General features: G+C 49.5%; 40 protein-coding genes, 2 tRNA genes and 1 riboswitch (1 of these 43 running past the window's edge). Of the genes, 19 read left to right on the top strand and 23 right to left on the bottom strand.

Going from position 1 to position 45,394, the window contains the following annotated elements; genetic code table 11:
- Positions 1–182: 182 nt before the first annotated feature.
- Both Q8K39_RS22680 and Q8K39_RS22675 read right to left on the bottom strand, forming a co-directional pair.
- A tRNA-Asn gene (locus Q8K39_RS22680) sits at positions 183–258 on the bottom strand.
- A 59-nt stretch (positions 259–317) separates the two neighbouring features.
- Positions 318–1,532 carry an amino acid aminotransferase gene (locus Q8K39_RS22675; RefSeq protein WP_305263432.1) on the bottom strand — a complete coding sequence of 405 codons (1,215 nt, stop codon included), beginning with the start codon at positions 1,530–1,532 and terminating at the stop codon, positions 318–320.
- Positions 1,533–1,630: 98 nt separating this feature from the next.
- Between Q8K39_RS22675 and uvrB the strand changes: the two genes are divergently transcribed.
- Positions 1,631–3,721: an excinuclease ABC subunit UvrB gene (uvrB, locus tag Q8K39_RS22670; RefSeq protein ID WP_305263431.1), complete on the top strand. Its 2,091-nt coding sequence runs from the start codon at positions 1,631–1,633 to the stop codon at positions 3,719–3,721.
- Between the two features lie 476 nt (positions 3,722–4,197).
- On the opposite strand, the gene Q8K39_RS22665 is transcribed toward uvrB, so the two are convergent.
- The gene (locus Q8K39_RS22665) at positions 4,198–5,511 is read right to left on the bottom strand and encodes a GGDEF domain-containing protein (protein WP_305263430.1); all 1,314 of its coding nucleotides are present in this window, start codon (positions 5,509–5,511) and stop codon (positions 4,198–4,200) included.
- A 239-nt stretch (positions 5,512–5,750) separates the two neighbouring features.
- On the opposite strand from Q8K39_RS22665, the gene Q8K39_RS22660 reads away from it, so the two are divergent.
- The 4 genes from Q8K39_RS22660 to Q8K39_RS22645 all read left to right on the top strand — a co-directional run bounded on the left by Q8K39_RS22660 (position 5,751) and on the right by Q8K39_RS22645 (position 8,327).
- Positions 5,751–6,332: a DJ-1/PfpI family protein gene (locus tag Q8K39_RS22660; protein WP_186951790.1), complete on the top strand. Its 582-nt coding sequence runs from the start codon at positions 5,751–5,753 to the stop codon at positions 6,330–6,332.
- Between the two features lie 72 nt (positions 6,333–6,404).
- A complete protein-coding gene (locus tag Q8K39_RS22655; protein ID WP_186951789.1) occupies positions 6,405–6,749 on the top strand; it encodes a ribbon-helix-helix domain-containing protein in 345 nt (114 codons plus the stop codon).
- Between the two features lie 153 nt (positions 6,750–6,902).
- Positions 6,903–7,487 carry a TetR/AcrR family transcriptional regulator gene (locus tag Q8K39_RS22650; protein ID WP_186951788.1) on the top strand — a complete coding sequence of 195 codons (585 nt, stop codon included), beginning with the start codon at positions 6,903–6,905 and terminating at the stop codon, positions 7,485–7,487.
- Positions 7,488–7,550: 63 nt separating this feature from the next.
- Positions 7,551–8,327, top strand: a complete 777-nt coding sequence (locus Q8K39_RS22645) for an SDR family NAD(P)-dependent oxidoreductase (RefSeq protein ID WP_186951787.1) — start codon at positions 7,551–7,553, stop codon at positions 8,325–8,327.
- 82 nt (positions 8,328–8,409) lie between these two features.
- Here Q8K39_RS22645 and cphA (Q8K39_RS22640) read toward each other — a convergent pair whose 3' ends face one another.
- Together cphA (Q8K39_RS22640) and cphA (Q8K39_RS22635) are read right to left on the bottom strand one after the other, a co-directional pair.
- Positions 8,410–10,980, bottom strand: coding sequence for a cyanophycin synthetase (gene cphA / locus Q8K39_RS22640; RefSeq protein ID WP_305263429.1), 2,571 nt, complete (start codon positions 10,978–10,980; stop codon positions 8,410–8,412).
- A gap of 179 nt (positions 10,981–11,159) precedes the next feature.
- Positions 11,160–13,337, bottom strand: a complete 2,178-nt coding sequence (cphA, locus tag Q8K39_RS22635) for a cyanophycin synthetase (protein ID WP_305263428.1) — start codon at positions 13,335–13,337, stop codon at positions 11,160–11,162.
- A 395-nt stretch (positions 13,338–13,732) separates the two neighbouring features.
- Here cphA (Q8K39_RS22635) and Q8K39_RS22630 point away from each other — a divergent pair, with 395 nt between their 5' ends.
- Positions 13,733–15,988, top strand: coding sequence for an ABC transporter ATP-binding protein (locus Q8K39_RS22630; protein WP_305263427.1), 2,256 nt, complete (start codon positions 13,733–13,735; stop codon positions 15,986–15,988).
- 6 nt (positions 15,989–15,994) lie between these two features.
- Positions 15,995–16,465 carry a DUF1854 domain-containing protein gene (locus Q8K39_RS22625; protein WP_186951783.1) on the top strand — a complete coding sequence of 157 codons (471 nt, stop codon included), beginning with the start codon at positions 15,995–15,997 and terminating at the stop codon, positions 16,463–16,465.
- A gap of 30 nt (positions 16,466–16,495) precedes the next feature.
- Here the strand turns inward: Q8K39_RS22625 and Q8K39_RS22620 are convergent, their stop codons facing one another.
- Positions 16,496–16,981, bottom strand: coding sequence for a GNAT family N-acetyltransferase (locus Q8K39_RS22620; protein ID WP_305263436.1), 486 nt, complete (start codon positions 16,979–16,981; stop codon positions 16,496–16,498).
- A 375-nt stretch (positions 16,982–17,356) separates the two neighbouring features.
- Between Q8K39_RS22620 and Q8K39_RS22615 the strand changes: the two genes are divergently transcribed.
- Positions 17,357–19,237 (top strand): methyl-accepting chemotaxis protein, encoded by a 1,881-nt coding sequence (locus Q8K39_RS22615; protein ID WP_305263426.1) that lies wholly within the window; start codon positions 17,357–17,359, stop codon positions 19,235–19,237.
- Between the two features lie 15 nt (positions 19,238–19,252).
- Here Q8K39_RS22615 and xth read toward each other — a convergent pair whose 3' ends face one another.
- From xth to Q8K39_RS22600, 3 genes are all read right to left on the bottom strand, one after another.
- The gene (xth, locus tag Q8K39_RS22610) at positions 19,253–20,017 is read right to left on the bottom strand and encodes an exodeoxyribonuclease III (RefSeq protein ID WP_305263425.1); all 765 of its coding nucleotides are present in this window, start codon (positions 20,015–20,017) and stop codon (positions 19,253–19,255) included.
- Between the two features lie 210 nt (positions 20,018–20,227).
- Positions 20,228–21,097, bottom strand: coding sequence for an SRPBCC domain-containing protein (locus tag Q8K39_RS22605; protein ID WP_305263424.1), 870 nt, complete (start codon positions 21,095–21,097; stop codon positions 20,228–20,230).
- Positions 21,098–21,404: 307 nt separating this feature from the next.
- Positions 21,405–22,913 (bottom strand): leucyl aminopeptidase, encoded by a 1,509-nt coding sequence (locus Q8K39_RS22600; protein WP_186951778.1) that lies wholly within the window; start codon positions 22,911–22,913, stop codon positions 21,405–21,407.
- Between the two features lie 50 nt (positions 22,914–22,963).
- On the opposite strand from Q8K39_RS22600, the gene lptF reads away from it, so the two are divergent.
- The 4 genes from lptF to Q8K39_RS22580 all read left to right on the top strand — a co-directional run bounded on the left by lptF (position 22,964) and on the right by Q8K39_RS22580 (position 26,445).
- The gene (gene lptF / locus Q8K39_RS22595; RefSeq protein WP_305263423.1) at positions 22,964–24,097 is read left to right on the top strand and encodes an LPS export ABC transporter permease LptF; all 1,134 of its coding nucleotides are present in this window, start codon (positions 22,964–22,966) and stop codon (positions 24,095–24,097) included.
- Complete coding sequence (gene lptG, locus Q8K39_RS22590) at positions 24,094–25,227, top strand: LPS export ABC transporter permease LptG (RefSeq protein WP_305263422.1); 1,134 nt, start codon at positions 24,094–24,096, stop codon at positions 25,225–25,227. The genes lptF and lptG overlap by 4 nt, the downstream gene beginning before the upstream one ends.
- Complete coding sequence (locus tag Q8K39_RS22585) at positions 25,227–25,598, top strand: sirohydrochlorin chelatase (RefSeq protein WP_305263421.1); 372 nt, start codon at positions 25,227–25,229, stop codon at positions 25,596–25,598. The genes lptG and Q8K39_RS22585 overlap by 1 nt, the downstream gene beginning before the upstream one ends.
- A 79-nt stretch (positions 25,599–25,677) precedes the next feature.
- A complete protein-coding gene (locus tag Q8K39_RS22580; protein WP_305263420.1) occupies positions 25,678–26,445 on the top strand; it encodes an ABC transporter substrate-binding protein in 768 nt (255 codons plus the stop codon).
- Positions 26,446–26,463: 18 nt separating this feature from the next.
- On the opposite strand, the gene cobA is transcribed toward Q8K39_RS22580, so the two are convergent.
- The 7 genes from cobA to Q8K39_RS22545 are packed head-to-tail and all read right to left on the bottom strand — an operon-like array spanning position 26,464 to position 33,232.
- Positions 26,464–27,186: a uroporphyrinogen-III C-methyltransferase gene (gene cobA, locus Q8K39_RS22575; protein WP_305263419.1), complete on the bottom strand. Its 723-nt coding sequence runs from the start codon at positions 27,184–27,186 to the stop codon at positions 26,464–26,466.
- A 3-nt stretch (positions 27,187–27,189) separates the two neighbouring features.
- Positions 27,190–28,506, bottom strand: coding sequence for a sulfate adenylyltransferase subunit 1 (locus Q8K39_RS22570; protein WP_305263418.1), 1,317 nt, complete (start codon positions 28,504–28,506; stop codon positions 27,190–27,192).
- On the bottom strand, positions 28,506–29,441 hold the full coding sequence (cysD, locus tag Q8K39_RS22565) for a sulfate adenylyltransferase subunit CysD (protein ID WP_162041759.1): 936 nt from the start codon (positions 29,439–29,441) through the stop codon (positions 28,506–28,508). The genes Q8K39_RS22570 and cysD overlap by 1 nt, the downstream gene beginning before the upstream one ends.
- 12 nt (positions 29,442–29,453) lie before the next feature.
- Positions 29,454–30,167, bottom strand: coding sequence for a phosphoadenylyl-sulfate reductase (locus tag Q8K39_RS22560; RefSeq protein ID WP_305263417.1), 714 nt, complete (start codon positions 30,165–30,167; stop codon positions 29,454–29,456).
- On the bottom strand, positions 30,164–30,685 hold the full coding sequence (locus Q8K39_RS22555) for a DUF934 domain-containing protein (RefSeq protein WP_186951769.1): 522 nt from the start codon (positions 30,683–30,685) through the stop codon (positions 30,164–30,166). Before Q8K39_RS22555 ends, Q8K39_RS22560 begins: the two co-directional genes overlap by 4 nt.
- A gap of 17 nt (positions 30,686–30,702) precedes the next feature.
- The gene (locus Q8K39_RS22550; RefSeq protein ID WP_305263416.1) at positions 30,703–32,409 is read right to left on the bottom strand and encodes a nitrite/sulfite reductase; all 1,707 of its coding nucleotides are present in this window, start codon (positions 32,407–32,409) and stop codon (positions 30,703–30,705) included.
- A gap of 49 nt (positions 32,410–32,458) precedes the next feature.
- Positions 32,459–33,232, bottom strand: a complete 774-nt coding sequence (locus Q8K39_RS22545) for a sulfite exporter TauE/SafE family protein (protein ID WP_186951767.1) — start codon at positions 33,230–33,232, stop codon at positions 32,459–32,461.
- A 539-nt stretch (positions 33,233–33,771) separates the two neighbouring features.
- A riboswitch (FMN riboswitch) is annotated at positions 33,772–33,963 on the top strand.
- A 108-nt stretch (positions 33,964–34,071) separates the two neighbouring features.
- Here Q8K39_RS22545 and ribB point away from each other — a divergent pair.
- The 3 genes from ribB to Q8K39_RS22530 all read left to right on the top strand — a co-directional run bounded on the left by ribB (position 34,072) and on the right by Q8K39_RS22530 (position 36,262).
- Complete coding sequence (gene ribB, locus Q8K39_RS22540; RefSeq protein WP_305263415.1) at positions 34,072–34,764, top strand: 3,4-dihydroxy-2-butanone-4-phosphate synthase; 693 nt, start codon at positions 34,072–34,074, stop codon at positions 34,762–34,764.
- Between the two features lie 45 nt (positions 34,765–34,809).
- Positions 34,810–35,013, top strand: a complete 204-nt coding sequence (locus Q8K39_RS22535; RefSeq protein ID WP_222616377.1) for a hypothetical protein — start codon at positions 34,810–34,812, stop codon at positions 35,011–35,013.
- A 325-nt stretch (positions 35,014–35,338) separates the two neighbouring features.
- Complete coding sequence (locus Q8K39_RS22530; protein WP_186951764.1) at positions 35,339–36,262, top strand: methyltransferase domain-containing protein; 924 nt, start codon at positions 35,339–35,341, stop codon at positions 36,260–36,262.
- Positions 36,263–36,385: 123 nt separating this feature from the next.
- On the opposite strand, the gene yiaA is transcribed toward Q8K39_RS22530, so the two are convergent.
- A complete protein-coding gene (yiaA, locus tag Q8K39_RS22525) occupies positions 36,386–36,829 on the bottom strand; it encodes an inner membrane protein YiaA (RefSeq protein ID WP_305263414.1) in 444 nt (147 codons plus the stop codon).
- A gap of 354 nt (positions 36,830–37,183) precedes the next feature.
- Here yiaA and Q8K39_RS22520 point away from each other — a divergent pair, with 354 nt between their 5' ends.
- Positions 37,184–38,035 carry a peptidylprolyl isomerase gene (locus tag Q8K39_RS22520; RefSeq protein WP_305263413.1) on the top strand — a complete coding sequence of 284 codons (852 nt, stop codon included), beginning with the start codon at positions 37,184–37,186 and terminating at the stop codon, positions 38,033–38,035.
- Positions 38,036–38,086: 51 nt separating this feature from the next.
- On the opposite strand, the gene Q8K39_RS22515 is transcribed toward Q8K39_RS22520, so the two are convergent.
- From Q8K39_RS22515 to aat, 5 genes are all read right to left on the bottom strand, one after another.
- Positions 38,087–38,419 carry a hypothetical protein gene (locus Q8K39_RS22515; protein ID WP_305263412.1) on the bottom strand — a complete coding sequence of 111 codons (333 nt, stop codon included), beginning with the start codon at positions 38,417–38,419 and terminating at the stop codon, positions 38,087–38,089.
- A gap of 116 nt (positions 38,420–38,535) precedes the next feature.
- Positions 38,536–39,579, bottom strand: a complete 1,044-nt coding sequence (locus Q8K39_RS22510) for an aldo/keto reductase (protein ID WP_186951760.1) — start codon at positions 39,577–39,579, stop codon at positions 38,536–38,538.
- A gap of 15 nt (positions 39,580–39,594) precedes the next feature.
- Positions 39,595–40,641: a quinone-dependent dihydroorotate dehydrogenase gene (locus Q8K39_RS22505; RefSeq protein ID WP_305263411.1), complete on the bottom strand. Its 1,047-nt coding sequence runs from the start codon at positions 40,639–40,641 to the stop codon at positions 39,595–39,597.
- A 61-nt stretch (positions 40,642–40,702) separates the two neighbouring features.
- On the bottom strand, positions 40,703–41,434 hold the full coding sequence (locus Q8K39_RS22500) for an arginyltransferase (protein ID WP_186951758.1): 732 nt from the start codon (positions 41,432–41,434) through the stop codon (positions 40,703–40,705).
- Entirely contained in the window at positions 41,431–42,147 is a 717-nt protein-coding gene (aat, locus tag Q8K39_RS22495; protein WP_305263410.1) for a leucyl/phenylalanyl-tRNA--protein transferase, read from the bottom strand. Before aat ends, Q8K39_RS22500 begins: the two co-directional genes overlap by 4 nt.
- 187 nt (positions 42,148–42,334) lie before the next feature.
- Between aat and Q8K39_RS22490 the strand changes: the two genes are divergently transcribed.
- Positions 42,335–43,537 carry an ammonium transporter gene (locus tag Q8K39_RS22490; RefSeq protein ID WP_305263409.1) on the top strand — a complete coding sequence of 401 codons (1,203 nt, stop codon included), beginning with the start codon at positions 42,335–42,337 and terminating at the stop codon, positions 43,535–43,537.
- Positions 43,538–43,615: 78 nt separating this feature from the next.
- Here the strand turns inward: Q8K39_RS22490 and Q8K39_RS22485 are convergent, their stop codons facing one another.
- Entirely contained in the window at positions 43,616–44,185 is a 570-nt protein-coding gene (locus Q8K39_RS22485; RefSeq protein ID WP_305263408.1) for an NUDIX hydrolase, read from the bottom strand.
- A 128-nt stretch (positions 44,186–44,313) separates the two neighbouring features.
- Between Q8K39_RS22485 and Q8K39_RS22480 the strand changes: the two genes are divergently transcribed.
- Both Q8K39_RS22480 and Q8K39_RS22475 read left to right on the top strand, forming a co-directional pair.
- A tRNA-Met gene (locus Q8K39_RS22480) sits at positions 44,314–44,390 on the top strand.
- 296 nt (positions 44,391–44,686) lie between these two features.
- Positions 44,687–45,394: the 5' portion of an acyltransferase gene (locus Q8K39_RS22475; protein WP_305263407.1), read on the top strand. 528 nt of this gene lie beyond the right edge of the window; the window shows 708 of its 1,236 coding nt (coding positions 1–708); the start codon lies at positions 44,687–44,689; its stop codon lies off the right edge, out of view.

The following is a 45,394-nucleotide window of genomic DNA, read 5'->3' as shown; positions in this document are numbered from 1 at the left end:
CCCCGACCTGGACTCGAACCAGGGACCTGCGGATTAACAGTCCGTCGCTCTACCAACTGAGCTATCAGGGAATAGAAGATATAATGATCTTCATTAAACTTTTTAATCTACTACTTATACTTATACTTATTTACTCGTTCGCAGTGATTTTTTGACAAGTTCACTACTTACTTCAAATTCTGTGGCTCCCCGACCTGGACTCGAACCAGGGACCTGCGGATTAACAGTCCGTCGCTCTACCAACTGAGCTATCAGGGAACAGAGACAAAAATTATATTCTCTAGACCCCTGTTTGTCAATACGCAAGTCAAATCGAATTACAAAACCGCAGTAATTGCCGCAATAACGTTGTTAATATTCTTGTTATTGAGGGCAGCTACGCAAATGCGGCCAGTATCAACTGCGTAGATGGAATTGCTATCGCGCAGCTTGCCAACTTGTTCTTTCGTTAGGCCAGAGTACGAAAACATGCCGCGCTGCTTGATCACAAAATCAAAGTCATGGCCAGGAGCCTGCTCCTTGAGTTTGCTGACGAAGGCGGTGCGCATTTCACGTATGCGTACGCGCATGCCTGCCAGCTCCTCTTCCCACAACTGGCGCAGTTCTGGCGTTGCCAGTACGGTTGCCACCACCTGGCCGCCATGAGTAGGTGGATTGGAGTAGTTGGTGCGGATCACGCGTTTCAGTTGCGACATGATGCGCGCTGCTTCTTCTGCGCTGGATGCGGCAATGCTCAGTGCACCGACACGTTCACCGTACAGGGAGAAGGATTTGGAGAAAGAGTTGGAGACAAACAGAGCACCGCCAGCTTCAGCAAAGCGACGTACTACTTTGCCATCTGCTTCTATGCCATCACCAAAACCCTGATAAGCCATGTCGAGGAAAGGGATCAGGTTGCGCTCTGCAACTACGGCAATCACTTCCGTCCATTGGTCATCGCTCAGGTCAGCACCGGTAGGATTGTGGCAGCAGGCGTGTAACAACACGATGGAGCCTTCGGGCATGGATTTTAATGCATCCAGCATGCCAGCGAAATTGACGCCGCGTGTCGCTGCATCATAGTAAGGGTAAGAGTTGACTTTAAAACCAGCCGATTCAAACAGGGCGCGGTGGTTTTCCCAGCTTGGGTCGCTGATCCATACTTCAGAATTTGGCGTGAAGCGCTGCAAGAAGTCAGCGCCCAGTTTCAACGCACCCGTGCCGCCTATGGCCTGGGCAGTAATTGCACGTTTTTCCTTGACGACATCGCTGTCAGCACCGAACACCAATTCCTGTACCGCTTTATCATAGGCAGCCAGGCCTTCTATAGGCAGGTAAGTGCGTGGGGCGAATTTTTCCATCAAAATAGCTTCGGCTTTTTTGACGCATTCCAGCAACGGTACCTTGCCATTGTCATCATAATAAACGCCTACCCCCAGATTAACCTTGGCAGGGTTCTGGTCAGCATTAAAGGCTTCAGTGATACCCAGGATAGGGTCGCGGGGGGCCATTTCTATGGCGGAAAACAGGGGTGAAGATGTGGAAGCAGTCATCGTGATAATATGGAAATATTTGTCGTTGCCGACAGTAATGGTTGGAATGAGGCAGATTGCATAGTACAGCCACCTATTTTAGCAAAGGTAATCGCATCATGGCCGTAGCACCAGTTAATTCAACAGCTTTGTCAGAACAGCTGGACGAATCAAAATTTATCAGTTTCCCTGATTCACCTTATCAGTTGTATCAAATGTTCCAGCCAGCGGGTGATCAGCCAGCGGCCATTGCACAATTGGTTGAGGGTATCAGTGACGGTTTGTTTTTTCAGACACTGCTGGGAGTGACGGGGTCGGGTAAGACCTACACGATGGCAAATGTAATCGCCAGAACAGGTAGGCCAGCGATCATTTTTGCACCTAATAAAACCCTGGCAGCACAGTTGTACAGTGAGTTCAGGGAATTCTTTCCACGCAATGCGGTGGAGTATTTTGTCAGTTATTACGATTACTATCAACCAGAAGCGTATGTACCGCAGCGCGACTTGTTCATTGAGAAAGATTCTGCCATCAATGAACATATAGAACAGATGCGTTTGTCCTGTACCAAATCGCTGATGGAAAGACGTGATGTCATCATTGTGGCTACTGTGTCAGCCATCTATGGTATCGGTAACCCTAGCGAATACCACAAGATGATTTTGACCCTGCGTGCCAAGGACAAAGTCAGTCAGCGCGATGTCATCGCCCGCTTGATACAGATGCAGTACAAGCGCAATGAAGTTGATTTCGGACGTGGCACTTTCCGTGTGCGTGGCGATACTATTGATATATTTCCGGCAGAACATGCCGAGATGGCTGTGCGTGTAGAAATGTTCGATGATGAAATCGAAAACCTGCAATTGTTTGATCCCCTGACCGGGCGTATCAAACAAAAGATACCGCGCTTCACGGTTTATCCTAGCTCGCACTATGTCACGCCGCGCGAAACGGTCTTGCGTGCCATCGATACCATCAAAGAAGAATTGCGCGAGCGCCTGGATTTCTTCCGTCGTGAAAACAAACTCATTGAAGAGCAGCGCATAGAACAGCGCACCCGCTTTGATCTGGAAATGATGGCCGAGATTGGTTTCACCAAGGGCATTGAAAATTATTCGCGCCACCTGAGTGGTGCCAAGGCCGGTGAACCGCCACCGACCCTGGTCGATTACCTGCCAGCAGATGCCTTGATGTTCCTTGATGAATCCCATGTGCTGACAGGTCAGTTGAATGGCATGTATAACGGCGACAGGGCGCGCAAGACAAATCTGGTGGATTATGGCTTCCGCCTGCCATCGGCACTGGATAATCGCCCGCTGAAGTTTGCTGAATTTGAAAGCAAGTTGCGCCAGACCGTATTTGTCTCGGCCACGCCAGGTGATTACGAAGATCAGCATTCTGACCAGACTGTCGAGCAGTTGGTCAGACCTACCGGTCTGGTTGACCCGGAAATTGAAGTGCGCCCGGCACTGACGCAGGTTGATGATTTGATGAACCAGATTATCGAGCGTGTGAAAAAACACGAGCGCGTACTGGTCACCACACTGACCAAGCGTATGTCAGAACAGTTAACAGAATTCCTCGGTGAAAATGGCATCAAGGTACGTTACCTGCATAGCGACATTGATACGGTAGAGCGGGTAGAAATTATCCGCGATCTGCGCCTCGGTACCTTTGATGTGCTGGTTGGTATCAACTTGCTGCGCGAAGGTCTGGATATCCCTGAAGTGTCACTGGTGGCGATCCTTGATGCAGACAAAGAAGGTTTTTTGCGTTCTGAACGCAGCCTGATCCAGACCATAGGCCGCGCTGCACGTAACCTGCATGGTAAAGCGATTTTATATGCAGATAAAGTGACTGATTCCATGCGTCGCGCCATGGGTGAAACCGAGCGCCGTCGTAACAAGCAGTTGGCCTTCAATCTGACCAATAATATCACCCCCGTAGGCATACGCAAGCAGATCAAGGACATCATCGACGGCGTCTATAATCCGCAAGAGGCAAGGGAAGAGTTGGCTGTGGCGCAAGAGCAGGCGCGCTATGAAGTCATGAGCGAGAAGCAGATCAGCCGTGAAATCAAGCGTTTGGAAAAACTCATGCTTGATCATGCCAAGAACCTGGAATTTGAAAAAGCCGCGCAGGTCAGGGATCAGTTAGCGCATGTCAAAGAACAGTTGTTTGGAGCGGGTGGGCATGATTCTGTGCTTTGACGCTGCTTGCCTATGCTGAAGCAGCGTGAATTTCGGCCTGTACGTCTTTGGAGAAAGCCTGTCGTGCGCATGGACAAGATTGAATTAAAGCGCCAATTGACCAGAGTGTTGATACTTGAGTACAGAAACGCAATGAAGAAACCCTTTCCCCAGTGGGGATGGGAAAAACCGGTATCAATGCATCAGTTGCGCAGGAGACGATTGCGTCTCGCGAGACAATATGTTTTGCTGTATGAACCTGTGAACGCACTTGTTTTTAAAAGAGTTCTTCCACGCGGAAAGGAGTGGCCAGGGACGGGAAAATTACTCTCATTATCTGTTTTTTTTTGAAAGGTGAATGCATGGGCTTTATATTGTAAGTTGGGCTATGGTTTATCAGATCAACATTCAGCGTTTAAATAAGCTATACGTTTATCGAGGCCCAGTGTTGGGCTGATACGCCGAAGCCCAGCCTACAACAAAATTATTAGACCAGATTATTTTCCACTAACACAAATCTGATTTCGCCCACTTTGCTTGGCCTGATATAACATCGCATCTGCCTGCAAGAACATGGCATTCTCAGTATTCCAGGTCGGGAAGTCGGCGACGCCGCCGCTGAAGCTGAAGTTTTTATTTTCGCCTGGCTTGACTTCAAATACGATTTTTCCAAAGGCTTCGCGCATGGCGTCGAGTTTTTGTTTGCCTTGTGCTGGTGTGCAATCCCAGAAAACCACGACAAATTCTTCGCCGCCAAAGCGGCTCAGCAAATCCTGCTCGCCCAGTTGTGAGGACAAGACTAAAGACAAACGCTTGATGACGATGTCGCCAAAATAATGGCCCCAGGTGTCGTTAATGGTCTTGAATTTATCGATATCAATGATGCCATAGGTCAGGGATTTGTTTTCACGACTGGCGCGGCGTATCCATTCCTGGGCTTTCTTTTGTAAGCCTACTTTGTTGAGCAGGCCAGTGGCGCGGTCGCGGCTGATCAAGTCTTTACTGGTGCGGATTTTATTGATGCGGTTCAGTAATTGACGTGTCAGCACGTCGGCATCGCTGGGTGTCAGTATTTCATCAAAACCGCTATCGAGCGCACGCCTGGCCATGTTTGAGTCAGGGCGGCTTTGCAGCAAGATGATTTCGCGGCTGGGGTCAAACTCAATATTCTTTTTCAGTACACGCACGAGTGCTTCAGTCTGTAGATACTGTGCTTCATCAATAAGGACGATATCTGGCTGCGATTCCTTGACGCGCACATGTAAAGAGCGGGCATCTGGATTGTGCAGTAGTTCAATGTGGTTTTCTGCCAGCAGGGCCGAGTCCAGAGAGGATAGTTCACCGCAGTGGACGATGGTATTCGTTTCACCGCGTTTTTGACGGGCAAAGATATTAAACAGCTTGTCGACCAGCACTTCATTGGTGATAGGTTTTTCTGCATAGGCCATGCAGTTGCTGTCCACCAACTTTTGTTGCAGTAAAAAACGCTCACCCTGGCGCACGGTTTGCAGATAAATATAGCTTTGGTCGTCTGGCAGGCGCTGCAGCAAATCACTGAGGAACATGGTCTGACGGCGGGTATGTTGCATATCGTCTTGCATGTTGTACAAAACATCCAGGTCAATCACGAACAGGTCGTGCCCGTCAGAAGATTGAACTGCTTTTACAAAACCGCTCATCTGGTCAAAAAACAGGATGTCGAAGTCGTACTTATGCGCACCGATCAATAACTCTTCTTTGTTATCGATGATGAAGAAAGTCTGCGTGAGCAGCAAAACCCGATTTTTGTATAGCGGCCCTGCTTCTGCCATGTTGTCTCCAGCCTATAAATGATTCTTACTCCGTGTTATCTGATTCCAGAGCATGGTTTGATTTTATACGAGTTCTTGTTACTGTTTGATTAATAAGGCGCAAAATATTAATAAGAATGCGCAAAATATAGTTAATTTCTGCACGGCAATTTCTGGCGAATGTAGTAACCCGTCATTACCTGCGATCATAAAATTTGTTTAACAATGGGTCTCCTTCAAACCAATATTCAGGAGACATCATGGCAGCCAAAAAAATTCTTATGCTGGTCGGTGATTTTGTAGAAGACTATGAGGCCATGGTGCCTTTCCAAAGTCTGCTGGCAGTTGGGCATGCAGTACACGCAGTGTGCCCGGACAAAAAACCTGGCGACTATGTTGCTACGGCCATCCATGACTTTGAGGGCCAGCAGACATATACAGAGAAACCAGGTCATCGCTTTGGCATCACACATGATTTTGCCAGTATCAAGGCGCAAGATTATGATGCCTTGCTGATACCAGGTGGGCGTGCGCCTGAATATTTGCGCTTGAATCCGCAAGTCATTGCTATCGTCCAGCATTTTGCGCAAGCCAATAAACCTATCGCTGCTGTATGCCATGGCGCGCAGATCTTGGCGGCCGCCAAGGTGCTGGAAGGCATCAAGTGTTCAGCTTACCCGGCTTGCCAGCCAGAAGTGGAGGCAGCAGGTGGACATTATGCAAATATTGCTGTGACCGAGGCGGTGACTGACAAGAATTTTGTGACTGCACCCGCATGGCCGGCGCACCCAGCCTGGATAGGGCAGTTCTTGCAATTGTTGGGCACAGAAATAAAGTTGTAGTCAAGTTGTAGATTAGGCAAGTGTCGTATAATCGTCAGTAAATCAATTTCTTGACGATATGCGGGAGGAGTAATGTGCGAGATTTTTGTGAAAGCCGATCCGGGTTTGTATGAATCCAGATCGCGCTCACTGCGCCTGCATGGCGTGGTGACCTCCATCAGGCTGGAAAAGATATTCTGGTCGGTACTGGAAGAAATCGCTGTACGTGACGGCATGAATACCAATCAACTCATCACCAAGCTGTATGATGAGTTGATTGCCTATCGTGGGCATATCGACAATTTCTCATCCTTCCTGCGGGTTTGCTGTTTGCGTTATACCTCGCTTATGCTGGATGGTGAGATCGCTACTGATAAACATTTGCCGCTTGCTGGTTTGCACAATGCCAAGACTGAGGCCAAGGGCTTTTTGATTTGATTAATAATGCTTGCCGGTTGGCGTGACAGCTATTATGCATGAACATGTCAAAAAGCTGCTTGACACAACAATTAACTGTACTTATGATGCCTACCAACTAGAAGGTAAATTAACTGAGGCTGCAATGAGCGTCTTATTCCAAGCAGGTAACACATGAAGCATTTTTTAGAAATGTCGCCAATGGCTGAGCGTATCCTTGATGCTGCCCAGGGCTTGATACAGCAGCAAGGTTACAACGGTTTTTCCTATGACGATGTGGCCAAGTTGGTCGGCATCAAAAAACCTAGTATTCATCATCATTTCCCCAAGAAAGAGGACCTTGTGGCAGTGCTGGTGCAGCGCTACACGCATAGTTTTCGCGGTGAATTGCTGAACATGGAAGGGCGGCACGCCAGTCCTATGGACAGGCTGGCTGCTTATGCGGCCGTGTTTGAGCAAACCTTTAATCGTGACCGGCGTCTTTGTGTTTGCGGCATGCTGGGGGCTGAGTCTGGCTCACTCCCTGACTCTGCTGCTGATGAAGTTGCAAGCTTCTTCAAGGTCAATCTGGACTGGCTGACCCAGATTATGGGTGACGCCCAGAATGCAGGGTTGATCAAAAAGAATTGTGACGCAGAGTCACTGGCACAAGCCTATTTGAGTGCGCTGGAGGGGGCTATGGTGTTGGGACGCGGTATGCGTACGGTGCAAGGACCTGCAGATATCGCACGAACTTTTCTTTCCACTGTGTCAGCTTGAAGCTGGCATTTTTTTGCAAATGCAATCTACCAATTAGTAGGTAGATAAATGAAAGGGTACACAATGAGCACTAATTTTGAAGGTAAGAAACTGCTGGTAATAGGCGGCACCAGCGGCATGGGTTTGGAAACTGCACGTATGATCTTGTCCCAAGGTGGGAGAGTAGTGATAGTTGGCAATCGTAAGGACAAGGCCGAAGCGGCGCAGAAGCAATTGTCAGTGTTGGGCGAAGTAACTGTATTGACTGCGAATTTATCCAGGACAGACGAAGTGCAGCAACTTTTGAAAAAAATTGATGAAGCGCACAAGGACATCAATCTTTTGCTGAATGCGGCAGGCATATTTGTACCCAAGGCATTTCTTGAGCATAGCGAAAGTGACTACGATCAATATCAGGCTTTGAACAAGGCCTTATTCTTTATCACCCAAAAGATTGCTGCCAACATGATAGCCAACGGGCGTCCTGGGTCTATCGTCAATATTGGTTCGATGTGGGCAAAGCAGGCGATAGCGGCGACACCTTCATCTGCGTATTCGATGGCAAAAGCAGGTATGCATTCCTTGACCCAGCATCTGGCAATGGAACTTGCCGCCCATCATATTCGTGTGAATGCAGTATCGCCAGCTGTAGTGGAAACCCCGGTATATGAGAGCTTCATCCCCAAGGCGGATATCCCTGCAGCGTTGCAGGGTTTTAATGGTTTCCATCCTATAGGTCGCATAGGTACGCCCCAGAATGTGGCAGAAGCGATTACTTTCCTGCTGTCAGATAAAGCTTCCTGGGTAACAGGGGCAGTCTGGGATGTGGACGGTGGTGTGATGGCGGGGCGCAATACCTGAAGAAATCAGGAATAAAAAATGCCGGATCAGTTTTAAATGAACTGACCCGGCATTTTTTCGTTTCTTTAGTCTTGCTGTGAGCTTAACCTGCCGCAACACGCTTGGTGATATGCGCCAGGGCTTCTTCTACCTGATCAATCAGGATCAGGCACAGGTCGCCTGCTTCCAGCCTGTCCATGGCCAGATCGATGGCAATGAATTCACCATTGATTTCATCTATGCGTGAGGTTTTTGTTGCCTGCTTCAAGCCTTCACGCAAGAGGGCGACAACCTCACCATCAGCACGGCCACGCTGGCATTGATCCTGGTACAGCACTACGTCATCAAAGGATTCACCAAGGATTTCAGTCTGCTGGCGTATGTCCTGGTCACGTCTGTCACCAGCACCGCTGATGACAACAGAACGGCGTTTGGCTGGCATGGTTTCGACTGCGCGTACCAGTGCCAATATCGCATCCGGGTTGTGGCCGTAATCAGCAATCAGTGTCGCGCCACGGAAGTTGAAGACATTGAAGCGGCCAGGTGCATTGTCTGCTTCATTGGCAAAAGACTTCAAGCCTGCACGTATGCTGTCCCAGTCAGTATTCACGGCCCAGGCAGCGGCGACGGATGCCATGACGTTTTCGACCTGGAAGCCTATGCTGCCATTGCGGGTAATAGGTATATCAGCCAGTGGTACGCTGTGGCGTGTCTTGCCTTCTGCAGCGATCAAATGGCCATTTTCAACATAGACGACGCGCTTGCCCTGTGCTCTATGCGTAGCCATGACGGGATGCTGGTGGTCAGCAGCGAAGAAGATGACGGCAGACGGGCAATTGCTGGCCATGGCCGCAACGATAGGGTCAGCCGCATTCAGTACGGCATAGCCGTTATCAGCAACGTTTTGTACGATGACGCGCTTCAATACGGCCAGGTCTTCTACCGTGGTGATGTAATTCAAGCCAAGGTGGTCACCGGAACCGATATTGGTGACGACTGCAACCTGGCAACGGTCATAAGCCAGACCTTCACGCAAGACACCACCGCGTGCTGTTTCAAACACGGCTGCATCAACATCAGGGTGGGACAAGACATTGCGGGCACTGCGCGGGCCGCTGCAATCGCCGCAATCGATCTGGCGGCCTGCGACATACACGCCGTCAGTATTTGTCATGCCTGTACGCAAGCCACTGGCGGTCAGCAGATGGGCGATCAGGCGTACTGTCGTGGTTTTGCCATTTGTGCCAGTGACCGCAATAATAGGGATGCGGCCATCATCATTGTCATCAAACATGGAGGCAATAATCGCTTCACCGACCTGGCGGCCTTTGCCGAACGAAGGGGAGAGATGCATGCGCAAACCTGGCGCAGCATTGACTTCCACGATGCCGCCATTTTGCTGTTCTATCGGTTTCAATACGCTGTCGCAAACCAGATCGACACCGCAAATATCCAGCCCCACCATTTGTGCAGCAGCTACTGCACGGGCGGCGACTTCCGGGTGCACGTCATCTGTCACATCGGTAGCAGCGCCACCAGTAGAGAGATTGGCGTTATTACGCAATACCACGCGCTGTCCCTTGGGCGGTATGGAGTCAGCCACAAAGCCCTGCTTGGCCAGGCTGGCCAGGGCAATATCATCAAAACGTATCTTGGTCAGGGAAGTGGAGTGGCCACTGCCACGGCGCGGGTCTTTATTGACTTGTTCAACCAGTTCACGCACGCTTTGCTTGCCATCGCCAACCACTTGCGGCGGGTCACGGCGGGCAGCGGCAACCAGTTTGTTGCCGACTACCAGCAGACGGAAATCATTGCCGGGCAAGAAGCGCTCGACCAGAATGTCATCACGGAATTCACTGGCGGCATGGAAGCCTGCATCCAGTTGCTCGCGGGTTGTGACATTGACAGTCACGCCTTTGCCTTGATTGCCATCCTTGGGTTTAACCACCACAGGCAGGCCGATTTCGAGGGCAGCTGCCCATGCATCATCAGGGTCGGATACTGAACGCCCCAATGGCACTGGCACACCAGCAGCGTGTAAAAGCTTCTTGGTCAGTTCTTTATCTTGCGCAATGGCTTCGGCAATGGCACTGGTGCCATCCATTTCTGCTGCCTGTATCTTGCGCTGACGACTACCCCAGCCAAAAGCAACCAGGCTGCCATCCGTCAGGCGACGATAGGGGATGTTGCGGGCAACGGCGGCATTTACAATTGAGCCGGTAGATGGCCCCAGGCGCACATCTTCATCCAGATCACGCAATTGCTCGAGCGCAGCAGGCAGGTCAAAGGCCTGGTCTTTCAATGCTGCATTGATGATTTGCTCAGCCAGTTCTACTGCGAGGCGGCCAACGGCTTCTTCTGAATACTCAACCACTACCTGAAAGATGCCTGCTTCCAGGGTTTGCGTGGTGCGGCTGAAGGTGACCGGACAACCAGCTTCAGCCTGCAGGCCCAGGGTAAGTAATTCAAAAACGTGGCCCATGGAGATGGCGTCATCATGGCCGGTAGGTTGCAAAATACTGAGTTGCGGGAAAAGGGCGCGCAAACGGTCTTCAAATCCGTTCAGGCCAGCAATTGACATCTCTTCATTTGTGCAGGCAACAATCGCTTCTACGGCCGTATGGTGGCTCCAGAGATTGGGACCGCGCAGGGCACGGATGCGTGATACTTCCATAAAACTTAATCCTGTTGAAAAAGGCGTCAAACGATGGTGTGCTGATTTTACAGCCTGAGCATGCGAGCATCAGAAATCACACCATCAGACAAATAGCAAATTCTAAGAAAAATACCTAAACAGTACATCTTGCAATTTTGCGGGTACCAGATCGCGTACCTGTGCAATTGTCAATACTGTCAGTAAGCTGATTTGTTGCTGGAGTCAAAAGTCCTGAGACCGGCACCGATCAATTCTGGTGTAATGTTCAGCGCCCATGCTGCGGCGACTGCTGCGAGTACACTTTCTGCCTGGGCGACCTTTGCAGGCTTCAAAGCGCTCAGGGGCAGCAGGGCAGTTTCAGTCTCACCATCTGCCAGTACGATATTGTCATCACGCAAAAATACCACGCGTTCACCCAGTGCACGGTGATTGACTATGGCTTCCAGTGCCGGGTCTCTGGCATAAAAAATCACCTTGCCATCACAGAGCTCAGCCAGATCTGCCACGACAGGGTCAGCAGCATTCAATACCGCTACGCCGTCAGGCAAAATCACATCAACCTGGGTACGCAAGACTTTGCGCATCTGGTCCGGGTTGTCTATGTAAAAAGCACCCAGGTCGGCATAACCATCCAGATCGGTAACAACACCTACAGCACATTTGTCATAAGCCAGACCATCGCTAAGCATGGCTTTGGCATTGGTTTCAAAGACGGCTGCCTGTACCGAGCGATTGATCAGCAGTCTTTGGCCAGCTTCCCAGTTGGCGCAATCGCCATCAGTAACCAGGCGCTTGTTAAGGAACAAGCCTTGCGCGCAAGCGACACCAGTTTCCTTGCCACTGATATGGATCAGTGCACCGATCAGGCGTGCAATCAGGCTGCAACCCTTGGTGCCAGCAACGCCGACGATGCTGATGCGACCACTTTCGTCAGCTGCAAACAGATGGTTGATGATGGCTTTTCCAACCGGGCGACCTTCGCCATTGGCTGGCTTGATGTGGGCGAGCAAGCCAGGGCTGGCATTGACTTCAATAATTGCCGCAGCTTGTTCAGCCAACGGGCGGGAAATGTCTTCTGCTACCAGGTCAACTCCGGCAATGTCCAGGCCTACGATACGTGCAGCCAGTGTCGCAGCATAGGCTATATCCGGGTGAATGTTATCAGTGACATCTAGAGCAACATTACCGTTTGGCTGTATCAAGACTTTTTGCCCTTCCAGGGGAATGGAATTAGCATCCATGCCCTGGCGCTTTAACTCCAGGATAATTTCTGCACCTTCAGCAGGGTTCAAGGAATTCAAAGGACAGTCTTCTGTTGTGCCACGGCGCGGATCAGTATTGATCTGGTCATCAACGAGTTCACTGATATTTGATTTGCCATTGCCAGTCACCCACAGCGACTCGCCTTTGCCGACCGCAACTACCTGATTGCCGACGACCAGAACGCGATGCTCATCGCCAGCGATGAAGCGCTCCACAATAACGCTCTTGCTATCGCCTTTGCGTGCAGCGAGATGGTAGGCCGCAGTGACATCTTCCTGTGTCATCAGGTTCAAGGAAACACCGCGGCCATGATTGCCATCATAAGGTTTCACAACGACAGGCAGGCCGATATCCTGCGCTTCTTCCCAGGCTTCTTCGGCGCTTCGCACCAGTGAGCCTTCAGGCACAGGTACACCGCATGATTGCAGCAATGTTTTGGTCAGGTCTTTATCGCTGGCGATGCTTTCGGCAATGGCGCTGGTTCGGTCAGTTTCTGCAGTCCAGATGCGGCGCTGGGCAGCGCCATGGCCTAATTGCACCAGATTGCCGTCAGTCAGGCGTATGGAGGGAATGCGGCGATCGGTCGCAGCGTCAACAATGCTGGCCGTGCTGGGGCCAAGGCAGCGCGCATCGACCAATTCGCGTAATTCATTCACTTTCACTCGCAGGTCAAAAGCTTGGTCTTCAATTGCCGCCATCAACAAGTCGCGGCCAATTTGCAGGGCGGCGCGTCCTACCTGTTCTTCGCGGGTGCGAAAGGCCATTTTATAAACGCCGACCACATTGGTCGAACGGGTCTGGCCAAAACCTGTGCGCATGCCCGCCAGGTTTTGCAATTCAAGTACGACATGTTCAAGGATATGACCAGACCAGGTGCCTTCACGCAGGCGCTCCAGAAATCCGCCACGTTCACCGACACCACAGCGGTGCTCTATGATGCCGGGCAACCAGGTCGTCAGGCGCTCATACAGGCCAGGGATCTTATTCGATGGAAATTCTTCCAGCTCACCGATATCCAGCACTGCTTCAATGACAGGGCGGTAAGTCCAGATATTCGGGCCACGCAAATGCGTTGCGCTGAGAATGCGGATGTCTTTCTTGTTTGTTGTCATGTATGTAAACTTTTATAAGCCGGTTTTATGCAGACCAGGTCTTGTCATTTTAGAGCGTTTCTTCGTTTTCCCTGAATGCGCAACATCTTGGGCTGGTCTTGCTATGTCAGATTTTCTGGTGCCTTGAAAATTTGTCATAACAACAATATTACTTCGCATAGCATATTGAAAGCGGCTGTGGAGAGCACGCTTGCTGATATACTTGCGCTCCAGCGCAAAAGCAGTTCATCCTCTTGATCAGAGTTATCTGATTATTTTTCTTCCGATAGAATACCGTAAATTGCTGCTTCCGTGACATGGCTTATGCTTGAAACGGAAACCAAGTGATCTCTTTTACTAAAATTTATGTCCTGATTTTGTTCGGGACCAGCTATTGAGCCGGAGTTCGTTTCACGATGACCACAACACAATTCAGTCCCGAGCAGCCAGTTGCATCAATTCCAGTAGCCTGGCAGGCTGACCTCAATAGTCAGATCGCCAAGGGCGAGAACGTTTTGACTACCCTGGAGGTTGACCTCGACAACAAACTTCGCTTCCGCAAGGGCTTGCTGGTGGTGACTGACCAGCGTTTGCTGACCAAGTCGCCCGGTGAAACTGATTGGAAAGAATGGCGTTTTAGGCAGGGTTTGCAATTAAGTCATCACGATCATGCTGGTGTCGGCCATTTGGAACTGATGGATGAAAAGGGTTTGGAGGCCACCTGGCGCTTTACTTTGGGCCAAAATTTGCATGCCATACGCTTGCTGGACCACTTCAAGGAGCAGTTGCTAAGCCATGTGACTGGCATGCCAGTAATTCGTGCAGAACAAAATATCTGTCCTAGCTGTAAAGCCGTGCTGGAACCAGATCAGGAAGAATGCCCGGTGTGCACCAAGGTCACGTATACACCTCCGTCCACTTGGACACTGTTACGCTTGTGGCGATTTGCCCATCCTTACCGTTTGCAACTGTTCATCGGCTTCACGCTGATGTTGCTGGGTACGGCGGCCCACATGATCCCGCGTTATCTGACCAAGCCGTTGACGGATGAGGTGCTGATCCCCTATCAAAACGGTGCGCATGTTGACCCCAAGCTGGTGGTGTTTTATATCGGTGGTTTGCTTGGTTCTGCGGTAATTGCGTGGCTGCTGAGCTGGGGCAAGACTTATATCCTGGCACTGGTGTCAGAGCGGATTGGTGCAGATTTGCGTACTGCTACCTATGAACATCTGCTGAAATTGTCACTCGAATATTTTGGTGGTAAACGCACTGGCGACCTGATGTCACGCATAGGTAGCGAAAGTGACCGCATTTGTGTTTATCTGTCCCTGCATCTGCTGGACTTTGCTACTGACGTACTGATGTTCATCATGACGGCTGCTTTTCTGTTGCAGATCAATACCAAGCTGGCCTTGGTGACCTTGCTGCCGCTGCCATTTATTGCCTGGATGATCCATCTGGTGCGTGATAAATTGCGTACCGGTTTTGAAAAGATAGACAGGGTATGGGGCGAAGTGACCAATGTGTTGGCAGATACCATTCCAGGCATACGGGTGGTCAAAGCCTTTGCCCAAGAAAAGCGTGAAGCAGGGCGCTTCCGTGAAGCGAATAAGCATAATCTGGCAGTCAACGACAAGCTCAACAAGGTCTGGTCGCTGTTTTCTCCCACCGTATCATTCCTGACTGATCTCGGCATTCTGGTGGTCTGGGGCTTTGGTATCTGGCAGATATCGAAAGGTGATATTACTGTCGGTTCTCTGGTCGCTGCTGTGGCTTTTATCAGCAACTTTTATGGCCGTATTGATTCCATGAGCCGTATCGTGTCCGTGACGCAGAAATCTGCCTCGGCTGCCAAGCGCATTTTCGATATTCTTGATCATGTATCGAGCGTGCCTGATCCACAAAATCCTGTGAAGGTAAAAGAAGTCAAAGGTCAGATAGAATTGCGTGAAGTGGGTTTCCGCTATGGTAACCGTGCGGTTAACCGTGGTATTAACCTGAATATCAAGCCAGGTGAAATGATAGGGCTGGTTGGTCACAGTGGTTCAGGAAAAAGTACGCTTGTGAACCTGATTTGCCGCTTTTATGATGTCTCGGAAGGTGCGATTTTGCTCGATGGCGTTGATATACGCTCATTTGCTGTGTCTGACTACCGCCAAAATATTGGCCTGGTTTTGCAAGAGCCTTTCCTGTTCTTTGGCACCATCGCCGAGAATATCGCCTATGGCAAACCGGAAGCCACACGTGATGAAATCATTGCAGCGGCGCGCGCTGCTCACGCCCATGAATTCATTTTGCGTTTGCCGCAAGGCTATGACTCCATGGTTGGTGAACGTGGACAGGGCTTGTCTGGCGGTGAGCGTCAGCGTATCTCAATTGCGCGAGCTTTGCTCATTGATCCACGTATTTTGATCATGGATGAAGCGACTTCTTCGGTCGATTCGCAAACAGAAAAAGAAATCCAGAAAGCCCTCGATAACCTGGTGCAAGGCCGTACCACGATCGCGATTGCCCATAGACTGTCCACCCTGCACAAGGCTGACCGTCTGGTGGTGTTGGACAGAGGCCAGGTAGTCGAGGTTGGTAGCCATGACGAGTTGATGGCCAAAGAAGGTGCTTACTACAATCTGTATCAGGCGCAAGCCCGCAATGCAGAACTGGTTGAGGAGTAATAGAAGATGACAACAACAAAATTTACCCTGACCCGCAATTCTTTCGGCAAACTGATACTCAGCAATGAGGCTGGCGAAGTGTTTGAAGGTGTCAGCCCGGTGCGGGCATTTCCTATCCAGTCACCATTGGCGGGCATGTCCCTGGTCATGACAGACGGGCGCGAAGTGGCATGGATCGATCAACTCGATGACCTTGCAGTAGATGTGCGTGCACTGGTCATGGAGGAGCTGGAAGGTCGCGAATTCATGCCTGAGATCAGCAGCATCATCAGTGTCACCAGCTTTGCCTTGCCTTGCACCTGGACGGTGGCCACAGATCGTGGTGAGACTGATTTTGTCCTCAAGGGCGACGAAGACATACGTCGCATAGGAAAGACCTCTTTATTGATTACCGATAATCACGGTATACAATTCCTGATACGTGATATGTATGAAATAGACAAGCATAGTCGCAAGATATTGGATCGTTTCTTGTAAGCTTATTTGTTGAACTGCGTTGGTACCAATTTAGAATTCGTAGGCGTATAAATTGGTATCTTTGCTTTCACCCGGCAGAATGACGACAGCCTCCATTTTAAACCCCAGGTCTTGCAATAATTTGTTGGAAGCGAGATTCCCCGGCGCGGTAATGGCTGCCAGTTTGGTCATGCCCAAATGTGTATTGGCATAGGCTAATGTTGCCCCGGCTGCTTCTCTGGCATATCCCTGACCTAGGAATTGCGGCAAAAATGCGTAGCCCAGGTCAATATTTTTCAAGCTTTCACGCTTGACGAGCCCGCATAAACCCATGGCTTGGCCATCTTCTTGGCGTTCTACCACATACAGGCTGAAGCCAGTTTTTTCCTGATTTGCCATAGGCCCATTGATAATGTCATTAAGTGCCTCGTCCAAGGTGCGTATGCCCTTGTCACATATGTTTTCTATAAATGCAGGGTCATTCACAAGTGACAGGTAGAAAGTTGCATCATCCGCGGTCACCGTGCGTAATAGCAGTCTTTCTGTCTTGATGATGTTCGTTCGTGTCTCCAGAGAAATATCCAGTCTAAATTGCTCCCTTTGAAAAGGCTATAGCTCTTTTCAGGCGAGGGGCGTACTTGGCAACACAAAAAGATCTGTATCTCGAACTAAACTGATGTTGCCAGCCTACAGACTTGTTAACTTGTTATACAAAGTGGTGAAAAGGATAAATTTTTTTTCTCATTGCTTAGTCTGCGGCGTAATATTGATGTACAGCATGAAGCTTTTCTTGTTTTTTTACATGCCGATAGCTTTTGATATGCGACGTTCTCATTGATATCGGCATGCTCACTATGTAGGTTAGCTAAAGCAAGTACTGTCACTTATCCATGTTCGTATTCAGGGGAAGCTATGAAATCTCTCAAAGCCAGACTCATCGTTGTTATCGGATTATTGGTTGCTATTTGTACCATAGTGTTGACCGTAGGCAGCTATCTGAGGATGAAGTCCCAGATAGAAACTGACCTCAACAATGAAATTCGTGGTGTTGCAGCGGGTTATAACGCCGTATTGAGTAACTGGATACAGACCAATCTGTCTTTGATGGACAGCCTGGCACAGGGTCTGGGTAATGGTGCCGATTTGCAATCTAGTCTGACCATGATGCGCACTGGCGGCAATTTCCTGAGTGTCTATCAGGGCCAGCCAGACAAACAATTTACTAATATTCCTGCGGATCCGCCTCCTGCCGGATTCGACCCTACAGTTCGCCCCTGGTATAAAGCCGCCATGGATGCCAAGAAGCCCATTGTGACTTCACCATACATGGGTGTTGCTCCTCCAGGATTGATGATTACCTTTGCCGCACCTGTCAAAGCTGGTGAGGGCGGTGTGGTTGGTGCTGATGTTTTCCTGACCAAGATAGTTGATCAAATCCTCACCATCAAACTGGCGGGTGGCGGCTATGCTTTCTTGCTCGATAAAAGTGGCCAGGTGCTGGCGCATGCAGATCAGGCCAAGGTCATGAAGATGGCCAAAGAAATTACTCCTGATCTGGCACTCGATAACCTGGCCAGTCTGTCCAAACAAAAAGACCCTGTACTGACAGAAATTGGTGGCAAGCCACATTTCATGCTTTTGCAGCAAATCACTGGCTCTGACATTTACCTTGCTTTGGTCATCGACAAGAAAAAAGCACTGGAAGCGCTGGATCAACTGTTGATTATTTCAGCTATTGTCCTGCTGGTCTTGCTGGGTGTGATCATGCCTCTGACGACCTTGTTGGTAGGTCGTATGCTGTCTGGGTTGCAACGAGTGCGTGATGCCATGTCCGATATCGCAGCTGGTGGTGGTGACCTGAGTCGCAAAATAGACGTGGAAGGGGATGATGAAGTCGCCCAGACCGCCTCTGCCTTCAATCGCTTCCTTGAGCAGTTGCGTGTCATGGTCGTAGATGTGCGCAAGGCGACTGACTCCATCACCGTAGGTGCGACAGAAATTGCAACTGGCAATATGGATTTGTCTGGTCGTACTGAACAACAGGCCTCTTCATTGGAAGAAACAGCGGCGAGCATGGAAGAATTGACCGAAGCCGTGCGCAATAATGCCGACAATGCCCGTGAAGCCAACAAGATGGCCGTCAATGCATCTGATGTCGCAACTCAGGGTGGTGAAGTGGTCGGCAAGGTGGTTACCACTATGCAGGGCATCAGCGACAGCTCACGCAAGATTGTTGACATCATCAGCGTGATTGAAGGCATCGCCTTCCAGACTAATATTCTGGCGCTGAATGCCGCGGTAGAAGCTGCCAGGGCAGGTGAGCAAGGCCGTGGCTTTGCTGTAGTTGCCAGTGAAGTGCGTACACTGGCGCAACGCAGTGCTGCTGCGGCACAGGAGATCAAGAATCTGATTGAAGACTCGGTCAATAAGGTCAGTGAAGGGTCGGAGTTGGTAGATAAGGCGGGTGCCGCCATGACGCGCATCGTCTCGGCAGTTGATCAAGTTGCAGCGATTATTAATGAAATTACCACCGCCTCGGTAGAGCAAAGCGATGGTATTCAACAAGTCAATGTTGCCTTGGCGCATATGGATGAAGCAACACAGCAAAATGCTGCTTTGGTAGAAGAAGCTGCTGCCGCCGCAGGTTCGCTGGAAGAGCAGGCCAATCTGTTGAAAACCGCGATGTCAGCCTTCCGCATGGAGGATTCAGGTTCTGGTCCGCGCATAGCGCCAGCCAAATCAAGCTGGGCTAAGAATAAGGCTTCTGCACCCAGTCTGGGATATGACGATTAAATTTTTTGACTAAACTCAAGCAAGGGTAGCAATCACCGGTGCGTGATCTGATGGTTGCTCCCACTTGCGTGGCACGCGGTCAATAACGCAAGAAGTACATTGCCTGGCCAATTCGGCTGACAGCAAGATATGGTCTATGCGTACACCTTTGTTCAGGCGGAAGCCTAGTGCACGGTAATCCCACCAGCTGAAAGATTTGTCTGCCTGTTCAAACTGACGGAAACTATCACTCAAACCCAGTGCCATCAGGTTTTTCAGTGCGGTTCTCTCTTCTGGCGACACCAGGTTCATGCCCACCCAGGCTGCCGGATCATGCACATCCCGGTCTTCCGGCGCAATGTTGTAGTCCCCCAACACGGCAAGCTTTGAATGGCGCGTCATTTCTTCCCTGACCCAGTTTTCCAGCGCTGCAAACCATTTCAGCTTGTACTGGAACTTGTCTGAATCCGGTGCCTGGCCATTTGGTACATAAGCACAAATGACGCGTATGCCCTCAATGGTGGCAGCGATGATGCGTTGCTGCTCATCTTCAAACTGCGGATTATTCTTTTGAACATTCGTCATAGGATGCTTCGACAAAATCGCCACGCCGTTATAAGTTTTCTGGCCAGTAAAAGCGACGTGGTAGCCTGCGGTTTCTATCTCTGCCTGCGGAAACTTGTCGTCAGTGAGTTTGGTTTCCTGTATGCACAACACATCAACAGGATTGGTTTCCAGCCATTGCAAGACTTGCGGGAGTCTGACTTTGAGAGAGTTGACATTCCAGGTGACTAGTTTCATGTTATTTGTATTCGTTATATTGGGTGAGGGTTTCAAGGTGTATTGATGCTTGAAAATTAGAGCAAGGTACTCGCCTGGCTATTCACTTTCATTTGTTACACTTGATGGTCTTGATTTTTGATTGCTGGCATTATACGACGCTCACAAAATTCAGTAGAACAGAAAAAAAGCGGCTGAACGCCTTTCTTAGTAGTGTGGGGGGGCTAATGCTCAGCTTTTGATTAATGCTGCAACAGCCAGGTTTTCAGCACGGTTTTTGTAAAACGCAAGTATAGTCCGTGCAGTGTCACCTACCAGGAAATTTGCCCAGCCTTCGGCATACCAGTTGAAATTGGTAGATACACGTGTTTTTACTTTGATTTGCAGGCGGGTACCACGTGCTTCTGGCGTCAAGGTGTAAGAAGTATCTTCCAGATTAAAATACTTCCCTCCTATGACGATGTGATCATCCAGCGAGCCAGAAGGAAAAGAGTCGGCATTAAATTTGTATGTCCATGCAATATGGCGATTAAGTTCCCATGCGGTAATTTCTTCTTCAAATTTTATGCCTCGTTGCCAGATGAGTTCACGTTTACCACCTATTTTTCCTTCGAGGGTCGTAGCCTGTATGGGAAAAGGCACGCCGATGCGGTATGCAAAGCCGGACTTCAATTCTTCAGGCTGTATATTCTGCGGATGGTTGATCAATTGCCAAATTGTTTCAGGGCTGGCATTGATGAGGATGTCTTTTTGTATGAACTGTGTAGTGGCAGCCGGTGTTACTTGCTGCTCGACTGTGCCAAGCAGGAGTGGCAGTAACAAGAGTCCGCTGCACCATCTGCCTGCATTGCTGTTAGTTGCAGAGAATATCAGGCCACAGATAGCCCCAAGTATCCCCAATACTACAAACAGGGGAATTGCCATGACTATGCAGATCATACCTTCGCGTAGCAGGGCGCCCGCAGCAAAAACAAATAATGCGATGGATAATGCAGACAGTCCGCTTGCCGTTGCAAAACCCCCCAAGTCCTTTTTCTTTGCAATGTAACCCGTCAATATACCTATGCACAAAGGGATGCCGACCAGGAATGACGTAAGCATTAATCCGCTAGTGCCAGTTTGGGGACTGGAAAACAGGGAGGAAAAAATTTTGTACGCACTGACGCCATACAGACCTCCAATTCCCATAACCAGGATATACGCAATTAATTTGATGCACCACCTGACAAAAACAAAGTAATAGTTTTCATCTGCCGAAAATGTTGTTGCTATAGTGGAAGCTTTTTGTGGCTCCTTGGCATCATTATTTGGTGATTGCATGGCGACCTGTTGCTGGCTAATAGCTTACTTGGGATAAAAAAAGCGTGCACCGCAATTGCAGTGCACGCTCTGATCTTGAAACTGCTACTTAGCCTGCGCGATTGATCAGGAAAGTTGTCAGCAAAGGTACAGGACGGCCAGTGGAGCCCTTAGCTGCACCGGACTTCCAGGCTGTACCAGCGATATCCAGATGGGCCCAGGTGTATTTCTTGGTGTAGCGCTCAAGGAAGCAGGCTGCCGTGATGCTGCCACCGGCTGGGCCGCCAATATTTGCCATGTCCGCAAAATTGGACTTCAGTTGCTCGTTATAAGCTTCTTCGATAGGCATGCGCCATGCGGTATCCCCGGTTTGCTTGCCTGCTGCCAGCAATTCTGCTGCCAGTTGGTCATGCGCTTCATCATGACGGGTGAACAGGCCTGAGTTATGGTGGCCCAGGGAAGTCACGCAAGCACCTGTCAGTGTCGCTACGTCAACCACGGCTGCTGGTTTGAAACGTTCTGCATATGTCAATGCGTCACACAGGATCAGACGGCCTTCGGCATCCGTATTCAGGATTTCGATAGTCTGACCAGACATGGAAGTGACGATATCGCCAGGACGGGTGGCACTGCCGGAAGGCATGTTTTCGCAAGTTGGGATGACGGCGATGACGTTCAGCTTGAGCTTCATTTCACCAATAGCGCGCATGGTGCCCAGTACAGAAGCTGCACCACCCATGTCGTATTTCATCTCATCCATACCAGCGCCAGCTTTCAACGAGATACCGCCGGAGTCAAAGGTAATGCCTTTGCCGACCAGAACAACTGGTGCGTCCTTGACTTTGCCACCATTGTGCTTGAGCACGATGAACTTCGGTGGTTCTACCGTGCCATTGGTGACGGACAGGAAACTACCCATTTTGAGGGCTTGTATCTGTTTGCGGTCCAGCACTTCAGCGACCATTTTATAGTCGGTAGCAATTTTCTTGGCGGTATTGGCCAGATGAGTAGGCGTGCAGAAATTAGGTGGCAGATTGCCCAGTTCTTTGGTCAGATCCATGCCATTGGCCAGGGCCACACTTTGTGCTAATGCATTCTTTGCAGCTGTTGCATCAGTAGCGGCAACGGCAATTGCCACTTTCTTGACGCCAGATGTGGATGTTTCTTTCTTGCTCTTCAGACCATCAGCGCGGAAGATGCTTTCGCGGAAAGCCACAACTGTGCTGCGTATGGACCAACCCAGATCGCGGTCTTTGACTTCTGGCAGGGCGATAACGGCATCGTTCGCACCCAAGCCAGCCAATGTACGTGCAGCAGCCTGTACAGCCTGGTTGTAGGCTTTTTCGCTGACAGCAGCGGCTTCTTCACCCAAACCCACCAGCAAAACGCGCTCTGCAGCGACATCGGCGAGTTTGCGCAACAGCAGGGAGGTACCCGCTTTGCCGGTAATATCGCCAGATTTCAGGGCTGCAGCGATGTCGCCAGACTTGTCCAGACCTGCTGCAGAGGCAGAAAGTTTCTTGTTTTCATACACGCCAACTACGATACAGCCTGTCTTAATTGCTTTATGGGCAGTCGAGGCACTTTTTGCGTCGATTGTTTTTATGCTAAAGTCCACGTATTACTCCTCTTTGTAAGTCTCGTAAAACAGACATTATAATCCTACTCATGATTTTTCAGCGCGCGCTTCGACGTGAATTAAACAGTGCCGCAGGCGCAGTCTTCACAACTCTGTTCACCATCACGATTTCCGTGATGCTTATTAAAATCCTTGGAAATGCGGCAGGAGGCAAAGTTGCGTCTGCTGATGTGGTCGCTCTGATAGGCTTCACGGCATTGATGAATATGCATATATTGCTGCTGCTGACCGGTTTTATATCGGTCTTGTTGGTAGTGACGCGTAGTTATCAGGATTCTGAAATGGTGGTCTGGTTTGCTTCAGGCCTGAGCCTGACACAATGGATATCCCCTGTATTGCGCTTTGGTGGCCCTCTCATCATACTCACAGGTTTGTTGAGTTTTATCGTCACTCCCTGGGCCAATCAGCAAAACGTGGAATTTCGTGAACGGTTCGAAAAACGTTCGGATATTGCCAAGGTTGCACCGGGTAAGTTCCAGGAGTCTGCCTCATCTGATCGCATTTTCTTTGTGGAAGAAGTGGCTGGTGACCTCAGTAAAGTACAAAATATTTTCATTAATACCTATAAAGACGGTCGTTCCAGCATCGTCGTTGCACGGGAAGGCATGGTCGAAATCGACAAGGCAGGTGACAAGTTTCTGGTCATGAGCAAGGGACGGCGGTATGATGGTTTGCCAACAGCGCCTGATTTCCAGATGATGCAGTTTGAGAAATACGGGGTGCTGGTGTCCAGCCAGAATGCCAGCGTGACTGGTGACAAGTCTGCCAAGTCCATGCCATTGACGGCTTTGGTAGAAAATCTTGATAGCACCAAGTTAGGTGAATTGCTGTGGCGCATTTCCCTGCCGGTCATGTGTGCGGTGTTATTGTTGTTGGCGATCCCTTTGGGTTATGTCAATCCACGTGTAGGTCGTTCAGCCAATTTGATCGTCGCCTTGTTGCTGGTCGTGATTTATCTATCTGTGACAAACATCCTGCAGGCTCTGGTAGTGCAGGAACGCAGCAGTTTTGCCATGGCATGGTGGCCACATCATTTATTCGTGGCTTTAATGACTCTCAGCATGTTTTTATGGCGTTTGAAAGTAAATAGCCGCTGGCATCCTTTGATATTGTGGTCACGCTGCAAATCGAGTTTCCGCGCTAAGGAAAAGTGTTCAGCATGAAAATTTTACAAAGATATTTTGGCGTTGAAATTCTGCGCGCCGTTCTGTTTGTCATGTTGGCTTTGTTGGCTTTGTTCTCTTTCTTTGACCTGGTCAGTGAATTGCAGTCTTCAGTCAACAAAGGTGGTTATCAGCTCAAACATGCCGTGCTGTATGTGTTTCTGGGCTGGCCTGGGTATATCTATGAGTTCATGCCTATCGCAGTCCTGATAGGGACGATTTATGTGTTGGCGCAATTTGCTTCCAATTCTGAATTTACCATCATGCGCGCCTCCAGCATGTCTACCATGATGGCTGGTATGATCTTGGTGAAGATAGGCATGGTTTTCGTGGTGTTGACATTTTTGTTTGGTGAAGTCATTTCGCCCATCTCCAGCAAGCTGGCGGAAAAAATGAAACTCAGTGCCATAGGAGAATCGCTGGCGCAGGAATTTCGTACTGGCCTGTGGACCAAGGATCTGGTACGTGAAAACGGTTTGACTGGTGATGTCATAGGCTCGCGCTTTTTGAACGTCAAAGAGGTTTTGCCTAATCGTCATTTGAAGAGTGTCAAAATATTTGAATTTGATAAGAACTTTCATTTGTCGCGAGAAATGACCGCGACTGGTGCCGAGTACCTGGGTAACAACACGTGGCGCTTATCCGATGTCATAGAAACCTCTTTTCCCAAAACGCTCACGAGTGAAGATATCGCTGCGGTTAAGAGCCAGAAGCTGGCAAGCCGTGATGTCGTTTCAGAGGTCACGCCAGATATTTTATCCGTGCTGTTTGCAGATCCTGATCGTATGTCAGCAACTGATCTGGCTGCATTTACCAAGCACCTTGCCGACAATAAACAGGATAGTGAACGTTATGAAATTGCCTTCTGGAAAAAGGTTACCTACCCGTTTGCTGTGCTTGTCATGATGGCATTGGCCTTGCCATTTGCTTATCTGCATGTACGTAGTGGCGGTGTCAGTTTCAAAATTTTCAGCGGGATCATGATAGGCATGGTGTTTTATCTCACCAACGCCCTTTTTTCACATGTAGGTTTGCTCAACACCTGGCCGGCGCCGGTGACCGCACTGGTGCCCAGCGTCTTGTTTTTGGTGATCGCTTCGTTAGGTTTGCGTTATGTTGAAAGAAATTGATGGCAAATAAATCCGCCTTAATCCTGTTTGCTCATGGTGCCCGCGATCCGCGCTGGGCCACCCCTTTTCAGCGCTTGCAGGCGATGACACAGGCCAGCTTGCCGGATGTTACCGTGGCACTCGCTTTTTTGGAGTTCATGACACCTTCCTTGCCAGAGTTGGCTGCGCAACTGGTTGCTGATGGTTGTGAGAACATTACGCTTGCACCAGTGTTTCTGGGGCAGGGGGGGCATGTCCTGCGGGATTTGCCAGTGCTCGCAGAGGAAATTCGGGCAGCTCATCCAGGTTTGCAATTTAAGACTGTAAGTGCGGTGGGTGAAGATGAGGCTGTTTTGCAGGCCATACGCGACTATTGTTTGAAACTGTTGTAATACTCGAATGAATACGGGCAGAGTGCGAGTATTGAGATTACACTCTACAACAACACGGTTTTGGAATACTGATGAAAGTATGTCTCAACTGAAAAAAATGATCTCATTTGCTGTGCTGGCTCTGCTGGTTGCATTGTCGACAATGCCTGCGTACGCTGGACAGGTACTGGTCGTTGGCACCGAATTTGCCAACGTATTTGAGCGCAACCCAAGCGGTGAATTTACGGGCCTGGGTGCCGACATTGTTCGTATGCTGGCCAGGCAAAATGGCGATGAAGTCAAATTCGAAATCTACCCTTGGGCCAGAGCCCAGTGGATGGTTGAAAATGAGCAGGCACATATACTAATAGGCCCTTACAAGACGCCAGAAAGAGAAGCCAAATACGTCTTTGCCAAACGTGCTTTTTATCGCGATGTTATGGCCTTATACATACGTAAGGGTTCAGATGTAAGTTGGGACGGTAATTATGCAAGTTTGCATGGTCCTCGTCTTGGTGTCATCAACGGCTGGGTATATGGATCACAGTTTGAAAGCCAGCGTTCTACCATCAAGCCTGTTGTAGCCAACACCTTGACCAATGGTTTGAACATGCTGATGGCAAAGCGGGTGGATTTCCTTGCTACCAATATGCGTAATACTGAAGCCATCATCAAGACCATGGGCATCAGCAATGAGATGCAAATGATAGAGCCCTTCATGGATATGCAGGATGGCTATTTGGCCTACTGCAAAAATGCTAGTTGCGAGAATTTGCGCCTTCGCTACGACGAATTGTACGAACAATTAAGGGATGGTGGTGCCTTGCAATTAATGGCACGCAGGCTAGGAGTGAGGTTGCCTCCGTAATTTCTCCAGACCATCGTCTTAGGGTAGCTTGGCAGTGCGTTTCCGCATTGCTTCACCCATCATCACCAACACTGGTCCTGTACTGATAGGCAAGCCTTTGGATAATTCTCCCAAACTCAAAGCCTGACTGCATTCATTGGGGCGACTGCAATTTTCTATGATGATCACAGGTAAGTCGCCTGGAAAGTTGGCCGCCAGCATGCGCTGAGCCGTCAGCGTGGCTTCTCTGCCGCCCATATACTGCACCAGTGTATCGCATTCAGGTATGCGGGTATCAGCGCTTTCGCCTGGGGCTGTACTTGAGGTGAACAGGGCAACGCTGCGCGCCACTCCGCGCTTGGTCAACGGTTGCTGCACACTGGCTGCCGCTGCCAGTGCCGTTGTGATGCCGGGTACGATTTCATAGGCGATGCCTGCCGACTCGAGTGCAGTCAGCTCTTCGTCGGCACGGCCAAATAGCATGGGGTCACCACCTTTGAGCCTAACCACCACCGCATATTGCGCCGCACATTCCAGCATTTGCTGATTGATATGTTCTTGCGCAGCGGAGCGTTGTCCACTGCGTTTGCCAACTGAGATTTGGACTGCTTGCGGACACAGTTCCAGCATTTCTGCCGTGACCAGGGCGTCATATAAGACCACGTCTGCCTGTGCGAGCAGGCGGGCACCACGTACTGTAATCAGGTCGGCGGCACCCGGGCCTGCGCCTATCAGATAAACCTTGCCCGGAGTTTGTTGCATAACTCAGACCAGATGTATCATGCCGGCTGCCACGGTCTGATGTGTTACTTCATCAATGAGAATGAACGCACCAGTAGAGCGCAAATCTTTATAGTCATCAACTGCCAGCGCCTGAGCTACATTCAAGGTGACAGTGGCGATATCATTGAGCTTGAGGACGTCGGCAGGGCTGCGCTCTTGCGTATTGATATCTAGCAGGGTATCAATGCCAGTGACTCTTGCAGCGACTTGTCTGGTGGTATGCTTGAGCCAGTATTTGCGACGGATATCCAGTGCATCTTCTGACAGCCAGCACAAATCAGCTTTCACGGTTTTCAACAGGGTAGCCGGGCGGTCTGCGCCTACCAGCATATCGCCGCGTGAAATATCGACATACTCATCCAGCAAGATCGTCACTGACTGACCGACAACGGCAGTATCCAGCGAAGTATCCAGCGTTAAAATATCTTTGACCGTGGCAGTCTGGCCGCCAGGTTGCACCAGCAGTTTATCGCCCTTGCTGACCTTGCCTGCCTCAATACGGCCCATATAGCCTCGGAAGTCATTCGCTTCATGACCATTGTGGCGAGCTACCAGTTGCACCGGGAAGCGGAAAGGTTCGTCATGGCAGGCGTCATACACGCTTAATGACTCCAGCAGTTCGATCAAGGTTGGGCCTTTGTACCATGCCAGTTTTTCGCTTGCAGTCACCACATTATCACCCGCCAGGGCAGACAGCGGGATAGGGCGTATGTCTTTCAGGCCCAGTTGATCAGCAAACTCCTGGTAGGCGCCAATGATGCGCTCATATACCGTCTGGTCGTAGTTCACAAGATCCATCTTGTTGACAGCGACGATCACATGTTCAATCTGCAGCAAATGGGCAATGGTGGAATGACGTTTGGTTTGCGTCAGCAAATCTACACTACCATCATCATTGAGTTTGACCTTGGACACGTCGATCAAAATGATGACTGCATCGGCAGTCGATGCACCAGTCACCATATTGCGCGTGTATTGTTCATGGCCAGGTGTATCGGCGATGATGAACTTGCGTTTTGGTGTCGCGAAGTAGCGATAGGCCACGTCAATAGTGATGCCTTGTTCGCGTTCTGCTTCCAGTCCATCCGTCAGCAGGGACAAGTCTATGGTGTCACCAACGGTGCGCTTGTGCTTGGCGCGTGAAATGGCATCAAGCTGGTCCGCAAAAATACCCTTGCTGTCAAACAGCAGGCGACCGATCAAAGTGCTCTTGCCATCATCCACTGAACCCGCCGTGATGAAGCGCAACAGGCCACGTTCTCTACCAACGGCGGCAGTCAATTGTTCTACGGCGTTCATTAGAAATATCCTTCTTTTTTACGTTTTTCCATCGATGCTTCTGATGTCTGGTCATCCATGCGTGTGGCGCCACGTTCTGTAATCTGGGTAATCGCTGTCTCAGCGATGATGGCTTCTACTGTTGCGGCGTCAGACGATACTGGGCAGGTGCAGGAGATATCACCAACGGTACGGAAGCGGACAACCTGCGTCTCTACCGTTTCACCATCACGTGGCGGCGTCAGGTCAGTCAGTGGCACCAGCAAGCCATTGCGTGGTATGACCTGGCGTTCATGGGCAAAATAAATCTGTGGCAATTCCAGTTTTTCACGGGCGATGTATTGCCATACGTCGAGCTCGGTCCAGTTCGAGATAGGGAAGACGCGCATGTTTTCGCCAGCGTGGACGCGGGTGTTATACAGGTCCCACAGTTCAGGGCGCTGTGCTTTCGGGTTCCATTGACCAAATTCATCACGGAAAGAGAATATTCTCTCCTTGGCGCGGGCTTTTTCTTCATCGCGACGGGCACCGCCTATGCAGGCATCGAACTTATGCTCTGCGATAGTTTCCAGCAAGGTCACGGCTTGTGCCGCATTGCGTGAGTCCGTTGCCGGGTTGCGCAGGCGTACTGTGCCACGGCGTATCGATTCTTCTACCGAACCAACGATGAGGCGTTCACCCAGTTGAGCAACCCGCTTGTCGCGAAAGGCGATGACTTCAGGGAAGTTATGGCCAGTATCAATATGCACCAGCGGGAAAGGGAATTTACCCGGGCGGAAAGCCTTTTCTGCCAGGCGCAGCAAGACGATAGAGTCTTTGCCGCCAGAAAACAGCAGGGCAGGGTTGCTGCATTCAGCCGCGACTTCGCGCATGATATGGATGGCTTCGGATTCCAGCCAATCCAGGTGGCGATTGCTCGCAGCATCAATAAAATGGTTTTCCACGACAGTATTCATGATTTTTCTTCTTCAGACAGCTTGTTTAATTCGGATCAGCTTGCCATCAACCACATGCAGGCCGCATTCCTTGGAATCGGGGTTTTCCCACCACCATCGCCCAGCCCTAACATCTTCACCTGGCTGTATCGCACGGGTGCAGGGTTCACAGCCTATCGATGGATATCCTTTGTCGTGCAAAGGATTGTAAGGCACATTGTTGCTTCTGAGATAGTGCCAGACATCATCTTCTGACCAATCTGCCAAAGGATTAAACTTTTGCAGACCATGTGTTGCATCATCTTCCTGTATCGCCAGTTCAGTACGGGTAGCAGACTGTGCGCGACGCTGGCCAGTTACCCAGGCCTTGTTGCCTGCCAGCGCACGTTTCAGCGGCTCTACCTTGCGTATGCGGCAGCATTCCTTGCGCATTTCCACGCTGTCGTAAAACGCATTCTTACCATGCTCGCTGACATAATTTTCTACAGCGGCAGCATCAGGCTTGAACAGCTTGATTTCTGTGCCATAGGTTTCTTTGACTTTATCGAGCATGCCCAGTGTTTCTGCATGCAGGCGTCCGGTTTCCAGCGAGAAAATCGTGATATTCAATTTCTTGCGCAAAATCAGGTCAGTCAACACCATGTCTTCTGCCGCCAGGCTGGAAGCAAATACCGCTGGCTCAAAGTCGTCAGCGATTCTTTCCAATATAGCCTGAGTTGCGGCAAGGCGCTCCAGAAAATCACTCATGCTTCAGCCCCTGTGCGCTCTGCGCGGCGGAACAAGGGGTTTTTCTCATCCCAGGAAGTCTGGTATTTTTCAGAAAAATCAGTCAGACCTTTGATTGCATCTTGGATATTCTTGTCTTCCCGTGTGGCAAAGGCATTGAAACCGACGCGCTGCATGTAAAACAACTGGTCGCGCAAGACATCACCGATGGCGCGCAATTCGCCAGTGAAATTAAGGCGTGAGCGCAGGTTATAGGCAATTGAATAGCCACGGCCATCTGCGAATTTAGGGAAGTCGACTGCCAGCAGGCTAAAGCGGCTGATATCTTCTTTCAATTCTTTTGCCTGCTCATCGCTGCTGAACCAGACGGCGATGTCAGTACGGTTCAACAGGCTTTCACGTTGCAGCAACCATACCTTCAAGGGGATGATGACTTTGCCTGTGGGTACACTTACAGCGTCTGGTGTTTCATTCTCTGTCAGGCGCAATACTGTCCAGTCGTCGGCTACGATGGCTTTGTCTTTAATAATTTCTCGCATGATGCACTTTCTTAATTTCAGTAGCTGACAGCTGTACCGGCGTCTTCGCCATGATGCTCATTGGTACGTATCGGCGTTGCATACACAAATTCTTTGAATGGCGCGATACCCAGGCGCTGTGCCGTATCGATGAAGCGCTCATTTTCCAGGCGGTCACGCACATATACTTGAATGATGCGGTCTATCACTTCCGGCATTTGTCCGGCAGCAAAAGACGGGCCTATGATCTTGCCTATGGCTGCGCTATTACCTTGCGCGCCACCGATCGACACCTGGTAAAACTCGCTGCCATCTTTGTCCACACCCAGAATGCCGATATTACCGACATGGTGGTGGCCGCAGGCATTGATACAGCCAGACATATTCAATTCTATGTCGCCGATATCATGCAAGTAATCAAGGTCGTTGAAGCGGTCGGTGATATCCAGCGCGATAGGGATGGATTTGGCATTGGCCAGTGCGCAGAAATCACCGCCTGGGCAGCAGATCATGTCGGTCAGTAAACCGATATTCGGTGTCGCCAGACCATGGGCCTTGGCTTCTTGCCAGACGGTGAACAAGTCTGCGACTTTGACATCTGCCAACACCAGGTTTTGCTCATGTGTGACGCGCAATTCACCAAAGCTGTATTGATCAGCCAGGTTGGCAATAAAGTCCAGTTGTTCAGAACTGGCATCACCCGGTGGCACACCTGGTTTTTTCAGCGACAACACCACAGCGACATAGCCAGCCACTTTATGTGGTTTGACATTGCGTTTGACCCAGTTGGCAAAGGATTTATTGTCTTGCAAATGCTGTTCATAAGCGGCATCTTGCGCAGGCAGGTTTTCATAGTCTGGCGTAGTGAAATAACTGGCGACGCGTTTCAATTCCGCTTCTGTCAAAGTGGCTGGGCCATCCTTGATATCTTGCCATTCTTCTTCAACCTGGCGGGCGAAGTCTTCAGCACCTATGGCTTTTACCAGAATCTTGATGCGTGCTTTATAGATATTGTCGCGGCGACCGTATTGGTTATAGATACGCAGTATCGCTTCCAGATAAGTCATGACATGCTGCCATGGCAAGAATTCGCGTATCACGCTACCCAGGATAGGGGTACGGCCCATGCCACCACCCACCATGACCTTAAAGCCGACTTCGCCAGCTTCATTGTGTACCACGGTCAGGCCAATATCATGCACTGCAATCGCGGCACGGTCTTCTTTGGCACCATTAATGGCGATCTTGAATTTACGCGGCAAATAGGCGAATTCAGGATGGAAGGTAGTCCATTGGCGTAGGATTTCTGCATAGGCACGTGGATCTATCACTTCATCGGCAGCGACGCCAGCAAATTCATCAGACGTAATATTGCGCATGCAATTGCCCGAAGTCTGGATAGCGTGCATTTCTACTGATGCCAGTTCTTCCAGTATGTCAGGTGTATCTTCCAGATTGATCCAGTTGTACTGGATATTCTGGCGGGTCGTAAAGTGACCATAGCCACGATCATATTTGCGGGCAATATGGGCAAACTTGCGTACCTGATTCGATGACAGCATGCCATAAGGCACTGCCACCCGCAGCATATAGGCATGACGTTGCATGTACAGACCGTTTTGCAGGCGCAAAATACGGAATTCATCCTCACTCAATTCATTCGAGAGTCGGCGGCTAACCTGGTCGCGGAATTGTGCAATACGTTCCTTGATGATTTGGTGATCGTGCTGGTCGTAACGATACATCTTTAATTACCCATAAAATGCGTGTGTAAGTACGCGATTGCAAACAGATTCAAAGAACTAGCTTGGCAGCAACCAAAGTCAGGGTGGTTGCCAACAGGCCACGTAAAAATTTCTCAGGTACGGCACGGGCGGCCAGGGAGCCCAAAGTAATACCAGGCAAAGAACCTATCAGCAGGCTGCCCAGCAAGACCCAGTCTATCGAACCCAGCCACCAGTGGCCGAAAGCAGCAATGGCTGTCAGAGGTACAGCATAGGCGATATCCGTACCGGCGATATGGGCGGCAGACATTCGTGGATACAGCATGACCAGCAAAGTCGCACCAATCGCACCGGCGCCGATGGATGAAATGGTCACCAGCGTTCCCAGTACTGCGCCAGAGATGAGCGTAGCAGCCGCCAGTTTTTTGCCTTGCAATTGTTTTTCTGGATGCTTGTTCAGCCAGTTCAGCATCTTGCCTTTAAACAGCAAGGCAACCACAGTGAGCAAGACAGAAATTGCAATGGAGTAACGTATGATCTGGCCAATTTCTTTATCCAGTGCACCAAAATTCTTGAGGAACAAGGTGGTAACTACAGCCGCTGGCAGGGCGCCGTAACACAGCAAGCGCACCACATGCCATTCAACCGTGCCGCGCAATCTATGGGTAAAAGTACCTGCGGCCTTGGTAATCGATGCAAAGGCGAGATCGGTGCCCACCGCCACTGTTGGTGATACACCAAACATCAGAGTAAGCAGGGGGGTCATCAGCGAGCCACCACCTACACCGGTCAAACCGACCAGGGTGCCCACTGCAAATCCCGAAAATATATAGGTTAACGTCATATCGCCTCGCGCAAAGTAAGTGCATCGTAATGAATTCAGGCTTTATTCCAAACTACTTAGTATTCATTTGCTTATATACGTAATTGATATATGCAAAATCGCTGGACTGATATTGTCTTTAGTTTAATTCGTAAAATCAGAATAAATTATTTAAAATATAATTAATGCAAGAAAAATTGCACATTTGATATTTTTTTATCAATCATGGTGCCATGACAGGAATTTGTATTTCTGATCCGTAAATATGCTGGTGTGAAGAAGCTGGAAATGCCCTTGAAAATAAGAATAGATGTTGCTATGCAGAAATGCGATTTAAATCAGACAATATTTTTAACAATTCTTTTGTGGATATAAGTTTTCTGCATAAAGAAATATTTGCGGAGATGTATTTTTTCATTCTAAAGACCAAGCCTGATGATACTTATGGCATAAAGAAATCGTATTGTTTGAAATCTGGTAATGATTTAAGGGCTTTGAGCTTGCCCAAACAGTAATGTTATTTTTGCGTATAATTCATTTGCCGAATAACTCGGCAGGTTGTACGTCTTCAGGGCGGGGTGTAATTCCCCACCGGCGGTAAATGCACAGGATTGCTTTGGTAATTTTCGTGCACAAGCCCGCGAGCGCTTGCAGTAAAAACGGTTGCAGTAAGTTTGCAGCAGTTTGCAAGGTCAGCAGATCTGGTGTGATTCCAGGGCCGACGGTTATAGTCCGGATGAGAGAAGATGCGCCTTATGCAAAACTCCTATGGTGAAGACCATGGGCGTTTGCGTCTGGCTATTCGTTTTTTACTCCCTGAAACGTCTTTTGCACATTTTCTTTTGCCGGAGCGTTTCATTATGTTGAATACTATTAGTAATACTAGTACCACTGTTCCATCCCCTACTTCCGCTCAGCCGGAATTATTATCCCTTAGTCCTTTTGATCAGCGCCTGTCCAGGGCCTTGGCAGACCTGCGTAATGGCCGTCCTGTATTACTTATGGATGACTTTGACAGGGAAAATGAGGCAGACCTCATCGTCGCCGCCGAAAAAATCACGGTCGAATCCATGGCCAGGCTGATCCGCGATTGTAGTGGCATCGTCTGTCTGTGCCTGACAGATGACAGGCTGCAGCAACTCGATTTACCGCCAATGGTCAGCCACAATGAAAGCCGTTATGGCACAGCTTTCACGGTATCGATAGAAGCCAAGCAAGGCGTGACGACTGGTGTTTCTGCGGCTGACCGTGTCACCACTATCCTGACAGCTATCGCACCTGATGCCCAGCCTGAACACTTGGCACGCCCTGGTCATGTCTTCCCTTTGCGTGCCGCACCCGGCGGCGTACTCAGTCGACGAGGTCATACAGAAGGCTCGGTTGATCTGGCTACCATGGCGGGCTTATCACCAGCAGCTGTATTGTGTGAATTGATGAACCCGGACGGCAGTATGGCCAAAGGTGGGCAAATCTTAGAATATGCAGTGACGCACGATATCGTGATACTGACTATCGATGAACTTGCCAGCTACAGGGCATCAGCCGCAGTGTAGTATCCTTGAGCTATATTGATAAAAAGAGTGTTGAGGGTGATGACCATGAGCATATTCAGAAAGTTTTTGTTGCTGAGCATGTTATTAGTCGTCACTCTGAGTACTGCCGAGCCAGCATCCTGGTATAAATGGCGTAGTAAACTCAATGCCCATGTCACTTGTTCCCAGACTTCGCCAGGCGAGGGATGGGAGCAATTGGCGCAAGCTTATCTGGATGCCCGTTGCGAGCGGCCAAGGCAAGTCAGATAGATCACAATCAAACTCCTTCAACCCAGACCTGCTTCTCAAATTTTGTTACTTGTTTTTCAAAACAAGTATTGCGTATATTCGTTTCTTTGCATAAAGTTAATTTGCGGACATATTGCATGCGTCACTCTTTACTATAAGCAAGAATTGACGCAGATTCCTTATTCACCTCCGTGTTTCACTTCCTTATAACCTAAGGATAATCAGTTTCTTAGACCATGCGCTCGACAAATTGGAAAATTTGCGTGTTGTTGGCGAAAAAATTGACTGTCCTGTTGAAACTTCAGATGGCAGCCACATGATGAAACCAGGAAATGAAGGAGTGAACATGTTGATAGAACGTGAGGCAGAGAGCTGCTACCTCGGACAGTTTATCCCCCTGCAATACCATCACAATATGCTGATGGATTTGAATCGCATGGATAATTTCAAGGCGGCGATACGACGCCAGGTATTTGAAGGCGCAAAAGTCCTGGAGTTGGGTGGTGGGACTGGCGTACTTTCCTGGTTTGCAGCGCAGGCTGCGGCCAAAGTCTATTGCGTAGAATTCAATCCTGATATGGTCGATGAAGCGCGTCGCTTGCTGGCCATGAATCGCTACGGTGATAAAGTCGAAGTCATACACGCAGACGCTTTTGAATACTTGCCACCAGAACCTGTGGACATCGTTATTTGCGAAATGATACACGTGGCTATGCTGCGTGAAAAACAGGTAGAAGTCATAGAAAACTTTAAGAAACGCTATGTGGCAAAGTTTGGTGGTCCCTTGCCACTGTTCATTCCAGAAGCTGTTGTGATGGCAGTGCAGCCACTACAACAAACCTATGATTTTTCTGGCTACCAGGCACCGATCATTCAATTCCAGCAACCAGGTGCATTTTCTGCTGACACCGTCGAACTGGCACAACCAGCCTTGTACAGCATTATCGATTTTAGTCAGCCCAATGACATGCACATCAAATGGGAAGGCAGTTTTACAGTGGAAAAAGCGGGCACAGTCAGCGCCTTGCGTTTTGTGACCAAGAATATTCTGGCAGTGCTGATGGAATCTTCTTCCACCATAGACTGGCTGAATCACTATATGGCACTTCCACTGGCCCAGCCAGTGACCGTGAAGGAGGGGGATCTATTGCAGGTCAGCTTCCAATATCGTGCTGGTGCTTCTATTTCTTCATTGCAAAATGCCATGCGTGTAGAGGTGAAATCCACTGCAGCTGTACGTGCCGGGCATTTGTCGCTGGCTTATGGTTGACTAATTCTGTTGGGCAATAAAAAAGAGCCTATATTTGTTTGCTCAAATACAGGCTCTTTTGTTTAATGTCACGCAGATATGATGGTCACAAATTTGTCTGTGACTTGCTCATCGGCATGAGTCTCACTTCTTTTCATACTCATCATGCATGGGTATGGTATCGCCATCTGGCTTGAGCAAATTGATGTCACGAATATTTTTCTGTACCGCAACTGCAGCGAACAGGCTCAGCAAGAATGACATGGCAAAGAAGCCTTTTTCACTCCAGTCCAGTGTGGCATTGAATAAGCCTACACCCAGCAACAGGATGGATAAACCCAATGACAACCAGCACAAGCCAAAATAAATACCAGTGACGGGTATGCCTTCAAGCTTGTCGCGTACTGATTTTTGCAGGGATACGGCAGCAAATAAACCGTACATCAGTATGGTGAAGTAATAACCTTTTTCATTTAACTGCATCGCGGCATTCCAGACGCCTGCAAGATAGGTGCCTCCACCTATAAACAATGCTGCCCAGGATGCGCCTACAAATGCACCGGTTGGTGCTTGAAGTTGAGGTTTCAAACAAGGACTCCTTGATGTAAAAGATTGAAACAGGTTGTACCGGATTTGCCAGCTTTTTGCAATATTACAAATTAAAAAAACCAATAAATAAAGTCTTGTCTAAGATTGACTTAATTATGTAGATATATTTAAGGTATATGGACAAAGCTATGTCATTCGAGTAAGGTCTGCCATTCTTGCCGACGCGGCAATTGCTTATCAGAATTCTTTTTTGTGCTTGTTGATGCCTGCTAATGAAGCAGTTCTTAACTTTGTGAGCTTGTGCCACTTTAATGGAGTTAAATAATGTCTTTTCGTTTTACTGCAATATCATCTGGAATATCCTTGGCCTCGTGTGTGGCTTCAGGTTTGCTTTTGTCAGCCACAGCCCAGGCAGCGCAGGCGTCCAAGTTCAATCTTGGTGATCTCGTCAAAAATTCCAGTGCAACCGACTGGCGTCCTCTGAATCCTGAGAATACTCTGTATCTGGAATTGCCAAAGGGCCGTGTCGTGATAGAGTTGGCACCAGATTTTTCCCCTAATCATGCGCAAAACATCAAGGCATTGGTGAGAGAGGGTTATTTTGATGGATTGGCCATCGTGCGCTCACAAGAAAATTATGTCGCACAATGGGCTGACCCTGATGAAAAACGCAAGGTGAAAACTGCCAAGCGCAAACTTGATGGCGAATTTACTGTCAAATATGCCTCCAATCTGCCATTCACTCGGCTACCTGATGTTGATGGCTATGCGCCCCAAGCCGGGCATGCGAATGGCTTTCCTGCCGGACGTGACCCCAAGGCGGGTACTGCCTGGCTAGCCCATTGTTACGCCACTGTAGGCGTTGCTCGCGGCACTGAATCGAATAGTGGTGATGGCACATCCTTGTATGTGGTAACCGGCCATGCGCCAAGGCAGCTGGACAGAAATATCACCGTCGTTGGACGAGTCATGCAAGGCATGGAGTTGTTAACGACCCTGCCACGGGGCACTGGCCCATTGGGCTTTTATGAAAAAGCCGATGAACGTACGCCCATAAAGGCTATGAAAGTGGCCGTCGATGTGCCAGAAGCTGAACGAAGCAAGCTGGAAATCATACGCACTGATACAGTCACATTCAAGTCTATCGTCGATGCGCAACGAAACCGTGGCGGCGACTGGTACAAGGTGCCAGCGGGCCATATAGATCTGTGCAATGTACCATTGCCCGTACGTCCGCAAAAGTAAGTCGCAAACCTTGAGCGCGACCCTGTGAAATTTGGGCCTGCGCTCGGTGTGTCAGGTGTTGTCTGTGGATTGCTTTGCTTTTGCTGATAAGGTAGCGATATCAATGCCGTTTCTCATTGCTTCCAGACCAGGAGGCTCTGCATTAAACCAGAGCCAGCCAGTATCGGTTGCACCGTTATTGAGACACCACTGCTTGAATTCACCAGTGATGAAGACACTTGTAAATCCAATGGCAAGAACAAAGATCATGAAAGCGGCAGAATACAATGCCATGGTCAACAAGGAAGTATCGGGGAAGGCGCTGTGCGAAAAGATCATCAGCAATCCCATAATCAGCAGGATGCAGGCGCATAGCTTGAGAATAGTAATACGCAATTGGGACATCTCGGTTCTCCGGTGAAAGGATCAATAGGCATTTGCTGCAATTGCGCTTGCATTGTATGTCATGTAAAGACTTCTTGCCGGAATGGCGATTTTCTTAAGTTTCAACCACGATAGCATTACTGACCTGGGTTGCTAAGTTCTTCATGGATGCGGTTGATTCCTTGTAAGAGGTCGTCGTTGAGACCAACTTCCAGCGCGTCAATATTCTCTCTTAACTGGGTCAGGTTGGTAGCCCCGATGATGGTGCTGGCGACAAAACTGCGTGAATAACACCAGGCCAGTGCCAGTTGCGCTGGCGTCAACCCGTGTTCACGCGCCAGTGCTGCATAGGCTTTGCTGGCCTCAAATACGCTGGGACGCATATAGCGCGGGCTCCAGGTCGGCGGGAATATCGTCAGGCGGCCATGAGCTTTTGCATCATCAATATATTTGGCGGTAAGCTGTCCGAATGCCAGTGGGCTATACGCCAGCAAGCCTACGTTTTCGCGGAAACAGGTCTCATCCAGCCCCTGTTCAAATGCGCGGTTCACCAGGCTATAAGCATTTTGTATACTGGCGATGCGTGCGGTGCCTTGCAGTTCTGCCTGCTTGATAAATTCGCTGACACCCCAGGATGTTTCATTCGATACGCCAAAGGCGCGTATCTTGCCTTCCTTGACCAGGGCATTCAATACTGAAACTGTCTCGGCAATATCTGTGCAGGGTCTTTCCAAGGCTGGATCAAATTGTTTTTGTCCAAAGATGGGGGCGTTGCGGCTGGGCCAGTGCAATTGATACAGGTCGATGTAATCTGTTTGCAGACGTTGCAAGCTGGTTTCGACGGCGGCGCGAATATTTTTTTCATTCAAATCATTTTCGCCGTTGCGTATCCAGCCCATGCCACGAGAGGGGCCTGCAACTTTGGTTGCCAGCACAATCTCGCCGCGCTTGCCGGATTTTTTTATCCAGCTACCAATGTATTGTTCGGTCTTGCCTTGCGTAGCCGCACGCGGCATGACAGGGTACATTTCTGCCGTGTCGATAAAATTGATGCCGCGCTCCAGCGCATAATCAAGCTGCTCATGCGCTTCCGCCTCAGTGTTCTGTTCACCAAAAGTCATGGTGCCCAGGCAGATGGTGGATACATTCAACTGGCTATTGCCAAGTAAAATATTCTTCATGATGACAATGATAAATTATTTATGTCCGCGCAAAGCATCTGCGCAGTCTTTTACCAATGCGGGGCCTTGATAGATCAGGCCGGAATACACTTGCACCAGTGCCGCACCTGACTGCATTTTGGCCACGGCATCGGCACCTGAGAAAATCCCGCCCACGCCGATGATAGGTATTTCGTTGCCTAGTTCGGCTTTCAGGGCACGGATCACGCGGTTCGATAATTCAAACACGGGTTTGCCAGACAATCCGCCCGTTTCTTCTGCATGCGGCAAGCCCTGTACGGCATCGCGGGTGATGGTGGTATTGGTGGCAATGACACCATCTATCTTGTGACGCAACAAGGCTTCACCTATGGTCTTGATTTGTTCTGCATCAATATCAGGGGCAATCTTCAGTGCAATGGGGACATAACGCTTGTGTCCGTCGGCCAGCTTTTGCTGCGCTTCCTTCAGTTGCAATAGCAAAGCATCAAGCTCAGTCGCACCTTGCAACTGGCGCAGGTTCTTGGTGTTAGGGGAGGAGATATTCACCGTCACATAACTGGCATAAGGATAAACCTTGGTCAGGCAATGCAGATAATCTTCGGCAGCGTGTTCTATTGGAGTATCTGCATTCTTGCCTATGTTCAGGCCCAGCACACCTTGTTTGTCCTGGTAAAAGCGTGATGCCTGCACGTTTTTCACGAAGGCATCGACGCCGCCATTATTAAAACCCATGCGGTTGATAATCGCATCTGCCTGCGGCAGGCGGAACATGCGTGGCTTGGGGTTGCCAGCCTGCGCACGTGGCGTGACCGTGCCAATTTCTATGGAGCCAAAACCAATTGCAGCCAGACCATCAATATACGCACCATCCTTGTCCAGGCCAGCGGCTAGACCAACCGGATTGGGAAAGCGCACACCCATGACAGTGCGGGCATCCTCTGCTGGCTTTTTGGCTAGCAAACCACCCATACCCAGTTTGTTGACACGCTGCAGTGCAGGTAAAGTCAGGTGATGGGCATTTTCCGGATCCATGGCAAACAGGGCAGGGCGGATCAGGGAATAAAGAAGTTTCGCTGGCATGTAAATGTATGAAGAAGAAAAGTTGAAAATAAAAATTGATCGGCAGGCGAGAAGGGAGGCTTCACAGCTCCCGCAAAGTCTGCCAGCGCCCCTGCATCAAGGCATCAAGGGGGCGGAAATTGGTCTTGTAAGCCATCTTGGGGCTGGCAGCTATCCAGTAACCCAGATAGACATAGGGTAGCTTCAACAAGCGCGTTTGCTCTAACTGCCACAAGACATTGTAAGTACCATACGACGCAGTAGCATCATCCGGGTCATAAAAGGTATATACCGACGACAAGCCATCTGTCAGGACATCAATAATGCTGACCATGCGCAAGACATCTTTATCGTCCCTGAATTCAACCAGGCGGGTATTCACCCGGCTTTGCAGCAAGAATTGCGCATACTGGTCGCGGCTGTCATTGTCCATGCCGCCGCCAGAGTGGCGCTCACCCTGATAGCGCTGATATAGCTCATAGTGTTCATGCACATAACTCAAGCTGCTGACGCGTGCATGCAAGTTGCCATGTTTTTTCCAGGCCCGGCGCTGGCTGCGGTTGGTTTCAAATTCATTGACGCGCACGCGTACCGGTGTGCAAGCCTGGCAGTTATCGCAATGCGGTCGGTAAATGAAAATGCCGCTACGACGGAAACCACTCTTCACCAGCTCTGAATAGGCATCGGCATTAATCAGATGTGCAGGCGTTGCCACTTGCGAACGCGCCTGCAAACCTTCCAGATAACTGCAAGGGTAGGGCGCTGTTGCATAAAACTGTATGCTGGCGAAGGGGAGTTCGTTAAGCTGGGTCACGGGCTGATCTTGTTGGCTATGGTCCAATTGCTAATCGCTGGCAAGGCACTGGCATGTTCCACCCAGCGCAAAAATTCGGTTCTGCTGATCGCTTTTGCGCCCAGAGATGCCAAATGTGCCGTCTCTTGCTGGCAGTCTAACATTTTCACCCCATGTTCACGCAAGAAAAATACCAAGTGTGCCAAGGCTATTTTGGATGCATCCGTGACCCTGGCAAACATCGATTCACCATAAAACATGCGGCCTATGCAAACACCATAGGCACCACCCACCAGCTCTCCATCCAGCCATACTTCTGTGGAATGGGCATATCCCAGCTTATGCAAGTCACAATAACCCACGACGATATCTTCAGAAATCCAGGTGCCATGCTCTTCCCCGCGTGGCGCAGCACAGGCGCGCATGACATCTTCAAAGGCAGTATCAAAGCGCACTACCCAGCGCGGGTCTTTGCTGACCTGACGCAGGCGCTTCTTCAGACTGAGCGACAATTTGAAATCCTGCACCTGCAAGACCATGCGCGGGTCGGTAGACCACCACAAGATAGGTTGCCCATCAGAAAACCACGGGAAGATGCCATTCTTGTATGCATATAGCAGACGCTCTGCTGACAAATCAGCGCCTGCTGCCAGCAATCCCGCAGCCCCATCTTTTTCTGTCAGCGCTGTGCTGGGGTGGGGGAAGGGACTGTCAGTTTCCAGCCAGGGAATCACGCAGCCCCCATCATAGCTTGCACCAAAAAAACGCCATTTTTCAGTGCGTCAAACTTATTCATCAAATAATCATTTTTAAAAAATCGCATTAAATCAATCACTTATCACTTGCACTAAATTGGAATGCATTTTGCTTTATTAGTGCATCTTTGATTAAAATTTGCACTTATATTGGGAGACATTTCGCATGAATGCACAAAATAGCAGCGCGGACGCTTTGTTTATCTTGCTGGGCGCAATCATGATACTAGCAATGCATGCCGGTTTTGCGTTTTTAGAATTAGGCACCGTGCGCAAGAAAAACCAGGTCAATGCCCTGGTCAAGATACTGGTTGATTTTGCCGTATCCACTATCGCCTACTTCTTTGTCGGTTATACCATCGCTTACGGCGTACAGTTTTATTCTGGTGCTGAGGTGCTGGTTGCCAAAAATGGCTTTGAAATGGTCAAGTTCTTTTTCTTGCTGACCTTTGCCGCTGCCATTCCCGCCATTATCTCAGGCGGGATTGCCGAGCGGGCAAAATTTCACCCGCAACTGATCGCCACAGCCTTGCTTGTGGGTGTCTTGTATCCCTTCTTTGAAGGCATAGCCTGGAACCAGCGTTTTGGCATACAGGCATGGTTGAAGGCGATGTTCTCTGAAGAGTTTCACGACTTTGCCGGCTCCGTCGTCGTACATGCCTTTGGCGGCTGGGTCGCCTTGCCCGCCGTTTTGCTGCTGGGCGCACGCCGTGGTCGCTATATGAAAAACGGCGCAATTGCAGCCCACCCACCATCCAGCATTCCTTTCCTGGCGCTGGGTGCCTGGATACTTACTGTAGGCTGGTTTGGCTTCAACGTCATGAGCGCACAAACCATGGACAAGATGAATGGCCTGGTCGCCATGAATTCGCTGATGGCCATGGTAGGCGGTACGCTGGTTGCCTTCATCCTCGGCAAGAATGACCCAGGTTTCGTCTACAACGGCCCCCTGGCTGGCCTGGTTGCAGTTTGTGCAGGTTCTGACCTCATGCATCCCTTGGGTGCTTTAGTTACTGGTGGGATAGCAGGTGCCATCTTTGTCTGGATGTTCACCTGGACACAAAACAAATGGAAGGTAGATGATGTACTGGGCGTCTGGCCCCTGCATGGCCTGTGCGGTGCCTGGGGTGGCATAGCAGCGGGTATCTTCGGATTAAAGTCTTTGGGTGGCCTTGGTGGCGTCAGTTTCATGTCGCAATTGCTGGGCACCACCATGGGTGTTGCAATAGCCTTTGTCGGCGGCTATATCATCTACGCCAGCCTGAAAAAACTCATAGGCATACGCCTGGAGCCTGAAGAAGAATTTGATGGAGCAGATTTGGCTATACACAAAATCTCATCGACTGCAGAACGCGAAACCAGTTGGTAATGACGAAAAGAACGACGAAAAAAATGGGCGATTGAAAATGTCGCCCATTTTTTTGATGCAAGCCCAGCCAGTTTCATTTCAATCATGCAGCATGGGCTTGAAAATATCATGCTCATGCATCTTAAAGCGTCCGCCATCCTTGACCTTCGCCAGGTCTTCAAAGAAAAACTTCAGTGTATGGCTTATGGTAGGGAAGGCGATGTCATTCCAGGGGATTTGCTCTTCAGTGAATAATGCCACTTCCAGGCTCTCAACTCCCGCTGCGTAATTCAAATCCAGTAAGGTAGCGCGGTAAAACAAATGCACCTGATGTACATGCGGTACGTTCAATATAGAGAACAGCTCATGCAACTTGATGTTCGCACCAGCTTCTTCTTCAGTCTCACGTTGCGCAGCCTGCGCCGTGGTCTCATAATTTTCCATGAAGCCCGCAGGCAGGGTCCAGAAGCCCAGACGCGGTTCTATTGCGCGCTTGCACAATAATATTTTGGTGACACCATCTTCTTCCCATACGGGAATGGAGCCCACCACCATCTTCGGGTTTTGATAATGGATAGTGCCGCATGCCGGGCAAACAAAACGCTCACGGGTATCATCAACAGGGATTTGCAAGACCACCGGGGACGCGCATTCAGAACAGAATTTCATGGGCAAAAAGAGTCAAAATTGGCGAATCTGTAAAGTGTAACACCTGTCCGCAAAAGTGCGGCAAAAGTCCTATTCCCATAAAAGAATTGCGCGGAGCAGCAAAATCATGTATAGTTTCATTCTTCAGACGCGGGGTGGAGCAGTCTGGCAGCTCGTCGGGCTCATAACCCGAAGGTCGTAGGTTCAAATCCTGCCCCCGCAACCAAGTATTCAAGCCCTTGATTAGAAATGATCAAGGGCTTTTTGCTTTGCGCTGCGAGACTATCATTCTTGCTGCTGGAAATACCTGCGTGGATTGCTACTTACGCCATGCAGTAGTTTTCAAAAATAGACATGAATTTTGACGGGTGTTAAATCATTATGCCAATTCCTTGTAATTCTTTGCATCAAGCAGCCTGGCTGACGTTAAGACAGCAATTGTGGCCAGACGGCACAAGCGAGGAACATCTTGCTGACTAGGGCCAGGCCGACATTTTCCGGCAAAAACAATTTATACCTAATATGACATCAACAAAAAGCATAATTCCTGAAAGCCCTGCGATATCTGTTAATCGAATACATTTACCATTTCTCGACGGTATGCGTGCGCTGGCAGCCTTGTGGGTGATGTTGGGACATTCACATTTATTTGCATATGGCTGGCTAAATCATACTAATTCTTTGATGAAGCCCTTAAACGTATTTCTGTATTTGCATTTGGCCGTCGTCGTATTTTTGGTGTTATCAGGATTTTGCCTGGCTTTGCCAGTTGTCCAGAATGGCATTAGCTTAAGAGTGTCATCCCGCGAATTTTTGCAATCAAGAGCGCTCAGGATTTTGCCTCCTTATTTCGCTACTTTGATTCTGATCTTGATTGTAAATTATTTTTTCCCTATAGCCACGTGGGCACGTAATGCATCTGGACTGACTCCAACAATTTCATGGCAAGTTCTTGCTGTGAATTTCAGTTTGATGCAAGATTTTTTTCCGCAACTGAATACGATTAATGGACCATTCTGGAGTATTGCAACTGAATGGCATCTGTATATGCTTTTTCCTGTGCTGATACTGATTTTGCGCCGGTTCGGTGCATCGACGTTTCTGATTTTGGCTACCATTGTCGCCTGGGGGCTTACCTGGTTTGCTGAGCATCCACCAGTTTTTTTTCATGAGAATCAAATATCCATCCTCCATCCGCCGTATTTTATTTTTTTGTTTGCAATGGGAATC

The sequence above is a fragment of the Undibacterium sp. genome (assembly GCF_030683615.1).
Lineage (GTDB): Bacteria > Pseudomonadota > Gammaproteobacteria > Burkholderiales > Burkholderiaceae_D > Undibacterium > Undibacterium umbellatum.
This window is presented reverse-complemented; position numbering and strand designations above follow the sequence as displayed.

What these genes read in the sequence shown, in the direction of transcription:
- Q8K39_RS22550 (WP_305263416.1), bottom strand. Translation starts at nt 32,409, where the DNA reads ATGTATCGTTACGACCAGCACGATCACCAAATCATCAAGGAACGTATT.
- Q8K39_RS22530 (WP_186951764.1), top strand. Translation starts at nt 35,339, where the DNA reads ATGTTGATAGAACGTGAGGCAGAGAGCTGCTACCTCGGACAGTTTATC.
- Q8K39_RS22545 (WP_186951767.1), bottom strand. Translation starts at nt 33,232, where the DNA reads ATGACGTTAACCTATATATTTTCGGGATTTGCAGTGGGCACCCTGGTC.
- Q8K39_RS22665 (WP_305263430.1), bottom strand. Translation starts at nt 5,511, where the DNA reads ATGGCAGAAGCAGGGCCGCTATACAAAAATCGGGTTTTGCTGCTCACG.
- cobA (WP_305263419.1), bottom strand. Translation starts at nt 27,186, where the DNA reads ATGCAACAAACTCCGGGCAAGGTTTATCTGATAGGCGCAGGCCCGGGT.
- Q8K39_RS22535 (WP_222616377.1), top strand. Translation starts at nt 34,810, where the DNA reads ATGAGCATATTCAGAAAGTTTTTGTTGCTGAGCATGTTATTAGTCGTC.
- lptG (WP_305263422.1), top strand. Translation starts at nt 24,094, where the DNA reads ATGAAAATTTTACAAAGATATTTTGGCGTTGAAATTCTGCGCGCCGTT.
- Q8K39_RS22655 (WP_186951789.1), top strand. Translation starts at nt 6,405, where the DNA reads ATGTGCGAGATTTTTGTGAAAGCCGATCCGGGTTTGTATGAATCCAGA.
- Q8K39_RS22645 (WP_186951787.1), top strand. Translation starts at nt 7,551, where the DNA reads ATGAGCACTAATTTTGAAGGTAAGAAACTGCTGGTAATAGGCGGCACC.
- Q8K39_RS22650 (WP_186951788.1), top strand. Translation starts at nt 6,903, where the DNA reads ATGAAGCATTTTTTAGAAATGTCGCCAATGGCTGAGCGTATCCTTGAT.
- Q8K39_RS22580 (WP_305263420.1), top strand. Translation starts at nt 25,678, where the DNA reads ATGTCTCAACTGAAAAAAATGATCTCATTTGCTGTGCTGGCTCTGCTG.
- lptF (WP_305263423.1), top strand. Translation starts at nt 22,964, where the DNA reads ATGATTTTTCAGCGCGCGCTTCGACGTGAATTAAACAGTGCCGCAGGC.
- Q8K39_RS22560 (WP_305263417.1), bottom strand. Translation starts at nt 30,167, where the DNA reads ATGAGTGATTTTCTGGAGCGCCTTGCCGCAACTCAGGCTATATTGGAA.
- cysD (WP_162041759.1), bottom strand. Translation starts at nt 29,441, where the DNA reads ATGAATACTGTCGTGGAAAACCATTTTATTGATGCTGCGAGCAATCGC.
- Q8K39_RS22510 (WP_186951760.1), bottom strand. Translation starts at nt 39,579, where the DNA reads ATGAAGAATATTTTACTTGGCAATAGCCAGTTGAATGTATCCACCATC.
- Q8K39_RS22605 (WP_305263424.1), bottom strand. Translation starts at nt 21,097, where the DNA reads ATGCTTACGTCATTCCTGGTCGGCATCCCTTTGTGCATAGGTATATTG.
- Q8K39_RS22570 (WP_305263418.1), bottom strand. Translation starts at nt 28,506, where the DNA reads ATGAACGCCGTAGAACAATTGACTGCCGCCGTTGGTAGAGAACGTGGC.
- cphA (WP_305263428.1), bottom strand. Translation starts at nt 13,337, where the DNA reads ATGACAACAAACAAGAAAGACATCCGCATTCTCAGCGCAACGCATTTG.
- ribB (WP_305263415.1), top strand. Translation starts at nt 34,072, where the DNA reads ATGTTGAATACTATTAGTAATACTAGTACCACTGTTCCATCCCCTACT.
- uvrB (WP_305263431.1), top strand. Translation starts at nt 1,631, where the DNA reads ATGGCCGTAGCACCAGTTAATTCAACAGCTTTGTCAGAACAGCTGGAC.
- Q8K39_RS22660 (WP_186951790.1), top strand. Translation starts at nt 5,751, where the DNA reads ATGGCAGCCAAAAAAATTCTTATGCTGGTCGGTGATTTTGTAGAAGAC.
- Q8K39_RS22625 (WP_186951783.1), top strand. Translation starts at nt 15,995, where the DNA reads ATGACAACAACAAAATTTACCCTGACCCGCAATTCTTTCGGCAAACTG.
- cphA (WP_305263429.1), bottom strand. Translation starts at nt 10,980, where the DNA reads ATGGAAGTATCACGCATCCGTGCCCTGCGCGGTCCCAATCTCTGGAGC.
- Q8K39_RS22585 (WP_305263421.1), top strand. Translation starts at nt 25,227, where the DNA reads ATGGCAAATAAATCCGCCTTAATCCTGTTTGCTCATGGTGCCCGCGAT.
- Q8K39_RS22505 (WP_305263411.1), bottom strand. Translation starts at nt 40,641, where the DNA reads ATGCCAGCGAAACTTCTTTATTCCCTGATCCGCCCTGCCCTGTTTGCC.
- Q8K39_RS22615 (WP_305263426.1), top strand. Translation starts at nt 17,357, where the DNA reads ATGAAATCTCTCAAAGCCAGACTCATCGTTGTTATCGGATTATTGGTT.
- Q8K39_RS22675 (WP_305263432.1), bottom strand. Translation starts at nt 1,532, where the DNA reads ATGACTGCTTCCACATCTTCACCCCTGTTTTCCGCCATAGAAATGGCC.
- Q8K39_RS22485 (WP_305263408.1), bottom strand. Translation starts at nt 44,185, where the DNA reads ATGAAATTCTGTTCTGAATGCGCGTCCCCGGTGGTCTTGCAAATCCCT.
- Q8K39_RS22515 (WP_305263412.1), bottom strand. Translation starts at nt 38,419, where the DNA reads ATGTCCCAATTGCGTATTACTATTCTCAAGCTATGCGCCTGCATCCTG.
- Q8K39_RS22630 (WP_305263427.1), top strand. Translation starts at nt 13,733, where the DNA reads ATGACCACAACACAATTCAGTCCCGAGCAGCCAGTTGCATCAATTCCA.
- Q8K39_RS22555 (WP_186951769.1), bottom strand. Translation starts at nt 30,685, where the DNA reads ATGCGAGAAATTATTAAAGACAAAGCCATCGTAGCCGACGACTGGACA.
- xth (WP_305263425.1), bottom strand. Translation starts at nt 20,017, where the DNA reads ATGAAACTAGTCACCTGGAATGTCAACTCTCTCAAAGTCAGACTCCCG.
- Q8K39_RS22490 (WP_305263409.1), top strand. Translation starts at nt 42,335, where the DNA reads ATGAATGCACAAAATAGCAGCGCGGACGCTTTGTTTATCTTGCTGGGC.